The following is a 57,671-nucleotide window of genomic DNA, read 5'->3' as shown; positions in this document are numbered from 1 at the left end:
TAAATACCTAAAAAAGCTGCCACAAAAAACAGGTAATAAAATACCGGATTCAACAGCAGCTTTCCCGTTCCTTTAAAAAACTCAAAAATCCACTCCTCTATCAAACTTGCCACCAGCCTCTATTAATAATTCTCATGGATTATGTAAACAACAGAAAACTCTATTACTCTATATTCTACCAAAACCACCTTACAAAACCTATTACAATCTCGCTTGAAATAAAAAATAGCAGAAGGAAAATTCCTCCTGCTTCATTCGACAAAATTCGGGCGGTGCCTGTCACCTATATTATTTGGCTATATATCTCAGAGCCGTCTGCAGCTGCAAATCGTTCTGCTCTTTTTTCATTTCTTCGATGGCAGCCTGTTCGAGCGCTGCTGCGGTTTTCTTGTCTATCCGGCCGGTAGCTTCAAGCTCTTTTTGCTGCTGAAATGCTTTCACTGCTGATTCAGTGGAATCATTGAAATAGCCATCTGTCCGGCCCGGGGCATATCCAAGGCCCGCCAGAATCTCCTGGGCATTCTTCACCATTTCATTATTCATATCGATTGTCAAAGGCTTCTCCACCTGCAAAGGATGAGTTTGATAGATGCCCGGCTGTTTCACTTCAAGAGTAGGCTTGATTCCCTTGTTATGAATCCAGTTGCCATCAGGTGTCAGCCACTTAAACAAAGTAAGTTTGATATTGCTGCCATCACCCATTGGAACAGGCTGCTGAACAGTTCCTTTTCCAAATGAGTTTTCACCAATAATGGCATAACCCTGCGCTTCCTTTAATGCGCCGGCAAGAATCTCCGATGCAGAGGCGCTTCCTTTATCCACAAGAACGGCAATCGGATAGTTTTTTGGTTTTTCAAGTGTGGAGAAATACCTCATCTTCTCCCCATTCCTCTTCTCAATCTGCAAATATGGTTTGTCAGCCGTCACCAATTCCTTTAGGATTTCCTGAACAGAGGTCAGGAGGCCGCCGGGATTTCCGCGTACATCCACTACAAGCCCTTCGATCCCTTCCTGTTCCATTTCACTCAGCTGTTTCGCAAATTCTTTGGATGTATCCTCGGAAAAGGAGGTAATTTCCAGATACCCGACCTTTTTTCCTCTTTCCTTCTTGACTTCTGCATAAACCGTAACTTGTGGAATTTCATCTCTTTTTACTTCTACCTTTAAAGGCTCCTTTAGTCCCTGGCGCGCAATTTCAAGCTCTACCTTTGTTCCTTTTTCACCGCGGATTTTCATGGTCGCTTTATATAAATCGAGACCCTTCACACTTTCCCCGTCCACTTTTATGATTTCATCTTTTGGCTTCAGCCCTGCTTTTTCCGCCGGTGAGTCCTTAAAAGGCGCAACAATGATGATTTTTCCGTCCACCATGCTGACTTCTGCCCCAATTCCTTCAAAAGAAGATTCCAATGTATCACTGAATTGTTTTGCCGTTTCTTCATCCATATAAACAGAGTATGGGTCTTCGAGGGTTGCAAGCATGCCCTGGATCGCTCCCTCCACGAGCTGCTTTTCCTCTACTTTTTCCACATAGCTATTTAAAATCAGCTGATAGGCCGTTTCCATTTTTTCAATCTTCTCTTGATCAATTTGTTTTCCGTTTTCCTTGGAATCTATTAATTGATTTGGAGCTACTGCCTGCGGAGCTTCCTTTGCCAGCCACTGCATGCCTGCATATGTACCGCCAGCCCCTGTCAGCAATGATCCCGTCATCAGCACGGCGATCCATCTTCTGCTCATGGTCATCTCCCTTTCCAGTTTGCTGCGTTTCCTGTATCTTTTAAGTGTCTGCGGCCTTCCCCGATTTTTAAATAAATAAAAACAACCCGCAAAGGGAGCGGGATGTCTTCGCTTATTTCATCCTATGTATGGAATGGACGAGTTATGATTTCTTTTGCTTGAGACAATTTTAAAAACTAGCGTCTTATAGGATTAAAGACCCTCTTTTCGGGTAAAAGAAAAGTGAAAGAAGCTATGCTCCTTCCACTTTACGCTATTTTTATAGAGGCACAATGCCGATTGGATTGATCGCATTTGTTTTGCCTGCATTCCAAGAACCTCTGTGAAGTTCAAAGTGAAGATGCTGGCCGTAAGATTGTCCAGTGTTACCCATGATGCCGATTTGCTGGCCTTTAGAAACAGTCTGGCCGGAGCCGACAGAACGGCTTCTCATATGAGCATATACGGTAGTATACGTTTGTCCGCCTACAGAGTGGGCAATGAAAATCGCATTTCCGTAACTGCTGGAGTAATACGAACGGATGACAACACCATCTGCTGCAGCCACAATTGGAACTGTGCCGCCTGCAGCAATATCTACTCCAAAATGCTCGCCTAATGAACGGCTGCCAAAACCGGAAGAAAGTCTTCCAGCTGCTGGTCTTGTCCAGGCACCACTTGATACTGAAGGTGCAGATACCTGCGGGCTGCTTGATGATCCGCTGTCAGATGATGAGCTGCTTCCAGCTGATGAAGAGCTCTTCTTAGCCGCTTCTGCTGCAGCCTTTTGTCTTGCCAGTTCAGCTTGTCTTGCTGCTTCTGCTTGTCTTTCCTGCTCAAGCTTGATCGCTTTTTGAAGTGCCGCTTCCTGGGCCGCAAGAATCTCATTTTCTTCTGCCAGTTCAAGCTTATGAGCATGCATTTCCTCTTCTTCATGCTTTAACGATGCAAGCAATTTATCTTTCTCTGCCTTTTGGGCGTTTAAGCTCTTTTTCATGCCTTCAAGCTCTGCACGCATTTTTTCTAATGATGCAAGCTCTTCTTTTACCTGATTCTGTTTTTTCTCAAGCTCATCTTTATCCGCCTGATGCGCTTTTAAAATATCCTGGTCAGCTTCTACAATTGTTGCAACTGCTCCAACACGTTCAACAAAGTCCCCAAAGCTTTGCGCACCCATTAAAACATCAATATAGCTCACCATTCCGCCAGTTTCCTGATAGTTGCGTGCACGGTCTTTTAATAGTTCATTACGCTTCTTGATGCGCTCTACTAATATTTCAATTTCGGCTTCAAGCTTTTCTATTTCCTTTTTAGTATCTGCAATTTCCTGATTCTTTTCTTCAATTTTTGCTAAAGCATCACTGATCGCTTTGTCCAAACGCTCAATTTCACTTTGTACAGATTGCTGCTCGCCCTGGTTTTCGCTGATCTTTTTATCTGTATCGTTTAACTTCGATTCTACTCCGGAACGCTGCTGGTTAATTTTTTCCTTTTGGCTGTTTAGATCGTTTAGTTTATTGGCTGCAGATGCCTTTTCAATAGGCATTCCAACTGTTATGCTGCCAAAACCCAGAACGGCAGCCAATGATAATGTGATGATGGATTTCTTCAATTTCCGATTTCTCCTTTCAATGAACACCATATGTACAGGTCAATCGTTCGATTTTTCATCTTTGTCTGAAACATTTATATCTTCCAAATCGTCTATTATTATGAAGCATGAAGGCACCTGGACAGGTTCCCCCCGCAGGGCCTTCATGCTTTCTTATACTTTCAGGAACTTTCTGACTGACATTAAGCTTCCCCATACACCAATGAGGGCACCCATCAGGATAAGAAGTCCGGAAATCTGATAGACAAAAGGACTAAACTTCAGCAGCTCGATAAAGTGTCCTTCAAGCTTTGGCGCTAAATAATCATAGGCGTAGTAATAGGCTGTTGACACAAGTGCAATTGGAATAATGGATCCGAGAAGCCCAAGCCATAAACCTTCAAGGAAAAATGGCCATCTGATGAACGAGTTGGTTGCTCCTACTAATCTCATAATCTCAATTTCTTTTCTTCGTGACATAATCGTAATCTTAATGGTATTTGAAATCAGGAACATGGCAGTAAATAATAAGCCGATAATCAGCACAAGGCCAACGTTTCGGCCGGCATTGATAAAGTTGAATAGTTTTTCAACCTGCCCCTGCCCATATTTTACTTTTGCCGCATATTCCATTTTCTCTATCTGCTTTGCCGCTTTCATTGTGTCTGTCGGGTTTTTCGTCTTTACGATAAATACATCGTTCAGCGGATTATCCTGTTCGAACAGTTTGAAGGCTTCGCCTTCTTCACCAAGGCTGTCTATTAAATTATCAAGTTCTTTTTCCTTAGTTGAATATTCAACTGTTTTGACTTCGGGTATTCCTTCGATTTTTTGCCGTAATACTTCCTGATCCTGCTCATTTGCAGCGACATCGATGTGAACGCGGATTTCCACGTCCTCTTCAATGGTTGTTGCTACCTTGTTGAGATTCATCATAATGACGAAAAATACACCAACTAAAATGAGGGTTACCGTCACCGCACTTGCCGAAGCAAACGTCATCCAGCCGTTTCGTCCGAGACTCTTTAAGCTTTCGCGGAAGTGCCGGCCCAATGTTCTAGCTTTCATAGCCGTAATCACCTCTTTGCTCGTCACGTACAATCCGTCCGCCTTCAATAGCGATCACGCGGTGCTTAATCGTGTTAACAATTTCTTTATTATGAGTTGCCATGACCACAGTCGTTCCTCTCGTGTTGATTTCATCGAAAATGTTCATGATTTCCCATGAAGTATCCGGGTCAAGGTTTCCTGTAGGCTCGTCCGCTATCACGACCTTTGGAGAATTTACGATGGATCTGGCGATGGAAACACGCTGCTGCTCCCCGCCTGATAATTCGGTCGGAAGCATCCTCGCCTTATGTTTTAAACCTACAAGCTCCAATGTTTCCATGACTTGTTTTTTAATATTCTTCGGATGCTCTTCAATTACCTCAAGAGCAAAAGCGACATTCTCATAGACAGTCAGTGTCGGGAGGAGCTTAAAATCCTGGAATACAACCCCGATTTTACGGCGCATAAGCGGCACCTTTGCATTTCTTAATGTAGCCAGATTCACTCCGTCAATGGTTATCGTTCCGCTCGAAGGCTTTTCTTCCCGGTACATCATTTTAATGAAAGTGGATTTACCGGCACCACTCGGCCCTACTACATAAACAAACTCACCTTGCTTAATATGGATATCTATCCCGCTGGCAGCTGTAACGCCATTGGGGTATCTCTTATATACGTCTTTCATTTCGATCATATATATCACCTAGCATCTAGTGTGTATTAAGAATTATATAATAGATGGCTTATTTCGCTAAAAAACGACATCCCTTCGACATAGAGGATGACAAAATACTTGTAAATACTGCCTAATTAGCCATCTGAAATTCTCACACAACCCATTATAACATCATAAGTTGTCAAAATAACGGAAAAAATTATTACAGTTTCTTTTCAATCCCGATAGTTTTGTTACTTTTTTCCTTAATTTCTTTAATATTCTAGAGTATTATTCTCTTAATCGACTGATTTTTCCTTCTTTTTTCATATTGCATTCACTCGAGATTTGTCATAACTTGCGTCAATTTGAAAACAAACACCTCATGAGGGTGGGAGTTTTAACTTTTCCGTGCTTTAACGCTTGTTTGTTTCCAATGTAGTTCGATGCGGGGAAATATATATTGGATTTTGAGGCTGCTTGTTTTCACTTTGCCTAAATTAGCGGTTTAAACCGTAAATAGTGAGCTTATCAAAAAATAAAAACGCCCTGGTAAACAGAACGTTTTCATTTAAACTCTCTTATTTCTTGCCTGCGAGCCAAGACGCTACAGCAGAAGCTTCTTCTCCCTGAAGCAATCCTTTAGGCATAGCTCCTTTACCGTTAGCTATTGTGTTTTCAATATCTTCCTGTGATAGGTTTGCACCGATTTTATCAAGGGCCGGACCTACACCGCCTTCAAGATTTGCACCGTGGCAGCTTGAACATTTCTGTTCATAAAGCTTTTGTGCATCGCCAGCGTCAGCCGTATCAGTGGTTGTTTCACCGCCGCCTTTTGTAGCAGTGTCCTTGTCTTCTGCAGCATCGTCTCCGCCGCCGCAGGCTGCAAGAACTAAAGATGTACCCATCAGTAGTGCCAATAGCTTCTTTTTCACCTATAATTCCCCCTCAGGAAAAAATACTAAGTACAGCTATATTATACCAACACTACGCTCGTTTGAAACCCTCGCCCAACACCTCGGAAGCATCCGTAACAATGATAAATGCAGTAGGATCAATGGTTTGAACCAGTTGTTTCAATTTTGTGAACTCCGTCTGATCCACCACACACATCAGGACCGGACGTTCATGGTCGGTATAACCACCGTATGCTGATAGTTTTGTCACACCGCGGTCAATTTTATTCAAAATCCCATCACGAACGTCACTTTGTTTTTCAGTAATGATTAAAGCCATCTTTGTCCGGCTGAATCCAAGCTGGATAAGATCGATTGTTTTACTTGTTACATATAATGCGATTAATGCATATAAACCCTGCTCTATATCAAAAATAAGTGCAGCTGACAGCACAATCAGCCCATCAATAATCGCAACACAAGTGCCAAGAGACAAACCTGTATACTTGTTAATAATCTGTGCTGCAAGGTCTGTCCCTCCTGTAGATGCTTTACCCCTGAAAACAATTCCTAAACCAAGGCCGACGCCAATTCCGCCAAACAAAGAAGCCAGCAGCGGATCGGATGTCCATGGCTCATATTCCTTTGTCAGAAAAACTACAAGCGGCAGGAATATTGTCCCGGCCAGAGTCTTTGCTCCAAATTGTTTTCCAAGCAGAAGTACACCAGCGATAAATAGCGGTATATTAAAAGCCCACTGTACATATGCAGGCTCCCAGCCAACAACTGCATCCAGGATCGTACTGATCCCGCTTACCCCGCCTGATGCAATCCGGTTAGGAAGCAAAAACACATTAAATGCAACCGCCACAATACCTGACCCTATCAAAACGTATAGATACTCAAGCAGCCTCTCCGCTTTTGTACTATAAGTATATCCTCTTCTATTTTTGCCCATTTCTTCTCCCTCCGGTGTCCCGATCTATGCATTAGCTGATATTCCATTTTTACCGTCAGTGAGTATAGCATGGAGTTTGAGGCCTGTAAATGCCATTGAACTGCCGTATTAAAGGACTAAGCCCTGCCTTTTCATTATGTTGCGATAAAAGCGTACAATTTATCATGCAATATTAATCTGTGAAATGTTTATGAACATTGTGGAAGAATACTTCCAGGCCGCCTTCTCATCAGCATGAAATGCAGCGGCATGTGGTATAATGTCGAAAAGGAGGTGAGAAAATTGGAGAAGATTCTTAATGAAATTTTAAGTACATTGAAGGACCATTCAAAGAGGTTTGATGGAATTGATGAGAAGTTCGATTCGATTGATCAGAAGTTCGTTTCGATTGATAAAAAGTTTGATTTGATTGATCAGAGGTTTGATTCAATAGATAAGAGGTTTGATTCGATTGACCATGAAATCTCAGATGTTAAAAGCAGACTTGGAAATGTTGAAAATAGGCTCGAGAATGTTGAGGAAAGAATTGATAAAGTTGATATCAGGCTCGGAAATGTTGAAAGCAGGCTTGGGAATGTTGAGAATAGTGTTGAAAGACTTTCTGAACAGATTGAGAACAATGCGACCGAATTCAGAAGTCATTTTAAGCATATTGAAACAAAGCTGGATCAGCATGAAGAGACTTTTCATGTAATTTCAGATACATTGATGGGTACAAAAATTGATATTGAACACCTAAGTAAAAAAAGCGGAGTCCACGAAACTGAAATTAATCAACTCAAGAAGCGTATCCACTCCTAGAGCACTCCCCATTCACCGGCTAGCTCAGTTAAAATTCCATAGAAAAAAATAAGCCTATGCCGGTAATTTGCCAGCATAGGCTTCTTTGCATTTAATCCTGAGGCAAAATCAATTTTGAACGCAGGTATGCGTTAATAAACATATCCAGATCTCCGTCCATAACTCCCTGGACATTACCTGACTCCGTGTTGGTGCGGTGGTCTTTTACCATGGAATATGGGTGGAAAACATAGGAGCGGATCTGGCTTCCCCAGCCGATGTCTTTTTGCTCACCGCGGATTTCAGCCAATTCTGCTTCCTGCTCCTCAATTTTCTTCTGGTAGAGCTTGGCTTGGAGCATCTTCATGGCACGTTCGCGGTTCTTGATCTGGGAACGCTCCGTCTGGCAGGTTACCACGACATTTGTCGGCAAGTGGGTGATACGGACAGCAGAGTCAGTTGTGTTGATATGCTGGCCGCCGGCGCCGCTTGCACGGTATGTGTCGATTTTGAGATCTTCTGTACGGATATCGATTTCAATTTCATCATTGAATTCCGGCATTACTTCACAGGATACGAATGAAGTATGACGCCGGCCTGATGAATCGAATGGTGAGATCCTTACAAGGCGATGCACACCTTTCTCTGCCTTCAAGTAGCCATAAGCATTATGTCCCTTGATGCTAAGCGTAACACTCTTGATCCCCGCTTCATCTCCCGGCAGGTAATCAAGGGTTTCCACCTTGAAGCCTTTCTTTTCAGCCCACCGTGTGTACATGCGAAGCAGCATACTGCCCCAGTCCTGTGACTCTGTTCCGCCTGCACCCGGATGCAGTTCAAGAATGGCATTGTTTTTATCATATTCTTCGCTTAAAAGAAGCTGAAGCTCGAAATCGTTCAGGCGCTTTACCAGGTCTTTGAGCTCTTCCTCAAGCTCGGCCTGCAGTTCTTCGTCGCTCTCTTCTTTTACGAGCTCATAAGTTAATTCCAGATTCTCAAACGCTTCGTATAAATCGTGGAATTCAACTACCTGGTCTTTCAGTGAGTTTGATTCGCTGATAACAACCTGTGCCGCCTGCTGGTCATCCCAGAATCCAGGCTGCAGCATGACATCATCAAGCTCAGCGATGCGTGCCTCTTTGTTTTCTAAGTCAAAGAGACCCCCTAAAGTCCGCTAAAATCTTAGCTGTTTTTTCAAGTTCATTGCGAATATCTGCTAATTCCATTTTGGTCACCTCAAAAATTATTATGTTATTTATCTGTAAAAGCAATCAGTTTAGATTTAGTCCGTTGATTTCCGCTGCGGGCTTTCCGCGGGGAGGAACGGGAGCCTCCTCGGCTTCGCCTGTGGGGTCTCCCGCTCCCTCTCCTCCCGCAGGAGTCAAGTGCCCTCCGCTCCAATCAACTCAGTATGTTAAACTTAGTTTCCTTCTTAAAAAGAATAGCTCTACTGAAACAGCTTTGTCAAAAAGGAGAAGCCGGCAAAGCTGTTGCCGGCTCTCTTTTTATTTCTCTGCTCCACAGCAGTTTTTATATTTCTTGCCGCTGCCGCAGATGCATTGGTCATTGCGTCCAACGTCCATCTGCTTGACGACAGGTTTTTTCTTAACCTTTTCACCGTCTTCTTTAGGGTTGACTGCCTGGCCTTTGGCCACTTCCTGGCGCTCGAGGTTGTTGCGGATTTCGGCTTTCATGATGTATTTGGCCACATCTTCTTCGATGGAAGCAATCATGTTTTCAAACATCGCAAAGCCTTCTCCCTGGTACTCGCGGAGCGGATCTGTCTGCCCATACGCACGCAGGTGGATTCCCTGGCGAAGCTGATCCATTGCGTCGATGTGATCCATCCACTTGGAGTCAACTGCACGAAGCACGATAACCTTTTCAAATTCACGCATCTGATCAGGGCTAAGCATTTCTTCTTTTTCATTATAGCGTTCTTTAACCTTGGCAAAAATGGTTTCGGCGATTTCATCCGTATCCTTGCCGCGGATGTCATTTACAGTAAGGTCGCCTTCGTTAAGAAGATTGCCATTCACATAGTCAATGATGCCCTGCAGGTTCCAGTTTTCCTCATCTTCATGTCCAGGAGCATATCCTTCTACATTGCGCTGGATGCTGGTCATGATCATTTTTTCAACAATCTCTCTCAAGTTCTCAGACTCCAGAACTTCGTTTCGCTGACCGTAAAGAATCTCACGCTGCTGACGAAGAACATCGTCGTAAGAAAGAAGCTGCTTACGGGCATCGAAGTTATTGCCCTCAACGCGTTTTTGCGCAGATTCAACGGCTCTTGAAACCATTTTACTCTGGATTGGCTGAGTGTCATCCATTCCAAGGCGCTCCATCATCGATTTCATGTTGTCAGAACCAAAACGGCGCATCAATTCATCTTCCATAGAAAGGTAGAATTGCGTGACACCCGGGTCGCCCTGACGCCCGGAACGTCCGCGGAGCTGGTTATCAATACGTCTGCTTTCATGACGCTCTGTACCAATAACGCAAAGACCGCCAATTTCCTTTACACCTTCACCGAGCTTGATATCCGTACCGCGTCCTGCCATGTTTGTGGCAATCGTCACAGCACCCTGTTTACCTGCGTCCGCAATGATTTCCGCTTCACGGCCGTGGTTCTTCGCATTCAGGACATTATGCGGAACACCTTTTTTGCTCAGGTATTTAGAGATGATTTCAGATGTTTCGATAGCTACTGTACCGACAAGCACAGGCTGTCCTTTTTTGTGGCGCTCGGCAATATCTTCCACGACCGCACGGAATTTCCCATCCATTGTGGCATAAATAAGATCGGCACGGTCATCACGGGCGATCGGACGGTTTGTCGGAATCACCACAACGTTCATATTATAGATATTGCGGAATTCCTCTTCTTCCGTTTTCGCCGTACCAGTCATACCGGCGAGCTTTTCGTACATACGGAAATAGTTCTGGAATGTAATAGTTGCAAGGGTCATGCTTTCGTTCTGGATTTCAAGGCCTTCCTTCGCTTCGATAGCCTGGTGAAGCCCATCGCTGTATCGGCGGCCCTTCATCAGACGGCCGGTAAATTGGTCAACGATGACGATTTCATCGTCCTGAACGACATAATCGACATCCAGATGCATGCTGGAATGTGCCTTTAATGCCTGTGTAATATGGTGGTTAAGTGCAACATGCGAAATGTCGAAAAGGTTATCGATTCCAAAAGCCTTCTCTGCTTTCGTCATCCCTTCTTCTGTCAGCTGCACGCCTTTTGTTTTTTCATCATACGTAAAATCTTCGTCTTTTTTCAGGCGGCTGACAAACGCATTGGCCTGAATATAAAGCTGTGTAGACTTTTGGGCTGAGCCGGAAATGATCAGCGGTGTACGCGCTTCGTCGATAAGGATGGAGTCAACCTCATCGATTACAGCATAGTGAAGAGGACGCTGGACCTTTTGCTCTTTATAAAGAACCATGTTATCGCGAAGGTAATCAAACCCAAGCTCATTGTTTGTGCTGTATGTGATATCAGCCGCATAGGCAGCCTGCTTTTCTTCTTTTGAAAGTCCGTTTAAGTTAAGGCCAACAGTCATTCCAAGGAATTCATAAAGCTGACCCATTTCGGTGGCGTCACGGCTAGCAAGGTATTCGTTGACCGTTACAACGTGCACACCTTTTCCTGTTAAGGCATTAAGGTAAACCGGCATGGTTGCAGTCAGGGTTTTACCTTCACCCGTTTTCATCTCGGAAATGTTGCCGTCATGAAGGGAAATCCCCCCCATTAACTGAACCGGATACGGATATAAGCCAAGAACGCGCTTCGCTGCTTCACGGACAACCGCAAAGGCTTCAGTCAGCAGATCATCAACGGTTTCGCCCTTTTGGTAGCGGGCTTTGAATTCTTCCGTTTTCTCGCGCAGCTGCCCGTCCGATAATTTTTCCATATCAGATGCAAGCGCATCGATTTCTTCTGCCATTTTGGTGAGGCGTTTTATTTCGCGTTTATTTTGATCAAACACTTTATTTAAAATCCCAAGCATTAAAAACGCTCCTTTATGTTGGATATGACAGCTCTATATTCAGGGCTGGACATATCTGATTTCATAGTTAATATCATTGCACAGGTAGTAATAGATTCGCTGTTTCCCGGCTGAATCCTCCCATGAAAATTCACATTATTTCTTATTAATATTACCACTTTGGGAGGGGGGTGACAACTTATGCCGCATGCGGGCTTAATGGAGATCTTTAGTTTGCTGATAGGGACGTTGATTTCCGTTCGGAGGCTGGAGGGCTTAATATCGGGGTTTTGTGTCAGAAGCTGGACTGAGTTCGGACTCAGGATGGCCTATTATCTCGGTTTGTGTCCGAAGGTGGCTTGGGTTCAAACTCAGGATGTTATTTTCCAGGGATTTGTTTCCGAAGCTGGCTCCGGTTAGATTGTGACCAACATTCCCCCATAAATAAAAACAGAGAGCAGCAACGCTCTCCATTTTACGAATTCGACGATTCAATCAATTCAACAATAGTTTTCTCGACTGCGTCATAAATCTCGCCATAATAAGTGGAAACCCGGTTGGCATTGATGCCGTATAACTCTCCGAATTCTTTCTGAGTGAGATTTTCCTTTACAGGCGCTATAGTGCTTACAAGGTATCTCAGGCCTGCAACATAGTTATCAGGCTTTTTAACCTGTTTGCCGGTTTTCCCGAGGTACTCCATCCAAAGTGAAATTCCCATGCCGATCAGCCATGGTTCCTCACCTGCTTTGATCATATCATCCCGGAACATGTCGGCAACCTGCTCTGCACCCTTGGTTGGCCAGTCGAAATTGTCCATATTTGGACCTGCTAATGATTTTGGCGTGTCATTCATAAGATCAATGAGGAATTCAGCCATGTATTCTTCAGGATTCTCATATCCGGATTCTTCGAAGGAATATTGGATGTAATCCGCAAACTGTGCAGCATTATCTCCCGGCAAGTCAAATATAGCAGGGAACGCAACATACTCTTCTCCATAAGGAAGCAGCATGGCAAAGGCAAAGTTTCCTTCATTAACGTCCATATCACCAAATAGGGAGACATTATAAACCTTCCCGGTCAGACAATCCTCGATAACTGCTTTGTCTTCAGTCACTTCAATTAACTTACCAGCAGCAGCTTTGCTGTCCTCCCACGACTTCAAAATGCTTTTTAAGCGAGGGCGCGTGACGGCTGGCAGCTTAGAATGAATGAACTCATCCATTACGGACTCCACATCATCCAGCGTTCCAAAAAGAACGTACCAGAAAGAGTGCACAAATTCATAGAACTCTTTTTCCTGCGGTTCAATGTCTTCAAGTATTTCCAGAAGATCCTTGAAATCCTCTTTCATGTCCTCCTCAAAATGAGTAAGCGCAAAGACCCTTGCTTCCTTTTGAAGCTCAAGAACTTCGTGATTCAATACATCCTTAATCGAAACAGCATCCCTGCTGCCGCAGCATTTTTTATATTTTTTTCCGCTCCCGCATGGGCACGGTTCATTTCTGCTTACTTTTACTGTTGACATCTTTTAAATCTCTCCTACCAAATTCGTTTAACTCTACTATCCTAACATTTATCAGCCGTTTAGGCATTAATCAAGAGGATTTTAACATTTGGCAGGTTAAGGAAGTTTAAATAACTTGCCATTATGAGTAGGATTAGCGATTCGGACATTCACCTTCAAACACGATGGCCAATAGTAGAAAACAAAAAAACGAAGAGCATCACTCTCCGCTTTTCCCTCTTCATAGCTTTTTCATATACGCTAAAACATCCAAATCAATCTTCCCCGCTTCCTGCTCGCGGGCTTCGAAATTTTCGGTATGGATAAAGGCCGTTAATGCTTTCAATAGCTGTTCATCACCCTGACCAGCCTTTAAATAATCGAGCCGAGTTAATTCCCGGACAAGCTCCTCTTTGATCTCACCTTCAATGGCCGCAACCCGTTCAGCCTTTGACGGCGCAAAGTACAGCTGCTGCAGGTGATAAATCCGAATCAGCTCGGTAATCGGCTCGGGATGGTCGTCGACCCTTAAATCGATGTAGCGGTCGTTAAATCCTCCGTATCCCCCGGCTTCTTTCACTACAAGAAGAGCTGCAGATTGCTGGCCGCGGCTGTCACCGCCGGCTGCCTGGCCTGCATTCAGGGCGGCGAGCAGGCGCTCAGCCAGAGTGCCGTCTGTTGAGATAAACGTCTGGCCCATTGCCTCAACCGTTTTTTCATCCACCAGGATATTGCCCTGCGCGGCAAAGTGAGGCCCGGTCATGCCTCCAGCCCAATCATAGCAGCCTTCCCCTGTGAACGTTGCCGGGTTTCCCATGCTATCCAGCAGTCCGACCTGGCGGAGCTCTTTTTCGGGATCATCTTTAGTAATGATTTCCAGTGCTTCCTCAGCCGTTTTCCCTTCTTCCATCAATTGCAGCGCACGCGGTCCATATGAAGTATTGGCGTAGGACTGAGTCGCAACGGCTCCAATACCTGCTTTTGCAAAAGGCACTACTGCACCAACTCCGAGAAATTTCGATTGAACCGCAATTCCCCATTCTTTTTCCTTCGGATCGTATCCAACGATGGAAAATGTCATACAAATTCCTCCCCCTATCCTAAAATAAGTCCTCCGTATACGAGCGCTCCGGCGATAACATAAGCCGGATGAACCTTAAGCCTTTCCATTAAAAAGAAGCTAACCAGCCCGATGAAAAGTGTCTGCCATATTCCCGCACCTTCATATGCAGAGAAAAAGAAGTCATATGTCATAATGCCAAGCAAAACCGCGATCACCGGCCGGATATAAGTAGTCATGCGCTTGACGCGCGGTGATTCCTTATACTTCATAAGAAGTCCGAGCAGCGCAATCATCAGAATCAGCGATGGAGCTACAGTTGCAAATACCCCTACGATGGCTCCGAGGATTCCTCCCTGTTCATATCCGATATAACCGGCCATTTTTGTGGCAATCGGTCCCGGCAGTGCATTTCCCATCGCCAGCATTTCACTGAATTCATTTGTTGTGAGCCAGCCATAATTGTCGACCACTTCATTCTCAACCAGCGGAATGGATGCCGGTCCCCCGCCGTATCCTAGAATCCCCGGAATGAAGAATGCCAAGAAGATCTGAACGTAAATCATGCGAGATTCCTCTCCTTTTTTGCTTCATTTTTATCAGCTTTATCTTTTTTCAGGAGAGCGGCTGTCAGCAAAACAAAAATGATAATGGCAGGATGAATATTAATGAATTCAAGAAGAACTAAGCTTACGGCCACAAAAAGGAGAGTCCAGCCCCAGCCCAGAGATGATTTCGATGACTTTTTAACAAAGTCCCAAGTGAGTGTTGCCAGCATTACAGCCACAACTGGAACGACTGCCTTTGTCATGCCTGCTACCCATGGCTGATCTTTAAATGTATTTAATGCGGTAAGAAGAATAATCATAAGGACAATTGTTGGTACCATCGTTGCTGCAAGTGCAGTGACCATTCCAAGAACGCCGCCAACACGATAGCCGATATAGCCGGCCATTTTTGTCGCAATCGGGCCTGGAAGTGCGTTGCCCAGAGCCAGCACATCGCCGAATTCATCCGTATCCATCCATTTATATTTATCAACAACCTCTTTATGGACAAGCGGAATCGACGACGGCCCGCCGCCATAGCCGAGAATGCCTACTCTAAAAAAAGCCATAAAGATGTCAAGCTGCTTCATGATGCCTCCACCTCTTTTCGTTGTTTTCGGTACCAGGTACCTATACCACCACTAGACCAGTTGGGTAACACTGCCTCCGTGTCCGGAAAAAGCAGGTGGAGGAGCGGCTTTTGTCCGGTCCGCTCCCCTTTACCTTTTATATGGTTATTTTACTCTTATATGCGTGCTGCTTCCTCACTTTTTATTACCAGGCGGCGATTGATCCGTCCGTTCGAGCTTCTGTTCCGCCCATAAGCACGCCTGTTTTCGGGTCACGCCAGATAATCTGGCCGCGGCCGAATCCGCCGGTATCAACGGTTACCTCGATTTGATGTCCTTTGCGTACCAAAGCCTGGGCAATATGATTAGGGAAGTGCGGCTCCACCTGGACCTTTTTTCCTTCAATCCACTGCCATCTTGGCGCATCAAGGGCAGCCTGCGGGTTCAAGTAGAAATCCACTGTATTCATGACCACCTGCATATGCCCCTGCGGCTGCATATAGCCGCCCATTACACCGAACGGTCCAACCGCTTCTCCATCTTTTGTCAGGAATCCTGGAATAATGGTGTGATATGTTTTCTTGCCCGGCTTCAGTGCATTATGGTGCTCCGGATCAAGAGAGAAGTCGTGTCCGCGATTCTGAAGGGCAATGCCTGTTCCCGGAACGACAAGCCCTGAGCCGAATCCCATATAATTGCTTTGGATGAAGGAAACCATGTTCCCTTCGCTGTCGGCTGCTGCGAGATAAACAGTCCCCCCGCGCGGCGGCTGATATGGCTCAGGTGTTACGGCTTCCTCGCCAATCTCATTGCGGCGTGATTCACCGTACTCCTCTGAAAGCAGTTCTTCAACAGTCACTTTCATTTCAGCCGGATCTGTAATAAATGCCTTGCCGTCTGTAAAAGCTAACTTCATCGCTTCAATTTGTTTGTGATAGGTATCCACCGTATCTTTATCACCGAATTCAAAGCCTTTGGCAATGTTTAACCCTAAGAGAGCTACAAGCCCCTGGCCGTTCGGCGGGATTTCCCACACATCATAGCCGCGGTAGCTGACCTTAATGGGATCAACCCATTCCGCTTTATAATCTTCAAGGTCTTCCTTTGATAAAAAAGCATTATATTTCTTTGAAAAAGCATCAATTTTATCAGCGATCTCCCCGCGGTAGAAGCTCTCGCCGTCTGTTTCGCCAATGGCTCTTAAAGTGGCAGCATGTCCTTCAGAACGCCAGATCTCGCCAACTTCGGGGGCTCTGCCATCCGGAGCAAAGGTTTCAAACCAATGCTGGAATTCATCGTCCGTGAGAATCTGTTTGAACTTTTTATACGCATACTGCCAATACTTGCCGAGGATCGGTGTTAACGGATAGCCTTTTTCCGCATAATCGATGGCGGGCTGGAGGACTTCTTTTAACGGAAGCCTGCCGAATCGCTTGGAAAGCTCAGCCCACGCAGATGGAGCACCAGGCACCGTAACCGGCATCCAGCCGTGCGTCGGCATTTTTTCGAAGCCTCTTTCCTTTAAAGCTTCGATGGAAATCGATTTCGGGGCGGGACCGCTTGCATTCAGTCCATGCAGTTCCCCTTTCGTCCAGACGAGTGCAAATGCGTCGCCGCCGATTCCGTTGGAAGTCGGTTCAACGACAGTAAGAGCGGCTGCTGTGGCAATTGCTGCATCTATGGCATTTCCGCCTTTTTTCATGATATCTAATCCAGCCTGTGCCGCCAGCGGCTGAGACGTTGCGACCATGCCGTTGTTTGCCATGACAGTCGTTCGCTGGGATGGATACGGGTGGTTTTGGAAATCAAAATTCATGGAGTTCACCTCTGGAATTATTGGTTAGTTTCGATTATAGCAAATTATTAATCTATTAACGTTTTAATTTGATAAAAAATTTCGGATTTAGAAATATCTGCGATGAAAGGAGCCGCACCCATATGGCTACAGCTCCTTTCTGTGATTGTTTTATTCAACCGTAACCTTTTCAAGCATGTACAATCCTGATGGATGCATCCAGAAGCCTTTAACATTGCTGCCGATGACGGCAAGGTCTTCATCATTGCGAAGGAAGACGATTGGTGCTTCTTCCATCTCAATTTTTTGGGCTTCCGCATAGATTTCAAGACGTTTCTGCTCATCTGTTTCCTGGCGTCCCTGGTCAATCAGCTCATCCACTTTCGGGTTGCTGTAGAAAGAACGGTTACCAGGGTTTCCTCGTGCATCACTGTGGAACAGGAAGTACTGGTTATAATCCGCATCCCCGGTCATGTTGGACCACCCAAGGATAAACATATCGTGGTCGCCTTTTGCTGTACCTTCAAGGTATGCGCCCCACTCCACTACTTTTGTTTCCACTTCAATGCCAATGCCCTTTAATTGGGACTGAACAACTTCTGCCACGTCCATACGGGCTTTATTATCATTAGTCCAGATCGTTGTTTTGAAGCCGTCCGGGTAACCGGCTTCCGCTAATAGCTGCTTCGCTTTTTCAAGGTCATATTTGTAGCCTTCAAGATCCGGGTTATGACCCCAGATGGCAGGTCCCATCGGAGCTGTAGCAACTGTACCAACATTGTTATAAACACCTTTTACAATGGCTTCTGTATCAATTGCATAGCTGATAGCCTGGCGCACTTTTACATTATTGAATGGTTCCTTTTCAACGTTAAAGCCGATGTAGTCCACACCTAGCGCTTCACTGCGTACAAGCTCCATGCTGCCGCTGTTTTCAATGCGCTCTACTTCTGTGACAGGCACAGGCTCTGCGATATGCGCTTCCCCTGTTTCAACCATGGCAATACGGGTAGAATCTTCAGGAACTACTTTATATGTGACAGTTTCCATTGAAGGCTTGTCACCCCAGTAATCTTCGAATGCAGTCAATTTGATTTCCTGTCCAGGCTTCCACTCGCCAAGCTTGTAAGGGCCTGTACCAACCGGGTTTTGACCGAGATTGTCTCCTGACTCAATGGCAGTCGGGCTTAGGATGCCGGATGCATAGTGGGCAAGGTTCGCCAAAAGTGGAGCATATGGATATTCTGTAATCAATTGAACGGTATGATCATCGACTACTTTTACCTCTTTAATCATTTCAAAAAGATTCGAACGCGGTGAAGCTGTTTCTTCTGCCAGTACCCGTTCAATTGTTTTCTGAACAGCTTCTGCTGTAAAATCAGTGCCGTCATGGAATTTTACTCCTTCACGAAGCTTGAATTCCCATGTCAGGTCGTCAAGCTGCTTCCATTCAGTAGCAAGAGCAGGCTGGATTTCCATATTTTCATCCTGCTGTACAAGACCTTCGTAAATTTTACCGTGATACACATTCGCAGATGGAATATCTGTGCCAAGATGCGGATCCAATTTGGTTGCATCTGACAGGACAGCAATAACCAGGTCTTTATTTGATGCATTGGAATCACCGCTGGCAGATTCAAGGCTTCCCGGATCACTGCCGCCGGAACAACCTGCTAATAATAAAATTAAAGCTATTAATCCCAGCCAAAAACTTCTTTTTTTCATCCTCTTTACCCCCTGTTTAATAGGATATCACTTGCAAATCCTTTGTTGATTTAGTGAAATTCACATGGCCATCGTTTGTAATGACAACGAGGTCTTCTATTCTGACTCCGCCAAACCCGGGAATATAAATCCCCGGCTCAACAGTGATGACCATCCCTTCCTGAAGAACAGTCTCATCTGTCGCTCTCATCGCAGGCTGTTCATGGATGGCCAGTCCCAGCGAATGTCCCAGACTGTGCCCAAAATTGTCGCCATAGCCTGCTTCACGGATAATGCCGCGGCCCACTTCATCAAGTTCTCTGCACGTTTTTCCAGGTCCGATTGCCTTCAGGGATTCCTCCTGCGCCCGGCGGACGATATTATAGATCTCCACCTGCTTTTCAGACGGCTCTCCCACGACAACTGTCCTTGTAAAATCGGAGAAATAACCGTTTACGATCGCACCATAGTCCATTTTGACAAAATCCCCGACCTCAATTACCCGGTCAGTAGCCTGTCCATGCGGAAGACAGGAACGCGGCCCTGAAGCAATCACATGATTGGGCTTAATGCGTTCGGCCCCCTGCCTTTTCATGAAAATCTCAAGTTCCAGCCCGATATCCTTTTCGGTTATACCTGGACGGATGAAATCCAAGATGTGTGTGAAAGCCTGATCGCAAATCTCGATTCCTTTTCGCATGTTTTCGATTTCTTCCTCATCTTTAATCATGCGGATTTCATTTGTTGCAGACGCAACATCCACCAGCTCAGCTTCCGGAAGCCTTGCCTGGATTTCCAGATACACAGATGCCGGAACATCTCCAAGCTCCAAGGCGAGTGTTTCTTTCTTATTAGAAGAAAAAGATTCACAAACCATTTCAATCAGGTTTTGCTGATGCTGGATTACCTCAAAATCGGGTGCCTGATCCTTAGCCTGGTCCACATAGCGGAAATCTGTAAAGAGCTTCTGTGAGTCCTCTTCTATTAAAAGAGCGCCCGCGGATCCTTTATAACCGGAAAAATAGTATCTGTTTTCAGGTGAGTAAATAAAAACCCCTTTCCACCCATTTTCCGACATTTTCTTTCTAAGCTTCTCAACTCTTTGTTTCATCCCTTCACCCCCTAATAATATGTAAAAAACATGTAAATCTCTGCTGTTACTGTGTGAATTTTCAACCGGGACGGGCATTTGCTCTGCATCCCAATTGAAAAGGTTGTGTTCATTATAGGAAAAATTTTTCGCCAATGTTTTTGTTATTTTGTCATGTTTTTACGAATTTTTTACTTTATCTTAAAATTCAGACAAAATAGTTAATAATTTTGATAAATTAGTTCTCAACCAATAAGACACATGGGGGGACTAAATCATGAGCACAATTGCAAATCCTCAGGAATCAGCGAAAGCTCCTGTGCCTGTTTCCAAAAGGAAGGCCAAAGGAGCCGATCTGGCAAAAGCTCTTATCAGAAATAAAATGTCGCTGGTGGGCGGAAGCATTGTTTTTATCTACATTATTCTCGCTGTCCTTGCGCCGCTTATCTCGCCTTATGATCCATACGAAATTGATCTTGTGAACAAACTGCAGCCTCCATCAGCTGACCATATTATGGGAACTGATGATAAAGGCCGGGATATTTTCAGCCGTATTTTATATGGCTCACAGCTTTCCCTTGCAGTTGGCTTTGTATCAGTCTTCATCGGAGCATTATTTGGAATTGTTCTGGGGATTATCTCCGGCTACTACGGAGGCTGGGTGGATACGATTATCATGCGTTTCATTGACGTGCTGCTTGCATTCCCTGGATTGCTGCTTGCATTAGCCATTGTCAGTGCACTGGGACCAAGCCTCATTAACGTTATGATCGCTGTCGGTGTTTTTTCGATCCCTACTTTTGCCCGTATTGTCCGCGGCTCGACTTTAAGTGTTAAGAAAATGGAATATGTCGATGCAATCCGTGTTTTAGGGGCAAGCGACCTGAAAATTATTTTTGTTCATATCCTGCCTAATATTATGAGTCCGATCATCGTACAGGGAACATTGCGATTGGCGACATCGATTCTATCAGTAGCAGGCCTTTCCTTCCTTGGAATGGGGGCACAGCCGCCAACACCTGAATGGGGTGCGATGCTGAGCGATGGCCGTGATTTCCTGTTCACTGCGCCGCATATCGCGTTATTCCCGGGCATTGCCATTGCCCTGATCGTTCTGGGCTTTAACTTATTCGGAGACGGACTCCGTGATGCACTGGATCCGCGAATGAAAAACTAAGGAGGTTCTCACATGTTTATCTTTCTGATGCGCAGGCTTGTTCAAATGATCCCGGTTCTGCTGGGCGTTACCCTTATGGTTTTTCTCATCATGCAAATGGTTCCCGGCGATCCCGCCGTTCTGGTGGCAGGTGAAGGAGCAACCGATGAGCAGGTGGAAGCAATCCGCCATGACCTCGGATTAGATCAGCCTCTTGCCGTTCAATATCTGAGTTATGTTGGGGATGTTGTAAAAGGAGATTTCGGCGAATCCATACGGACAAGCCGTCCTGTTCTGGACGAAATCCTCGTCCGTTTGCCAATCACACTTGAATTGGCCTTCTGGAGCATTGTGATTACGATTGTTTTGGGTGTACTGTTCGGAATCATTGCAGCAACGAAGCAAAACAGCTTTACAGATGTTGGATTAATGATGGTTGCCCTTCTTGGCGTATCCCTGCCGAACTTCTGGCTCGGCCTGATGCTGATCATCTATTTTTCGGTCGGACTTCAATGGTTTCCGGTTGCCGGCTGGGGAACCTTCAGCCATGTCATCCTTCCGGCCATTACACTCGGGACAGGCGGCGCAGCCATTGTGGCCAGGATGACACGTGCGAGCATGCTGGAAGTCATCCGTCAGGACTATATCCGCACTGCCAAGGCAAAGGGTGTACGTCAGCGTCTGATTATTTATAAGCACGCCTTAAAAAATGCCCTGATCCCGGTTATTACGGTAGTCGGCTTGCAGTTTGGCGCCCTTCTCGGCGGAACAGTTTTAACAGAATCTGTCTTTGCGATTAATGGAGTCGGACGCTTGATTATTGATGCCATCCGGATGCGTGACCTGCCGCTTGTGCAGGGATCGATTTTATTCGTATCGGTATTGTTTGTCATCGTCAACCTGCTTGTTGACCTGTCCTACCGATTCCTGAATAAACGTGTTGAACTGAACTAAAACCATTCCCGATTGAGAGGAGCAGAATGATGGGAACTGAACATAAAGAAACAATACTGGAAGTGAAAAACTTAAAAACTCATTTCTTCTCCGGCAAAAAAGTCATAAAAGCAGTCGACGGCGTAGACTTTGATGTAAAAAGAGGAGAAACGCTCGGCATTGTTGGAGAATCCGGGAGCGGCAAGAGCATCACCTCTCTCTCCATCATGCGGCTGATTGCGGAGCCTCCGGGAAAGATCGTGGACGGTGAAATCAATTTCAAAGGGAAAAACCTGCTATCTGAAACAGAGGAAGGCATGCGGCAAATGCGCGGAAATAAGATTTCGATGATCTTCCAGGAACCGATGACTTCACTCAATCCTGTGTATTCTGTCGGTGAACAGATTGCGGAGGCTTTCCGGATTCATCAAAAGCTGCCGAAAAAAGAAGCCTGGCAGAAAGCCGTTGAAATGCTGCGTTTAGTCGGTATTCCTTCCCCTGAAAAAAGAGCCAAACAGGAGCCCCATGAATTAAGCGGCGGCATGCGCCAGCGTGTCATGATTGCAATGGCATTGGCGTGCAAGCCGGAGCTGCTGATTGCCGATGAGCCGACTACGGCTCTTGATGTAACGATTCAGGCGCAGATATTAGATCTTTTAAAGAATCTGCAGGAACAGCTTGGAACGGCTGTCATCATGATCACGCATGATATGGGTGTAGTTTCAGAAACCTGTGACCGTGTCGCCGTCATGTATTGCGGAAAAATTGTCGAGCATACGGATGTAGATTCCCTTTTTGAAAATCCAAAGCACCCATACACACAGGGCTTGCTGAGGAGCATCCCGGCAGTGGACAGGGACGTGGAGGAACTGGAGGCTATCCCTGGCACGGTTCCAAGCCCGGACAACCTGCCTAAAGGATGCAGCTTTGCACCAAGATGCACGTTTGCCACTGATTTGTGCAGAACGGAAGAGCCGGATTTATTGATTGATAACGATGATAAAGTCCGCTGCTGGATGTACTCGGAAAGATGGAACGGACCGGCAGCAAAGGAGGTTGCAGCAGATGTCAGCCACGCTAACTAAAGAAAAGGAAATCCTTCAAGTAAAGGACTTGCAGCAGTACTTCCCGATTAAAGGCGGCGTTTTCGGCCGCACCGTCAATCATGTAAAAGCGGTTGATGGCGTGAACTTTACGATTTATGAAGGGGAGACCGTCAGCATTGTCGGTGAATCCGGATGCGGAAAGTCGACGACAGGACGCGCGATTTTGCGCCTGGATGAGCCGACCGGCGGTGAGGTGATCTTTCAGGGAACGAATTTGCTGTCTAAGTCAAAAAGGGAGATGCGTTCGATCCGCAAAGACTTGCAGGTCATTTTCCAGGATCCTTTCGCATCTCTCAACCCAAGAAGATCGATTGGCCAGACGCTTGAGGAAGCAATGGGGATCCTGAATGTTGTTCCGAAAGCGAATCGGAGGAGCCGGGCAATTGAACTTTTAGAACAGGTTGGTTTAAAGGAAGAGCATATTGACCGCTATCCGCACGAATTCAGCGGCGGTCAGCGCCAGAGGATCGGGATTGCCCGCGCACTGGCGGTGGAGCCGAAGCTGATCATCTGTGACGAGGCTGTATCTGCACTTGATGTTTCCGTTCAGGCACAGGTACTGAATCTATTAAAAAAGCTGCAGAAGGAATATGGCTTAACTTATCTATTTATCTCTCATGACCTTGGGGTTGTGCGCCATATCTCTGACCGGATCATCGTTATGTACCTGGGAAAAGTAGTTGAAATTGCTGAGAAAAAGAGCTTATTCGACAACCCGCGCCATCCTTATACACAGGCGCTGCTGTCAGCCATTCCGGAGCCAAACCGGAAAAAGAAAAAGGAACGGATCATCCTGAAGGGCGATGTCCCGTCCCCTATTGATCCCCCTTCCGGCTGCCGGTTCCATACAAGGTGCCCGCTTGCTACCGACTTGTGCAGACAGTCCGACCCGGAGCTTAAGAGTCTGGGAGAAGGACATCAGGCCGCCTGCCATTATGCGGAGGCAATTTCTTAAATTGTTAGAGTACCAGCCTAGTGCTGATCTCAATATATTGTATAACCCCCTTTGTGCGGAGCTTTGCGGCTTCGCTCTTTTTTTATAGTTTGAGTCGGGCTTCATTCTTTCGTTTTTCGCTGATTACCGCCTTTTTGCATACTTCGGGACGTCCCCATTGCTGATTTTGCTATTCTATCAAGCCTTTTCTGCTTAATAATTGCTTGAATTCTGGATTTTTCAGCCACTCGCTCTTCTGCAGTTCGTTTACTTGCAGAAATCAGCTTTCTATTTGCAAATTTGCTATTCTATTTGCAAATAACCTTCTTTTATTTGCAAAATCCCTAGATCTATTTGCATATGCCATTTCATTACGTTTCCCGAATTAACTTACTAACCAGTTATCTGACATGTTATACTATTAGAAATTCTTTTAAGGCAGTGAAGATCATGCTAATTACCTACGAGACCTTTTCATTGTTTGCGATTTTTTCGATATTCGTGCCGATGGCCGGTGCCATTATTTTAATGATGGTGCTTGCGTTTGAGAAGCAAATAGATACTCTTTCCTTTGAGAAACAGCAGGTCGTTCTTGAAAACACGCTGCAGGAAAGCAAATATATGCAGCTCAACCAGCAGATTCATCCCCATTTTTTATTCAATACGATCAATCTGATGCTCGGTCTTGCCCGATTAAATCGCATAGATACACTAATCAAGGCGATGGAGACCCTGTCCCTGTTTTTAAAATTCAAATACCAGATAAAAGAGCAGCTCATTCCATTAAAAAAAGAATGGGAGTACACAAAATATTATCTGAAAATCCAGGAGCTGCGGTTTCGTAACCGCCTGATCATTACGGAGGATATAGACAAGGAAGCTTTGAAGCACTATGTGCCTCCTTACCTTCTTCAGACGATTGTGGAAAACTCGTTCAAGCACGGACTGGAGAAAAAGCCGGGGCCGCTTTCCCTCTCCATTAAGGCTGTCAGCCATAAAGACAGCATCACCTTATATGTGGAGGATAACGGCCTTGGCATCGGTGATTATTCATTTGAGGACATGTTAGCAAAAGGGCAGGGGCTTTCCAATGTCCAAAAGCGGCTTGATCTTCTTTTTCAAACCTCTGATTTAGACATATTTAAAAATGAACAAGACGGGGCAACTGTGAAAATAACACTTCCCAAAGTCGAATTGCAGGAGGAGGAGCAGGCATGAATGTGTTGTGCATAGATGATGAACCCATAGTAATTGAACAGCTTGAATATATTTTAAAGCCGGCATTTCCTTTATGGAATTTCCACTTTGCCTATGACAGCAGCCAGGCTCTTGCCATCAGCAAGGAACATTACTTTCATCTGGCCTTCGTGGACATCGAGATGCCTGGAAAGTCCGGGCTTGAACTCGTCAAAGACCTAAAGGAGATCCAGCCCCATCTGCAGATTATCATTCTATCAGCCCACCAGGACTTTGACTTTGCCAAAAAGTCCATTCAGCTGGGGGTTTCCGAATACCTGACAAAACCTATAATTGAAGAAGAATTAAAAGAGACACTGAAAAAGTTCTCCACCCCTATTTTTCAAAAGGAATATTCTAAAATGGTAAATGAGGCTTTAAATCAAATACATGAGTTCTATGAACAGCGGATAGGCCTTCAGGATATTGCCGCCAGGGTCCATGCAAGCCCAGCCTACTTAAGCCGCAGGTTCAGCGAGGAGGTTGGCACTTCCCTTATTGACTACCTGACCGTTTACAGGCTTGTAAAAGCTAAATATCTTCTGTCCACGACCCATTACAGCATTTCAGAAATTGCTGAAAAAACGGGCTTTAACAGCCTGCATTACTTCTCAAGCCAATTTAAGAAAAAAGAAAACATCACACCAAAGCAATACAGGGAGCAGCACTGATGAATACAAACCTATCCAAATCAGTTCAATATGGCTTCGGGCTTCTGAGCATCGCCATTATCTCAAGATGGACTTCAGGCAATGCCGTTTTTACAGCACCAGAAGCTTTTTTGCGTTACGGCTTTATCGGGACTGTCAGCTTTTCAGCAGCCGGTGCCCTTGCCTTTCTGGCCCTTATTCCCATAATCACACGGATACGGTCTTCAGAGGAATCTTCATCCTTCCCCGGAATCATGGCAAGCCGATTGTCCGAACCTGCGTTAAAGTGGATGAAACGGGTTCTTCTGCTGGCTATTTTTTTCGGGATGACGGTCATGGGATTTGCGGCAGGAATCCTTGTCTTCCCTTTGGGCACACCGGTTCCTGTCGGGATGAGTTTGTTCTTTTTATTCGGTTTTCTGGCAGCGATCTTTTTCCGGTTAAAGTGGTTTACCCGGTTCAGCATGCTAAAAGTGGGCATTCTCTTTTTAATCATGATCATGATTCTTGTACACGCATATATGCTGGAAGGTATTGAAGTCGTATATAACGGCATCCGCCTGTACCATCCGTATCTGCTTTATGCGGAATGGGAAATACTCCCCTTGCTGCTGACGGCCTTTACCATTGCCATGCTCGGTCATCTGCTGCTGGATCTGAAGATGTGGAATATGCTTCTAAAAAGCAAAAGAGAAAAACTGCGGCTCGGCCTCAGCATGACTGGCCTTATCTGGAGCACCATCCCCTTTTCGTTTTCAATGATTGCTTTATCGGCTATTTACAAGGGCGGTTTTCAAAACTTTTATTCAGTCTTTGAAAAAATTTTCCTGAGATACGAGCATTTCACGATTACGATTCTGCTCATTTTTATTCTCATGGTGATCTTCTTTGAAACATTTCTATCACAGATTCATTCGCTATATGTTTTGTATGACCGGAATGACCTCAAGCTGAATAAGCATATGTGGGGTATTCTACTATTGTTTGTGGCGGCCATTCCATGCTTGACCTACCTATTCTTGATATCTTTGCTGGATTTATTCTTCATTTCAGGAGTCTTTTTTGCAGCCGCATTGCCGGTTATATTGCAGATTTTATGGAGCAGGAAGAAAAAGGGCCTGCTGATGCCAGCAGCAGTGCTGATTGGGACATTATCCGGATGGACGTTTTTATTTTTCGGCGAAGGACCGAACAGTATCCTTATTGGATGCGGGTCCTCTCTGATTGCATTGCTGATAGGCTGGTTTGCTGAAAATAGAGAAGCAGTACATCATGACTGAGTACTGCTTTCTTTTATCCCACCAATATCTCCTTAATCACAACCGACGGGCTCACAGCCAGATCGATTTCCCGCTGATCATCCAGCAGACGGATGACCGGTCTGTGAAAATGCTGCTTAATCTTTGTCACAATAGCCTTCTGCTCGTTATGAAGAATCACTTTCGTTCCCGGATAGTAGGAAGGAATGCTATTGACAAAAGCTTCAATAACCTTTCCTTTATATTCCGTTTCATATTTAGTCATAATCAATTCCAGAGCTTCATGCGGAAGCATCTTGTCGATTGAGATCAAATTTTCGTATAAACTAGCCACTGCACAAACCTGCGGAAGCTCAAGGATGTCATCCCCTGCCAGGCCTCTCGGATAGCCTTTTCCATTCAAAAGCTCATGGTGCTGGTATGCAATATGGGCGGACAGCAAGCTGATTTCCCGCTGGCTTTTAATGATTTCAAAGCCATTTTGCGGATGTTTTTCTTCCTCTTCAGATACTGCTTTTCCAATGTCATGAAGCAGGGAGCCGATGCCGAGGTCCCGAAGCTGTGACTGCGTATATTTCAGCTTTTTGGCCGTCTGGATGGCAAGCAGAGCCACATTGACGGAATGGGCATAACTTTTTAATTCAGGGGGAACAGATGATGACGGGACCAGGACGATGGTCTTTCGTTTGGTGACTTCGCCAATCATTTGAGCAACCGCTTTTTGGAGCTCTGCAACATTTAACATCTGCTTTTTAGCTGCCAGATCAAATGCCTTCTGCACGACAGTGATGGTATCCATCCAGGTAGGCATATCAATCATTTCATCCATTGAAATGCCTTCTGATTCAGCATCCTTTACAATCAGCGTAGTGATTCCCATACCCTCTATTCTTTCCAGAATGGCAGGGTGAATGGCACGCCCTTCTGCCAGTAAAACTCTCTTCATCCTGTCATATATAGGCCTGGCCAGTTGCATTGTTTCCGGATTGTATTGTGTAATATCGATCATCTGCATACATCATCTTCCTTTCTTTAGCAGCCTGTATTAATAATGTACCGATTTCCATCACCATCTGTCTATGGAAGATTAAACAGGTTAAGCCGAGTTTAGCACATCCTGCATTCCATATTCGACAGAACAAGCCAAATTCCTGACTTTTAACAACCTCGTAAAAATACAGGATTTCAGCCGCCTAATACTCCTTTTAGAGCTAAAAAAACGCATCACAGGCAGGAATTTCGACATTTGAGGACATTCCCATTGGCAAAAGGGGTCTTTAGGACTATTATAAAAGAAATAGAAAGTTGTTTAAATTTTCAGATTTAAATTGCTGAAGGAGTCAGCGGTTCCCCCCCTCCCTGATTCCTGATCCCTTTTGGGTGTTCATATATTAACATAGATGCAGCCGTTTCTGGTCCTCTGCCAAAAAAAATCTGCAAATGGAGGAATGAAAAAATGAAAAAGAAAATCAGATATTCACTGGATGAACTTATTAAACGCAATAAAGAAGAGCTGCTGCGCGATAAATTAAAGCTGGAGCAGATTGAAGAAAGACTTGATGAACGCCATGAAAGTCTTCTGAAGGCTCATCAGGCATAAAAATGATTGACAGCGAATTTAGAATCCAATATGATATAACTATAAATTAAATAGTTTCTCCTAAAGGGGAGTAGCTTTTACAGCAGAGTCGTCATTACGGAGCACACGCTCTCGGCTTTGTTGGCAATTACAACAATTGTTAGCAAGACCTTTACCAAATATGGTAGAGGTCTTTATTTATGGGCCTTTACCACCGCGGTAAAGGCCCTTTTTGTCCAGCTCCGGTGCCTACCCCCTCGAGGTCATAAGCCAATCCTCCCAGTAAGGCAAAGGACGCCTTCCCGGAAGGCTCGTCTTATGCTTGTCGGGGGTGAGCAAGGCACCTCCGCATTTCCTAGTATACAGGCCCGCACCACGCATGTTTTACTTCATAAAATGGAGGAATAGGTAGAAGGAAAATTGCTTGAAACTTTATCATTATTTGCACGTAAAGAAGGAAACAGCAAAACTTGGTGTGAGCGAAAAGCTCCCCCCTATAAAATTAGAGGAGAGATCTTTGTTGATTTTACGAAAATACATGTCAATGCTTGGAATAGGCTCTGCGAAAATTGATCTGCAGCTGCCAAAGCTTCAATATACGCCGGGAGAAAATGTGAGCGGAATCTTCCTGATTGAAGGAGGAACCATTGAACAGCAGATTAAGCGGATTGAGTGTGACCTGGTCATGGCGTCGCCTGAAAATGAAAAGGAGGAAGTGATCGGCACATCGACCATTCTATCCACCAAGGTCATTGAATCAGAAGAAACCAATAAAATGGACTTTAACTTCCAGCTGCCTGAAAACATTCCCTGCTCTGCACCTGACCGGATTTTTCAATTCAAAACAAGACTGATTTTTAACGAAGGCGTCAAAAGTGCCGACCTGGATAAAATCACGATAATCCGATAACCAATCCTAAGGAGGAAGAAACGAGTGTAACATATCCCCTCTTACTCAATATAAAATTACAAAAAGAGGAGATTCATACCTAATTGAACACTTTGCAAAAGTGGCTAATTCTATTTACTTTTTGAAGCATACTTGAAACAAGCTATCTATCAGCTGCCACACTTGAGGTGAAAAACCCGCCGCGTATTCAGGTGACAGCTCCCATTCAGCGAATGAACTAGAAAAAGGTGAGCGAAATGAAGTTTCTAAAACGCATCAAATTTATATTTAAATTTTGGAAGTTCCTGCCCTTTCTGAAGGATTATTTTCTCTCACGGGAGGTATCGGCCGGTAAAAAGCTCTTCCCTATTGCGGCCGGCCTCCTATATATCCTTCTGCCGCTCGACCTTGTGCCAGACTTCCTGTCGATCTTCGGCTTTACGGATGATATTGTGATTACATCGTTTGTCCTTCAGCAGATGGTGAAAATGGCTCCGGAGTCATTGAAAGAGAAATATAAGGTGCTGGAGGAATGATGCTTTTGAAGCCTGTGAATATGCAGGCTTTTTTATTTTGCCAACTTTTCATCGCGAGGTCTGACTTCAGACTTAAAATCTCATCTTTTTTGCCGATAATAGGTAAGGAAATATATGACAACATGGAGGTCTACCTTGAAAAAACTACTACCCTTCCTGCTGATGTTCAGCTTGCTTTTGGCAGCCTGCTCTGCTTCTGAACAAAGCACAAACCAGCATAAAGAATATAAAATTGGCATTCTCTTATCGGACACTGGACTTGGAGATGAGTCTTTTAACGACTCTGCCTTCCGGGGCCTGGAAAAAGCCCGTGATGAGCTGGGCATTCTGTTTGATTACAAAGAAGCGCCTGACGGGAATTTTGAAAAGCCGCTTGAAGAGCTGGTCAAAGATGATCATGACCTGATCATCGGACTCGGCTTTACAGCACAGGAAGCACTTGAAAAAACAGCGGAGAAATATCCTGATAAGCAATTTTTGCTGATTGATGCAGTATCCGAGCTTGATAATGTTGTTTCACTTACGTTTAAGGAGCATGAAGGCAGCTTCCTTGTCGGAATGCTCGCTGCCATGACAAGCAAAACAGGTAAATTGGGTTTTATCGGCGGCGTTGATGTTCCTGTCATCCACCACTTTAAAAATGGATTTATTCAAGGAGCCAAGCACTTCAATCCGAAAATTGAAGTATTAACAGAATACGCTGGAAATTTTGGAGATGCCGCACTCGGTGAAAAAATCGCTGAAAAACAAATTGCTGCAGGTGCAGATTTTATCTACCCCGCTGCCGGATTCACCGGCTTTGGCGCACTGAAGAAAGCCGAAGAAAAAGGCGTGCTTGCCGGCGGTGTCGATTCCGATCAGTATTTTGTTGCAGAAAAAGCTGTTGCCACGTCGATGGTCAAAAACATCGACATTGCTGTTTTTAACCTGGCGAAGGAATTGACGGAAAACGGGAAAATCGAAGCTTCCTCCTATGAATGGGGACTGGCCGAAAACGGTGTCGGCCTTTCTGAAATCCGTGTAATTTCCTTAACAGAGGAACAGAAAGCCGCATTGAAAAAAGCAACCGAAGACATAATCGGTGGAAAAATCACAGTAAAAGCTGAATAAAGGAGCTTCCAAGATGACATTACGAAAACGCCTCATTATTGTCACGCTGATCCCGCTCGCACTCTCGGTCAGCATGATTGGCTTTATCATATACCAGACATTAAACATTCAAAGCTCCGCTAAAGATGATGTGGAACTTCTACTGAAAGTGAAGGACCTGGAGCAAAGCCTGGTGGTGACAAGCCAGTCTCTTGCCAATTATACCTATAATTCCAGTGATGCCAACAAGGACGAGGCACTGACCATGATGACAGAAGTTCAGGAAAACCTGGCTTCCCTCTCTTCGGTTGCCACAGTTCCAGAACACAAAAAGATCATCGTCAGCATTGAAGGAAAGTATGCAGAGCTCTCGAAAGTTTCAACTGAAGCCTTCAACAAGGAAAACAAAGCGGAAATCAAGCGCCAGAGCATACGGATTTCCGGCATATTAAATGATATGCACCTTTTAAAGAAGCGCACAAATGAATGGTATGAAGGCATTCTTCAGCAAACCAGCCAGAAAATCGCCTTTATCACAAATTCCTCCCTTATAGGAAGTGTACTGCTTATCCTTTTATCGGCTGTATTCTCATGGATGGCTGCCCGAAGAATTACAAAGCCAATCAATGCAATTGTGGAAAAAGCAGAGAAAATTTCAGAGGGCGATTTAACAGCAGACTTATCACAGTTTACTTTCAAAGAAAGCAGCCGCTATGAAGTGGATAAACTAACGGAAGCTTTTTCGAAAATGGTTGTGAACCTGAAAGGAACCGTACAATCCATTGAAGAAGTCAGCCAAAATGTAAAAGGATTTGCCGAGGATGTGGCTTCCTATATGCACAGCTTAAATGAAAGCAGCAGCCAGGTGGCCGTTTCAACAGATGAATTGGCGAGAGGCAGCCAGGCCATTTCTGAAGATGTTCAGGCAACCGCCGAGTTAATGAGCGTAATGGGTGAACAATTTTCAGCGGTCCATCAGTCGAGTGCCGAGAGTGCTGTGCAAAGCACCCAGGCATTAGATTCTGTTCATCAAGGACGGGTGTCCTTAGAAAAACAAATGAAGCTTGCGGACGAGATCTCAAGTTCATCTAACCATATTAGAAATTCAGTCAGTGAATTTGCCCAGTTCACCAAGGAAATTGAAGGGGCAGCTAACACGGTAAAAGATATTGCGGATCAAACCAATCTGCTGGCATTGAACGCAGCGATTGAAGCAGCCCGTGCCGGTGAAGCCGGTAAAGGATTTGCGGTTGTGGCAGAAGAAGTCCGGAAGCTTGCTGATTCCTCTTCCAAAGCAACCGATCTGATTGCCTCAATGGTCAGCAACATCCAAAATGGCATCAGCAATATTTACAATGCCACCGAGCAGGGACATGCCCTGTCAAAAGAGCAATCCCAGTCAATGAGCGACACAGAACAGGTCTTTGAATCTATTTCTAAGCATGTTTCCGGCATTCACAGCCATTTGGAAAAATTAGTTGAAGATATGAAGAGCTCCAGTGATATGAGCCAGCAGGTCATTAGCGCTGTAGAGAACATTTCGGCAGTAACTGAAGAAACCGCTGCCGGGACGGAGGAAATCTCCGCTTCTACAGAGGAGCAACTTCGTGCGTTTGAGCAGGTTATGGTTAAGGTGGAGCAGCTGAAGGAAATGACTGGTGTGATGGAGAGGGAATTGGAGAAGTTTACGGTATAGATGGGTGTTTTTGGCAGTATCGTTTTAGGTGAAGATGTGGACGATGCAAATAGGTCGTGGAAACCTGCAAATAGAAAAGCGTTTTTCGCAAATAGAGCTTGATACCTGCAAATAGAACGGCCAATTTGCAAATAGCAGGCCCATTCCTGCAAATAGCGCTCAATAATGAACCCGCACCAAACGAAAACCCCGCCTCAGCAGCGGGGTTTTCACCGTTTTATTATTGCGCTTCAATCAGACCATAGCGGCCGTCTTTACGCTTGTACACGACATTCGTTAAATTAGACTCTGCATTTGTGAACACGTAGAAGCTGTGGCCCAGCATGTTCATCTGCAGGATTGCCTCTTCACTGTCCATCGGCTTCAGATCGAAGCTCTTTTGGCGGACAACTTCAAGATCGTTATCCTCTTCATCCAGTTCAGGTGCCTCTGCATCATTTTCCAGCGCTGCAAACACAGCAGTCAGATTGCCCTTCTCGCGGAACTTGCGGTTCACTTTTGTTTTATGCTTGCGGATTTGACGCTCCAATTTATCGATAATCAGATCAACCGCTGCATACATATCGTCATGATCTTCCTCTGCACGAAGAACAAGGTTCGGCATCGGAATCGTTACTTCCACTTTAGAACGGTTATTGTTATACGTTTTTAAATTTACATGTACATTTGCATCAGGAGTTTCAGTAAAATACCTTTCTAACTTCGCAATTTTCTTCTCTACGTACTCTCTAATTGCTGGAGTTACCTCAATGTTTTCACCACGAATGTTGTAATTCATACGTGAACTCCTCCTTCTCATTATACAATGACAGCCTTTTCATTAGCCTTTACTGTAAAAATCACCAGTAATGTCTGAAAAGGAAATGCATAGTCTTAAAAGTATATTAAGACTATGTATTTATATTTCTATTTTACCCTTAAAAACTCCTGCTGAAACTGAGAAAAAATTTACGATTTTTTGTCGAAATTTTAGATTATCTTAAATCAGCCATCAAAGTGTTTACAATCTTTACTGTGTCTATAAAAAAGGCCGGGAGCGATGAAACTCTCCCGGTTTTATCATTAATTTTTCTTATCCAAAAACATCCCGTCCTGCGGTGACAGGTTATATGGATTTTCGTATCTTGAATGCTTTTGCTTTTTCACTTTTAAAGCAACAATGTCTCTCTTTATTTCGCCCATAATGTCTGAAAGAAGGACATTTATTTTTTTATCATAGATTAGAATCTCCTCGGCCAATCGTTTTTCATCCTCAGTAAAAGGAGGCCGAAACAACTGGAGTGTCTGCTGTCGCTCTTCCAGCAAAGCATTGATTCTCTTGATTAAATCATCCCGGTTTTCTTGCTTTGACTTCAGCAGGCTATATAACTCGGAAGTTTGCTGATGCAGATTTTGGACAATGCCCATTAAGCCTGACCGCTTTGTACGCCTTTACGGCTTTGCTGAATCATTTCTTTCCAAGTGTCCCTGAATTCCACAAGAAAACCTTCCACTTCATCAAGCAGTTTTGCATCATTTTTCACATTGGCTTCGACCAGCTGGCGGAACATAAAATCGTACATTCTCATTAGATTATTAGATATTTCAACGTCCGTATTAAGAGTGACCATGAGCTCCTGGATAATGCTTTGTGTTTTCTGGATATTGGTATTCTTCAGCTCGATGTTCTGCTCTTCAATTCCCTGCTTCGCGAGTTTAATAAATTTCAAGGCTCCGTTATAGAGCATTAGCGTCAATTCGGCAGGAGAAGCTTGTGTCACTGTATTTTCTTTATACTTTTTATATGGATTAGGTATAGCCAATGGTTTTTCACTCCCGCTTTACTATTGTTGTCCCATGCCAAGCTGCTGCATCAGGTATGATGATTGCTGATTCATCTTTTGCACTGCCTGTTCCATAGCCGTGAATTGTTTGTAGTATTGATCTTCATATTGTTTTAATCTGCTTTCGAAACTTGTCATTCGATCGTTTAAATCGTCTAGGTTCTTTCCGATCGTATACTGGCTCTTGGTTTCACTTCCGGCCGTCTCTTCAATATTTTGAATAGCCGTTGTCAGTGATTCCCTGAGTCTCCTGGCTATCCCTTTCTGAGAAGACGTTTCCCCGTCTGCTGCAAATATCTGATAAACTGCTTCAGGGTCTTCATTGATAGCCGCTTTTAATTTTTCCTCATCAATCTCCAGTTTTCCCTTGTTGACATTATATAAATTCGTTGTGGTAATTCCGATCGTTGTCAATTGCTTAAACTGATCGGCCCCTTCAAAGTCAACAGCTCCATAGAAGTCGACACGCATTTTATCAAGCACATTCATTAATGTCTGATCCCGGCGAAGCAGTCCGCTTTTGGCTTTTTCCTCCCAGAGCTCGACTTCCTTTTCGCTCATCGCTTCTTTTTGCTCGCTGGTCAGCGGAGTGAAGTCACGGTAACGGTCCTCGCCAATTTTCTTATTAATTTTTTCAATTGTTTCATTGTATTTATCGATAAAACCTTTGATGTTTTCAAACACTTTTTCCGTATCAGTGCTTGTGCCGATGGTTACAGGAGCATCATCAAACTTTTCTTTTAGGGTAAAAGTGACTCCGTTAAGAGTAAAATCATTCGTATGACGGCCAGTATCCAAACCATTGATGGTAAACTTGGCATCTTCACCGCCTGCTTCATTTCGTCCATGAAGCTGCAGAATGTTCTTTAAGAAAGGATCATTCATATAGTTCATTTCGGTATTACGGGTGGCCAAGGCCCCATCTGCATCATAAACGTTTGCATTGTAATCACCGGTTTCTGTGCGGGTCACGGTGACTTTATCCGCATATTCATCATAAAAAGCGGTCACACCAAGGTCGGATTTAGAGATTTTCGTTAGGATTGATTCGAATGAATCGCCAGCATTAAACTTAAACTTCTCTTCCACCGGTCCTTTTGAGGTATGGGATGTCATTTTGGATTCGAAATAGGAGTAGCCGTACTCCGCTTCAATTTTTGTGCCTTCATCCGGGTTGTCCGTAAAGATAATTTTTCCAGTCTCTCCATCCAAAGTAATCTTGTCATCCGTACTTGAAAAAGTTCCATCTAAATTATCAACTAATTCTGCAGTTGTATACGTCGTTTTCCCTGATTCTATCGCTTTTCCGCTGGAATCCTTTTTAATGGAGCCATCTGCGTTTCGTTCATAAGTCGTAACGGTGATTTTAACATTGTCTGTTCCGTCAATCCCAGGGTGCTTCAGCTGGAACTCATTGCTGGAGCCAGCAGTAAAGCTTTCCTTCTGCACATATTTATAGGAAAGCTCGAAGCTGCTGCCTGCTGCAATCTCTTTTCCGAATGTCAGCTGTCCGGTGTCTTTGTTGACATATACCTGGCCTTCAGCCAGATTGGCAAGGTCTGCAGGATCGGTAGTAACTGCAAAGGTATCACCTGCTGTTCCATCTGCCTTCGTAACCTGAATTGTCGCATCTGCAACACTTAGAATGGTTCCGCCAGACAAATCTTCAAGCTTTGCCGTTTTGCCGGAGCTTGAAATTGTGACTTTTTCTGTGAACCCATCAATATCTGTACTCTTCCAATTAAAATTGCCTATATCACCCGAAAACTTACCCTGCAAAGAGTAAATGCTGGCCTTTGTGTCGATCTTCCCGCCGCTTCCGGAAATTGTATTTTCACTTGCATTCGTGGCCACAGTCGCCAGGCGATCAACCTTGTTAAAAGTATAAGATGTATTTCCTGCAGTCGAATCTGCAGTTGCTGTAATTCTATTATCATTTGAAGAAGTCGCATTCTTCGCCAAAAAGGTTGTACTTAAGCGCATTTTTAAGGTTTCTTCACGCAGTGAGAAAAGCAGGGTATTCATTTCCCTGTAGCTGTCCCGCTTCCACTCCAAAGTCTGCTTTTTCTGTGCCATTTTATCATATGGCACACGCTTTGCCCGTATCATGTCCTGGACGATGCTGTCAATGTCCATTCCTGTGGCCAAGCCGCTTATTCGTAATCCAGCCATTTTAGATCCTCCCTTTCATTCATGGAGATTATCTTTTTTATCATATATCCTTTTTATCGGCAGGAAACTTCAGGTTTCAAGGTTTTCGCAAAAGAAAAAGAAGAGTTCACCCTTCTCTCTTAAGCCTTTTTATCCATTAAAATACCTGTAAATTCCGTAATTCTTGCCATCAGGTCCAAAAATTCCTTTGGAGGGATTTCCTTTACAACTTCCTTTGTTTTCTGGTCGACAACCTCGACATAATATCTGTCTGTTTCTTCATGAAGATTGAATTTTAATGAAGTTAAGTTTACTTCAAGGAGCTTGTTCATGCTGTCGACCTGTGTTTCTACTTTGTCTTTTGCTGGAAGAACAGATGCTTGGTCTTTGTCCTGCTCTCTTTTTTGAACTCTTTCATTCCCTGGCATACTTTCTGCTGACTTGGTTAGCTGTGTACTGACTGAAGGCTGGGCAGGGACTTTTTGTGTGATTTCCATCATTATACCCTCCATAAATAACCCTTTTTTTTTATATCGTCAGTACAGTCTGTTTCTTTTAGAGCCTGCTCTTCTTAAGTTTTCGACAAATTCTTTTATAAAAAGTGCTTGTCACTAAAAAATGTTTTTCTTTGGAATTTAGCCCGTTGATTTCCGCGGGCACTTGCTTTCCGCGGGGAGGAACGGGAGCCTCCTCGGCTTCGCCTGTGGGGTCTCCCGCTCCCTCTCCTCCCGCAGGAGTCAAGTGCCCTCCGCTTCAATCAACTCAGCATATTGGACTAAGTATGTATAAAAAAAACACCTTAATAAAAAAACGCCTAAAAAAAGCAACCATTACCGGCTGCTCTTGTAAGTTACCCTTTGAAATCGATATTCCCGCCTAAATGCGGCTGGGCTGTGTGCTGAAGGGCCGCAACGTCTGCTGAGGCCATCATTTTGGTTAATCCATCAGCTCCCTGCTGTGCCTGATCCATCGCTTGCTTCATGACTGAAAGAGAAGCCTGCTGCTGAACCTGGCCCTGGCTGAGTGCCATGGAAAGAAGGGCAATGTCCATTCTAACACGTCCTTTTCATTAATGGATTATGAAACTAAGTATGGCTGGAACGCTTTCTCTAGTTCTGCTGTTAACTTTCTGAATTGCGGAATGAGCGTAAATTGAAGAACTTCCTGTACTTTCGAGTAATTCTTTTCCTCAAAGGCACTGACCACCAGCTCTGCTGCCCTGCTGACGTCTGCTTGCTTAGCTGAAACAATGTCATTGCCCAGTTCACGAATGGCTGGCTCAATCGTTCTTCCAATTGTTGAGTACGCAAGCAGCACATCTTCAAATAGTAGAATGGATTGCTCGTGCTTTCCTTCTCCAATAAGCTTTTGGATATGCTGTAAACCCTCAAGAACCGTCTCAGCAAGTTCCTGAGATTTTTTCATTACTTCGATGTATTTTTCCATTATGCCGGCCTGCCTTTGTTAAGATTTTCGAGAATTCTTAACCTTACTATCGGTAGATTTGTGAGGAAGTTTAGTTATAACTTAGAAGAGCCCTACTTATCTTTTCAAATGAGGAATTTCTTGGGGATATATGATTGTGGATGCTCTAGTAACAGTGATATTTGATCAATTCATTATAATTTTGACATTCTCAAACCCTCAATGAAAATCCATATCCAGCTTTTGCTTTAAAGAAATCACATCTTCCTTTAATTCGATCAATCGAACATTCAATGCTTCCCCTTCAGAATAGGAAATCTCCCCCTCCAGCGCATACTCCGCTATCCGCTTCATCTCCTGAAGCTTCGCCTCAATCTCATCCAAAACACGCGCACGCTTCATGCTCCATAATAACTGCTCCTCGAGGAATCTTAGCCTTTCCTGTTTATCCTTGTCCATGTTGATTCCTCCTTGTGCTATGACTCCAGTGATAAAATTATTCTTTAAACATATCGTATGGAGCAGTAAATGGGAACAGGTGCAGAAAAACTTTATACTTTAGTGCTTTACAGATTGGGGGGGCAGGCACCAGCATTTTACCTCATATTTGTAAATATTCCAATCAATTTTGCCGATAAATACACTAAGGAATAATTAATAAAATTGAAAGTGTGTTTTTATGATTATAAACAACAATATAACTGCGCTCCATTCATTAAGAATATTAAATGAGAAGCAACGGATGAAATCTTCCGTCTCTGAAAAATTATCCAGTGGCCTTCGAATTAATAAAGCTGCTGATGATTCTGCCGGCTTAGCTATATCGGAGAAAATGCGAGCTCAGATAAGAGGGCTTCAGCAGGCACAGAGAAATATACAAGATAGTATTTCTCTCATCCAAACAGCCGAAGGGGGACTTGCATCTATTGAAAATCCACCGTTGCAGCGATTAAGGGAGCTGGCAGTTCAAGCTGCAAATGATACACTGACAGACACTGATCGTAATGAATTACAAAAAGAGGCAGAACAGATTAAAAGTAATATTAACGAGATTGCGAATCAAACACACTTTAACGGGATTTCATTACTAAAGGGGAAAAGCATCATCCTGCATACAGAAGTCATTAAAGAAGCTGGAGTTCAGTGGGAGATTTTTCAATCAGGGAGTACTGAAATCATAAACGGCATACAATCTTTCAAAGGACAGTACATTGCAGTTGGAGAAAATGGCAACATATTATCCTCTAGTGACGGTGAAAACTGGAGCATATCAAATATTGGCGGTAATGAAAACCTTTATGATGTCATTACCAATGGGAACCAATTAGTTGCATTTGGAGATACTGGATCTTTATATACATCTAATGATGGCATCAGCTGGAACAGTCAAACATTCACAACTGATGGTGTTTGGAACCAACCTCAATTACAGCTTCTTGATGGAATGTGGGATGGGAATCAATATATAATATCTACCGGTCGAGGGTACATGATGTCTTCTAATGATGGCGTTAATTGGTTGTACAGCACCACTGGCTCAAGTCAGAACTATGGGGTCGACTTTAATGGAAATACATATGTAACAGTGGGGAACTCAGGAGCCATCTATACTTCAAATGATGGCACCACATGGACAAGTCAAACCTCAGGCACAACAGATGGCCTTAGAAGTATCACCTGGCACAACAATCAATTTATTGCAGTCGGAGAGAGCGGTACAGTGGTCACTTCTGCTGATGGAACAAACTGGGCTCAACAATCGTTAGATGCTGATGTTCTTCAAAGCATCGTATCTGCAGGAGAAAAAGTAATTTCTGTTGGTTATAACACTGTTGGGGGGAAGAGCATCTTTACTTCATCCGATGGCCAAAATTGGGAAACAGTTGAAGAAATTGAAGGGAAGAGAATTTTAGATATCACATATAACTCCATCAATGATGAGGTTCTTGCTGTAACCTATGACGGTGAGGTGCTTCGATCAAAATCATTAACTCAAACCAGTACACAGGAAAACTATCAATCTTTAAATTTCCAAATAGGCAGCAATGCTCAGCAATCCTTAAATATAGAGCTAAGTGATGTCAGAACATCCTCCTTAGGAATTGATCATGTAGATCTCAGCAGCCGGAATAGTGCTGAGAATGCTATTACCTTACTTGATAAGGCATTAGAAACAGTCTCAGCTGAACGGTCAAAATTTGGTGCCTACCAAAATAGGCTAGAACATGCTTTAAACCACTCATCCAACTATGAAGAAAATTTAATCGCTTCAGAATCCCGAATCAGAGATAAAGACATAGCCAGACAAGTGATGGAATCAACCAAGCTTGACATCCTGCTGCAATCATCTCAGGCAATGTTAGCCCAAGCTAATAAACAGCCTGAAAATATTCTGCAATTATTAGGCTAGGTTTACTAAGGTAGGCCCCTGCTTGTATTACATGGGCCTACCTTTTGATTATCCTAATAATTGCAATACAGCCTGAGGCCTCTGATTAGCTTGAGCCAGCATGGCTTGTGAGGCTTGGGCGAGAATATTTTGCTTTGTGAATTGAATAATTTCCTTCGCCATATCCACATCTCTTATCCGTGATTCACTCTGAGTGAGGTTTTCCATGTAGTTCTCATTCATTCTAAGAGCATGTTCCAGACGATTCTGAAGGGCACCGAGTTTTGTCCGCTGACCGGAAACCGTTTCAATGGCTTTATTAAATAGCTCGATTCCCTGTTCTGCATCTTTTGCCACATCTATCTCTTTTATCTTTAAAGCCTCGCTGTCCACATTTATCAGATCAATGCTCATGGATTGTCCCTGATTCGAACCCAGCTGTACTTTCAGACCTTCAGCTGAACTTCCTATTATTCTTTCAAGCTCGATATTGGCGGGCCAAATTTCATTAAAACCTTTTAATGGGTCACTTGTTAGGTTATCAATATCAGGTATGACATTCTCCTTATTTTTCACCATTCCACCATCTGCATCAAATCCACCAATGGCACCAACATCTTCATTATTTAGATCCAATGAGCTTATAAAGTTTTGACCATTAGCTGAATTAAAGTCAGCAGCAAACCCGGCTAATCCAGCTGCATAACTTCCATTCGATATATTTTTTAATGCATCATCCAATGTCCTTGTTGCGGGGTCAGCCTTTAAATAATCGAGGACATCTTTAATCCCTGTACCTCCAGCATTTTTAATGACATCATGAAGATATTTCACTGCTGTGTAACCCATTGAATAATGATTGCTGATGACACCGCCATCTGTTTCAGAGTCGCTATACCAGCCTGTTCCGGATGCTCCCATAAGACTGGTGATATCGCTGGCGCTTTCAGTTGTTAAAGAGGATTTTAACCTTTCATCACCACCAGCCAGGAACTCTGCTGTTCCTTCCTTAAACCATTTTGGAATGGCAGGATTATCTGCTGAAGTATGACCCCAGTTTAGCGTGGCAGCCATAACCGCATGTACCATTTCATGTGCGACAATACGGTCATTATAGATGAAAGAACCGCCGCCATTCGGCCAGGAGGCAGGCAGAAAGTCTGCCATATCGATTGTCATGCTAATATTTGTTCCTGTTCCGCCTGTGGCTGACGGCACAAGAGAACTAACATAGGCAAGCGTCCCGCCCTCACTATCGTATTCCAGTTTAATCTCAAAATCTTCACCATTGGCTTTTAAACCGTAATGTTCCTCTATTAAACTCTCACTCTGTTCAAGAGCAGATCGCAAAAGCGTCTTGATTACATTTTCTTCGTCTGATAACGAATCATTTTCAGCAGCATTTTTTCGGTTTAATAGCTTAATTCCATTAAACTCCGTTGAATCCGCGATCCGGTCCACTTCACTTTGAATCTGCTTAATCTCTTCTTGAATCTTCAGCTTATCTTCTTCAGTATATGTACCATTGGCAGCCTGTACAGCCAGCTCCCTTCCTCTCTGCAAAAGAGAATGGGTCTCGGTTAACCCGCCTTCAGCTGTCTGAACAAGCGAAATGCTATCCTGAATATTCCGCGAAGCTTGACTCAACCCGCGAATCTGCGCGCGCATCTTCTCAGAAATCGCCAACCCCGCCGCATCATCAGCCGCCGAATTAATACGCAAACCAGAAGAAAGCTTCCCCATCGACTTGGAAGCCAGACTATTACTTTGATTATTTAATCTCCATGCGAACATGGAATCCAGGTTATGATTAATGCGCATGGTGGTCTCCTTGAAAAATATAAATATACATATGGTCAGAATATAAAAATATGTTAATAACTCTGGTACTTTAGTGCTTTACAGATTGTGGGGTCAGGCACCATTATTTTCCATGATGTATTTTAGGTTAGTCGTTGCTGAATTGAGTGTCTCACTGGTTAGCTTTTTCTTTCAAAGGTTCAACAGAGTTTTCAATCGTTGAGTATGCTAATAGAACATCTTCATAAAGGTAGATCGTTTGTTCAAACTTCCCTTCACTAAGTAGTTTTTGGATGTGGTGTAAGCCTTCGAGGATGGTTTCTGAAATCTCTAAACATTGTTTCATGACTTCGATGTATTTTTCCATTCGGCACCTCTTCTAAATATAAACTTTATTTCTCTTAATTATCTAACCTCAATAATTATTACATCTTCGCCTTCATCGATGACTTCTTTAATTACGCATTCAGACTTGTGTAATGCCGGAAAAACTGCAACCTTGTTATTACTAGAATAAATTGCTATTTGTCTTAACCCTGCGTAATTTTCTATTATTATTTTATCTACAACATTCGGCTGAAATAATACTCCTTCTAAATTAACAAATTTTCCATCAACTTGAATTACATTGGGCTCTGTGACTAGTAAATTCCTTAAATCAACTCTAGTGTTTTTCATATCTATCTCCTTATAGAAAAAGAGACCCCAGCATTGCTAGAGCCTCCTTTGTAATTGTTAATTGAGATTATCCTAATAATTGTAGTACTGCCTGAGGTTTTTGGTTTGCTTGTGCTAGCATTGCTTGAGAAGCTTGTCCAAGGATGTTTGCACGAGTCATTTCCATTACCTCTTTAGCCATATCTACGTCACGGATACGAGATTCAGCCGCTGTTAAGTTTTCAGATGCATTGTTCAAGTTAGAGATAGTGTGCTCTAAACGGTTTTGGAATGCACCCAGGTTTGAACGTTGCGCAGATACAGTTTCAATTGCATTGTTGATAACCTTAACTGCTGCAGCTGCTGATTCATGAGAAGATACATCTAATGCATACTCAACATTATTATCGTCTGTTCCGTTGGTTACATTTGTAGTAGCTGTGTACTTTGCATTCTCAACACCGATCTCTTCGTCTGCCTTTTTTCCTGTAATCCCCAAGGCATTTGAGCGCATATCAGCAATATTAATCTGCATACTCTGTCCCTGGTTTGCACCAATTTGAAACTTCGCTGTGAAGTCTTTTTTCACACCACCATCTGCGAATGTTACAGATCCATTACCTTCCGCTCCTTGGGCAGTAGCAGTAAAGACCACTTCGTGTGCATTGACCGAATCTACTGCAGCAGTAAATCCATCTCCCTTAACTTGACCTGCAACTGCACTAGCTACAGCATTATCCCAGTCAGCTGTCGCTTCAATGGCAGCACTAATGTTAATTCCTTTTGCTTCACCTGTATAAGCTCCATCATTCGCATTATAGAATTCATATTGAACTCCATCTACAGAAAAACCTTTTCCAACTAATCCTTCGGCATCAGCTTTACTAGTAATTGAACTAAAATCCATTTCATGCGTTGCTTGTACATAAGTTGATGTTCCTACAGATGCTGCTCCTCCAGTTGTAATTGCAGCAACATCTGCCGTTGCAGCAATATTCCCTTTAGCACCATCTAATTTACCACCTAGTGCTTCAGTTTGAGCAGTAATTGTAACTGCATCATCAGCACCACTGATTACATAATTTCCAGATAAGGCATCATTTTTATTAATCATATTTGTCAATGCAGTTCTAATTGCACCACCAAGAGCATGGTCGGAATCCGTTCCTGAACCAGTAATTTGGCCTTTTACTTTGACTGTAATGCTATTTGCCGTTGCGTTATCAGTGTCAACCGCAATATTATCAGTCCCAGTTAGAGAAGTATCTTCAACAAAATTCACTGTCAAATCTTGACCATTTAATGTTACTTTTAATGATGTTCCATTGAGAGTAGTCCCAGTTTGCGCTGTTGCTGCATTTATAGTTTGTGTTGCTTGAGTATGAGTTGTAGAACCTGTAGTACCACTTCCCATTGTACCTGCAACACTTGCAACACCAGTACTTTCTAAATTGGCCTTTCCATCACCCTTTAGAAGACTCTGAGTATTGAACTCAGTAGTGTTACCAATACGGTTAATTTCAGAAGATAATTGGTTCATTTCTTTCTGAATCTCATTACGATCCACTTCAACATTTGTATCATTCGCAGCTTGTGTAGCAAGCTCACGCATACGCTGTAAAATGTTATGAGTCTCCTGAAGTGCACCTTCAGCAGTCTGGATCATAGAAATACCATCTTGAGAGTTACGAGAAGCCTGGTCTAAACCACGAACTTGCGCACGCATTTTTTCAGAGATTGCTAGACCTGCAGCGTCATCTCCTGCACGGTTGATACGAAGACCTGAAGATAGTTTTTCCATTGCTTTTGCTCCAGCGCCTTGGTTAACGCCCATCTGACGATAAGTATTCAACGCAGAAATATTGTTGTTGATAATCATTGGTTATTTTCCTCCTTGAGTTTCGTTTGCCCACATCCTTGTGGCTGGAACAAAATAATCACAGCGGCCGTCTGCTTTTATTTTGTTTTACAATGATTATATCGGTCTATTTTACTGGTTATTTAATAGATATTGTCATTTTTTTAATTGTTTTGTAAAACTTTCTAGAATGTTGATGGATACTTCTGCAGCCTGTTTGTTTTCCTGCTGGATGGCCAGGTAGATTTCCTGACGGTGGATATCGACATTTTTTGGTGCATCTATGCCGATTTTGATTTGGTCGCCGTCGATGCTGAGGATTTTGATTGTGATTTCATCCCCGATGCGGATGGCTTCGTTTGGTTTTCTGGTTAGGACTAGCATGTTAGCGCCCCTCCCCGACAGAGGATTTTTTCTGGAACAGTCCGTGTCTTGTGTGGTAATCAGCTTCGTTTAGGACGATTTGTTTTCCTAACTTTTGCTTGCTGTTAATGATAACGGGACCTTTTAGGTTGATGGTGGTTTGGTCGAACGGCTCTTTGACCGTCAGAATCCCGAAAACAGCGACATCTTCTTTGTTTTCGATTTTTAATTTTTCAATCGCTGAATCTGATAGTTCTATTTGATAATCCGAGAAAAAGGCGAATGGACTTGTTACTAAGAAAGCGACTGCTGGTGTAACGGTTGATTGAAGGATGAAGTAAGCTGAGTCTTCTCCTAGTTCTAATAAGATAAATTTCTTTTCGTCTTCGAAGCTTGGAATGCCGTCTGCGAAGGTGATGACGTTTTCCGGATTGATTTCTGTTTCTCCGTGGTATTTCGTTTGTATGTTCATGGTTTCACCGTTCTTTCTATTTTTTATAATCCACGTTTAAGCCGGGCACTGAGAATGAGATGGATGGTTTTTGCTGAAGATAGATTTTTGTGCTCCCTGTTCTCACTGTTATTTGTGGCTTATTTGGATTAATTTGTATTTCTGCTCCTTTTGGTGTCGCGTTAACTTTAAATTCTCCAGGTGTGTAGTGGATCTTTACTCTCGACGGTGAAGACGGGATAAAACCGATGTTAAACTCCCTCATGGGATCTTCACTATTGGTTTTGGCAATCCCCGGGATAGCTAAACCTTTATTCTCGATTTTCATCATCTGATCACCCTGCCGTGCGGCTGTGGCCATGGCTTTTAATACCTGCTGCCTGCCTTTTGCCGCCCATTCCTGGATGTGGCGGCTGATGGGCTTTAAGCCAGCGTCTGCAAATGCTTCAGACTGGTCTATCTTTATTTCCGCATCTCTTTGGAGGTATTTCACATCAGCATGAGGCTGTCTGATTTTCATGTCCGCCATGGGCTGCTTCATTTCAATGGCAGTTGGGGTTTTCTGAATACCAATCTTCCCGCTGACGGCATTTATTTGTATCTGTGGCAATTTCAATCGTACCACTCCTTTTTTGATAGAAAAATAGCTATCTTACAGAGAAGATAGCTACTAAACTTATCGCAGGAAATCCATTAAAGTCGGCTGAATGATTCGTGCTCCCACTGCAAGAGCTGCCCTGTGAATGGATTCTTGTATTTTCAGATCCGTTACCGCTTTTTCAAAATCAATGTCTTCATTGTCTGACATCGTTTTCTTGGCGATGGTGTCCTGCTGGCCCAGCCGTTCCTGGATAAGCTCAACACGGTTGTATCTGGCACCAAGGTCAGAGCGCTCTGCTGTAACCTTATCAAAATGGTTTTCCATTTTGCTTAAGAATTTATTAATATCAGAGGCATTATTGCTCGGTTCTTCCAAAGCGTTAATTAAATCTGATACATCCCTGAACATTTCTGCAGAAAACACATTTTGTGGATCAATGTTGACGTTAATCTTAATGCCTTTCATAATTTCGATGCCAAAATTTTGCTCATTTGTAGAATAGGCATTTTTCTCAGAGATAATGACGTCATCAAAAGATAGATCAATAGGATCTTCGCTGCCTTTTTGATAGGAAATAAGTTCTTCTTTATTAGTTACAGAATCTCCACTATCAGTAGTGGTGGTTACTTCTTTGGAAGTCAATGTTAACGTCTCATCCCCATTTTTAAACACGTAGGCGGTGCCGGTTTCGTCAGGACCCGTAATAGAATTTGCTTCAGAGAATGTAAATTCCTTGCCTTTATACTGAACGACCATGCTTGCCTGATTATCCGCAGTGATCTCGGAAATGCTTTTGCCAATTTTGCTGATATCAACAGGCTTGGTGCTTGTGTTCGTGCCATTGAAGATATATTTGCTGTTAACCTTCGTATTGGCCAGAGCCTCGAGGTGATTCTGCAGCTCCCTGACTTCCTTCGCAATCCCATTTCGCTGATCCGGTGTATACGTTTCGTTGGAAGCCTGCACAGTTAATTCCTTGATTCGATGAAGCACTTGTGTCGTTTCATCAAGCGTGGCATCAGCATTATCCATCCAGCTGTAGACTTCGCCAAGATTTCGCTGGAACTGCTCCACTTCCACCACCTGGGAACGGTATTCCATTCCCTTTATCGCAATCACAGGATCCTGAGAAGGACGTGTGATTTTTTTATTGGAATTCACCTGATCGAGAATTTCTCCGTAGCGTTCATAATTATTGCTAATATAATTAAGGTTATTTCGAATAAGCATATTTTGCGTAATACGCATTATGTGTCACCTGCCTTATCTGCCGACTAAGCCCATGCTATTAATGATTTTATCGAGCATTTCATCGACCATCGTAATATTTCGTGCAGCTGCATTATAGGCATGCTGGAACTTGATCATATTCGTCATTTCTTCATCCAGCGATACAGAGGAAACCGATTCGCGCCTTGTAAGGGCCGATTCTGCGAGCACACCGGTATTTTTGGCCATTTGGTTGGCCTGTGAAGCTTTGACACCCATGTCTCCAATGATGGACTGGTAAAAGCTTGTTACGGTTGAGGTTGTACCGCCGTAATTAAGAATTTCGTCCTTTACATTGGCTAGCGCTGCTGCATTTGAACCGCTGCCGGCGAAGGCCTCATCTGCCGGGATAGTGCCTGCATTAACAGGTATGGCTAATGTCCACTTATCACCGACCGCTTTTGACGTAATCTCTGAAAAATCAAGCTTTAACCCGTTTGGCAATTCCATGGCAGAAACACTATCACTTAATGATCCGGTTAAAACCTCTGCTCCTCCAGGGTTATTAACTGTTACCGTGTAGTCCCATTCTGAGCCATCCCACTCTGCGCTGACATCCGTAGGAAACTCCACACTTCCTGAAACAACCGGATTGCCATCTGTATCAGAATCATTTGCTGCATCCGCAGACATAGCCAAGGAGACTGTTGTTCCTTCAGCAGCGGCAGCAATATTATCGGTTGTCTCTAAAACATCTTCATGTAGTTTTAGATTTTTGGCTGCCCCATATGGATTGCTGCCATTTGGCGCTGTTCCTTCGAATGCAAAGAAGTTCTTTCCGTCCTTTACCCCGTCATTCAATTCTGTCAGGCTCCAGCCGGAACGATGAACTTCATTGAATTTTTGTGCAAACGTAAAAGCCATTTCATCCAGCTTTCTCAGCATATCAGGGTAAAGTCCTTTAACTTTTCCGTCAGATGTTTTATAGCCATAAGATTCGATATGAGAAATCAGGCTGCCGCTGGAATTGTTTTTTAACGTTTCAAAATGGGCAAACGAGTTGGCGATAGCAGCCGGGTTTTTCGGATCAACTGCAAATCCGTCATACCCTTCCCCGTTTTTGTCTAACTGTAAAATATTGATTGAGCCTACCGGATTTTCAGCGCTTCCTGAATCATAGTTAATGCTGATTCCATAAGCTTCATTCATTGTGCTGTCTACAAGCTTTATATGCTTTCCGTTATCATCTTTTAAAATATTCCCATTATCGTCAGCCAGATAGATATCAAATTTACCCTCTGCAATCGCTGAAGATAGACCGCCGGAGGATTTTGCATCTACATTGATATTTACATATTTTGAAAGATTATCTAGTAACAGATCTCTTTTATCATACAAATCATTCGGCAAATAGCCGTGCACTTCGACATCGCCAATTTGCCCGTTAAGATCATTGATTTGTTTAATGATGCTGTTAACAGCTTTTTGCGTCACATCTATCTCTGATTTATAGTCTTTTTGTACTGCAGATAAACTGCTGCTGAGATAATTAAACGTATCCGCTACAGCTAATCCCCGCTGTCTGACAACAGAGCGCGTACCGGAATCCTGCGGTGTAACAGATAAATCCTGAAGCGATTTCCAGAATTGATCCATCGTATTGGCCAGTCCTTGTTCCGTTGGCTCATTCATAATCGTTTCCATGGAGCTTAAGCTTTGGCTTCTGGCGCTCCAATAGCCCAGCTTATTATTTTCTCCGCGGAATTGGTCATCAATGAAGCTGTCTCTCATTCTTTGAATAGAACCTGCCTGGACTCCTGTTCCCATCTGCCCCGGAATTTGCGGGCGGTTCATGGAAGGCGATGGATAAGGGCTGGTTGTTTCAAAGTTCACACGCTGTCTTGAATAGCCTGGCGTGCTGGCATTCGCAATATTATGCCCTGTTGTATATAAAGCTGACTGCTGTGCATTCATTCCTTTTCTGGCAACTTCCAGACCATGAAATGTCGATATCATGTGCGGTACCTCCTATTAAGCCTTAGAATCAAATATGGATCGCTTTTCTTCTGCCAGGTCCTGGGCACCTCCGGGATGATCATAATTGAATGAATCAATGGAAGGCATGAGAAGATCCAGTGACATATTGACAAACTGCAGGGATTGTTCGAGCAGCTGCTGATTCAGGTCATTTTGCTGTTTCAGCTTATCCACTTGTTCCTGCAATTCATTTTTTAAATTCAGGAGTATTTCTTTTTCATAGGATGAGGAGTGTGAGATGCAGTCATCCAGTGAGGGGTGCTCTTCAAGGAATCCCTGCTCCTGCAGAAACCCTTTTGCTTCATCTAAAAGCTGTTTCTCACATGTCTGAAGTCCTTTCAGATGCTTTTGCTCATCCAGCATTAGCGTGTTTAAGGCATCCGCATCCCCTTTTTTGATGATTTCGGTCTTCTTCTGTGCAATCTGATTTAAACTTTTGTACAGCAGGACAAGATTCTGAAGTTGATGTTGTATTTGTTCAGCGGACAAGGATGTTCCTCCTCGATTCTTTACATATTCCAGAAATCATACATTTTCTTCGCTACTTCTTTTGGGTTTACTTCATATTTGCCTGATTGGACTTCTTCCTTAAGCTTATCCACTTTTTGCTGGCGTTCGATTTCAAGCGGATTGGCTTTCTGAAGATCCAGTGCTTCTGATGAAATTTCCAATTTATCTCTTTTTGAAGCGTTTTGCTGTTTTTCCATTTTGTCGATTTGTTTGTTGTATGGATTTATGTTAATGCGGCCAGTGTTGTTAATCTTCATCCTCATCACCTCGCATAATGTTAAATTTAAGTTTTCTGCGTTCATACTGTCGCTCTACCCTTATATCGGCTAAATCCTTAAAAAGTAAAGAAAAAGGCTGCAACTTTTTGAATACTGCTGTTAAATGAGAAAAAACTACTAGCTTGATACTAGTAGCAGCTTAGGTGTAAATATTAATTAATAGGCCTTTGATTTCCCCAACTTGATTCAATATGTCTAGGCCCTTTTTCTCTTTATCCAAAACGGAATTCGTTAAGTCAATCAGCTTACGGTCTACTTCTTTGACAATTTTATAAATTTTTGTTCTTCCACGCCGGTTGAATCCGCGCTGTTCTTCAAGCTGCAGACCATTTTGAACCGCTTCTTCCAGGAACTTTTTTACAAGCTTTTTATATTTGCGAAGCTCATCAACTGTGCGGTTTTCAGAAAGGGTTTTTCCCTGGTCTTCGATTTCCTGAACCATTTTGGTGAATTTATCATACAGAACCTGCTCACGTCCCTTGGACATAACTTCCTGAAAAGAGATGCTTTCAGTTGGGACATTTTGTTTGCTCTGAATTTTATCAAGGCCGGCTTTACCGACTTTTTGAACGTCCATATTCATGACCACCTTATGTTCATGTGTAACCTTATTTTAACACACCTTTGACAAAAAAGAGAGATGCGCCATAGTGGACGCATCCCCGAAATTATTAACCTTGAAGCAGCTGCAGTACGCCCTGCGGCAATTGATTTGCTTGCGCAAGCATGGCTTGAGCAGACTGATTCAGGATGTTGTTTTTTGTGAATTGTGTCATTTCTAATGCCATATCAGCATCGCGAATACGAGATTCAGAAGATGATAAATTCTCATGAGTAACTTTTAAGTTGTTAATTGTGTGTTCCAGACGATTTTGAAGGGCACCAAGAGAAGCACGCTCTCCATTAACTCTTTCAATCGCTGTATCAAACAGCTTAATCGCAGCAGAAGCTTTATCGTGAGAAGTTACATCGATTGAATATTCCACAGCCCCATCACTTAGGCCGTTGGTCACATTTTTAATCACGTTGAAAGCAGCACCTTCGATTACATCACCATTGATATCAACAATCTTTGTTCTAGGATCTGTTGTAGAAATTCCCAGCTTTGGAGAGCGGATATCGTTTAGTTCTACTGTCATGATCTGTGACTGGTTAGGTCCGATCTGCAGGTTGGACTTGAATACATCACCGTCTCCTGCGTTTGAAAGCATGATTTGCGGAAGGACAGCTGATTCAAAGCCTGGACGCTGCTTAAGAACAATGTCATTTCCTGTTCCTTGAACGAAATACTTTGCTCCAAGGATAGGGTTTCTCTCGATTGCATTTCTCAGGTTATTTGCCTGTTCAGATAGCACATCGCTATGACGCATTGCCGATCCTGTGTTTACTGCATCGTTATATTTAGTAGAGTCATTTACAACTTCAATTTCAATGCCGTCGATTGTGTAGGACTGACCGACAGTGGCGCGTTCGATGCTGAAGCTGAATTCGCCTGGGATGGCTGCAGTTAAATCAGTCTCCGGTTTTGATAGTGTTCCTGCCCCATTCGCTTTAGCTTCTAGAGTGATTGTGGTACCTGCAATTGATATATCATAGCTTGTGCCATAAACACTTTCCATTGCTTGTCTTAAACTATTTGCCTGGTCTCGGGCATTACCGTCAACACTGAAAACAAAAGCATTTGGATCTGAAGTAGCTGGATTCGAAACAGGGCCTAATACCCCTTTAAAAGTCTTGTTTCCGAAAATAATTACTTCATTTTCTCTAAATACATTGGTGACATCAATCTCATATTTGGCTTTCTTGTCAACAGCACCTGGCTCGATGGTGTTAAAGTGAAGAGTACCTTCTGTATTACCTACTCTTCCAATTTCAGGAGCGACACCCGTAGCTTCACCCGTTTTTTCTGTTAGCGTTAATTTATTGTCGACAACACTTACATTAAATCTAGCATCTAGCGTTGTGTTTGCCTCAATTGCAGCCTTAATATTCGCAGCTTGTTCAGATAGGGTATTTCCTACTTGCACTTGTCCTGTTTCGTTGCCGAATGTGAGGCTTTCTCCGGCGATTTCGATTTGTTCGCCTGGGATGAACATTTCAGAGAGTTCTACTGTGTATTGGCCTGAAGTTTCGGGTTTATTATTAACATCATCTAAATCAAATGTACTTCCTTTTGCTTGGCCGGTCTTCTCTGTCAATGTAAGCTTATTACCAGATACTGAAGTGTCAAACTTAGTATTTAATGTTCCATCAGCATCTATTGCATCTTTTAATGAGGATAGTATTGTTGTAGCGTTTCTGGAGTTAATATCAAACTCTCCACTCCCCACAACTCCACCATCTTTAGCAGTAAAGGTTTGTCCAGCAATTGTTACAGAATCTCCATCACTTAACTGCGATAGAAAACCAGGAGTCATTTCAAAATCATAAACTCCAACTCTTTCGCTTACTCCTACCAATTCGACAGCAGATGTAACAGCTCCCGTCCCACTTCCTCCTTTAACTACTGTCACAGGATTTGGGGATTCTGTACCTGCTTTTTGTGTAAGGATTACTTTTGAAGTATCTGTTGAATCAATAGTAGCTGTATAATTTGTATTAAGTGAACTTGAGTTGATTTGATTCATTAATTCAGTTGCTTGAGTATCAGGTGTAGTAATTGTAGCTGTGTCAATACCTGGTCCACCGTCAGCAAAATTGAACACAACGCTATCGATTTCCAAAGTGTCTCCGTTTGTAAATGCACTTGTAATATCTATTGAGTACTCACCTTGTTTAGCTTCAATACTAGAAGTCTTAACATCTGCGCTAAAGCTTCCACCTTGAACACTTGCAGTAACTTCTTTGAATTCTACTTCCCCAGTAGCCAAAGCCACCCCAGCCTTATCAACTTCAGGTGCAATTTTAGTTGCCCCGCCATTAAGAAGTTTCTTGCTGTTAAATTCAGTAGCATTCCCAATACGGTTAATTTCCGAAGTTAGCTGATCGATTTCTTTTTGGATTTCTTTACGGTCTGTTTCTGTATTCGTGTCGTTTGCCGCCTGTACAGCCAGCTCACGCATACGGTGCAGCATGCTATGGACTTCTGTAAGAGCACCTTCAGCCGTTTGGATTAGGGAGATTCCGTCTAGAGAGTTTCTCTCTGCCATTTGCAGACCGCGGATTTGGGCACGCATTTTTTCTGAGATGGCAAGTCCCGCTGCGTCATCTGCTGCACGGTTGATGCGCATACCGGAAGATAATCTTTCCAGGTTCCGCGAAGTGTTCATTTGATTGGATGATAGATTACGGTATGCATTAAGTGCTTGAATATTATTATTAATTCTCATAATTTGTTATCCCCTTTAGTTCATTGTAAGAATATGTTTTTCATATGCCAGGTTCTTTTGACGGACTGTGTTAGGCTGAACACTGCTCTTATTTTTCAATGCTTCATTCCACGAAGTGCTTAGTTCTGTTAGGATTTTCAGTACCTCTTCTACCGCTGAAACATCTTTCTTTATATTGGCTTCAATCAGCTTTTCGGACATGTAGTCATATAAAGCATCAAGCTGATCTGCGATGATGCCGGCTTCATAGTTAATGCCCGCATCCAAACGATAGAGAATATCATTTGACTTTTTTAATAATTTATTTGAAGTAAAATAATCTTTCTTTTTTAGAGCTGAGATAGCTCTTTCCAAATTATCAATACATGCTTCATAAAGCATGGATGTAATTTCCTGCGGCGATTTCTTATAAATCAGCTCTTCAGTCAAGAAGTCGGTCACTTATGTGCACCTCCAAATGATTAACTATTTATCTTATCGGTCTTTTTTTAATGTGTTTAATAGTTTTTTTCCATTTCTTCTATTAATAATAAAATCTCTGCCATAACCGAGTAGAGCTGAGGGGGGATATTATCCCCTAGATCCATATCGAGGAGGTTTGCCACCAGATTTGAGTCCTCCTGCATATGGATATTATTCTGCTTTGCCAAAGCTATAATTTGCTGGGCTACCTGCCCTTTCCCCTGTGCCACAATGGTGGGGGATTTCCCTGTTTCTTCATCATATTTGACGACGGCAGCTGACGGACCGTTTAGCTCCCTGCGCTTTTTTTGATTATAGTAAGTGGATACCATCATATTTTGAAGTCCATTCCTTTCTCGGTAAAGACAGGTCTTAATGGTTTTGGATCGTTCTCTTGAGCCTGCACCCCTTGGTCAGGTGCCAGCTTCGGCTGTGATGCACTCATTCTTGTGAAATTAATGCTGCTGACGTTATAGCCGACCTCCTGGAGCTTTTCCTTTGTGAAGGCAGCCAATGGCTCCATTTTTTCCTTAAAGCCAGGCAGGTCATTTTTTATCGTGATAGACAGGTTACGGTCTGTCGAATTAAGCAGGATGCCGACATCTCCGAGTTTTTTGGTTTCTAATAAGAAATAGAGGTTGCAGTTTTCCCAGTCCACTTGCTGGCCCTCGTTTTTAGAATTAACGAACACTTGCAGATTTTCTGGTTTTCCGCCTAAAAGCATTGGCAAATTAAAAAACATGCTCTGCATTGTTCCAGTTGCATCTGATTTGCTGAGAAGCTGCTGACCAGTTAAGTTGGAGAGTGCCTGCTCGGCCTGCTGGGCAACTTTTGAATTGTTCTCCTGACCTTCTCCCTGGGCAAGCTTCATGAGAGCCGCCTTTAAATTTTCCTGTTGCTGCTCCTGCTGGGATTGATCGTTTTTATTATTGAATACAAGAGAGTTTGCTATATCACTATCGTGGTTAAGCCCCATGGATTTAACCATTTCAAACATTTGTCTGGCTGATGGCTCTCCGTTCACAAATCCGCTTGCTGTTTCACTAAATTGTTTGACCATATGCTGAGCTGCTGGCTGTTTTTCCATCATCATGCTTTCCTTCGCCACAAAATGAACCACTTTTTGCTCGGACGGTTTGAAGATGACTTTATCTATTAGTGTTTTTACTTCACTGACAATTTTCCCGGCTTGTGTGTGGTCGCCTTTTGCCAGCAGTTTTTTGGCTTCCGCCAGCTGGGAGCTTGCCTGCATCAGCTGTTTTTCCGTTTTCATATCCGTAAAAAGCATCATTTCACTTTTTAGAATGGCATTGTCCAGCTTGCTGATGGCTGTTTCCAGCATCTGCTTTGCCTGAGGGTAAGCATTTTTCTTAAATGTGTTAATCAGATGCTCTACATTATCAAGATTTCTGGTTATTTCACGCTTTAATTCGCGGAAATCATGGGTCGCCTGTGCAAGCTTTTGGGTTACCTTTGTAACAAGAATATCCTTTGACTGAATTCCCAGTGATTGAAGCTGTTCATTAAGGTCATACTGAAGGGCCTCTGCTGCAGGCTTGGCTTCCGTTGACATTTTAGGCTCTGATTTCGCTAATGTTTGTTCAAGATCTGAGAGTTCTTTCGCCATATGCTGGCGCGCTCCCAGCTCACGGCCTTTCTCCTGAAGCTGTGCAGCCTGGCTGATGGCTTTTTCTGCTTTATCAACAGTGCTCATATTCATGCCGGGATTGCTTGTTATTTCTTTACGGACAAGACCCAATGCCCGTGTCAAATCCGGCTCTTTCTGGAATTGCTTTATTAATTGCTTAATTGCTTGGGATGGCAGTCTTTCTGCTTTTTGCTCATTCATTCCTGTGCCCTGAGCCAGGCTATTCTTCTGGATTTTATTCATAAGCTGTTCACTGTCTGCGGCATTGTTTTCTGCTAGATTCCCTGTTTGCTTTAAAGCTGCTTCTGCCTGCTGCAGCACTTTAATCATCCTGTCACGGCCTGCCTGATCTAATTGACCGGTTTGTTTTGCAAGTTTTTCAATCTCTTTCGCTATAGAAGGATCAATTTGTTTATTATTTAAAAGCTGTTCCTGGACTTTTTGCAATACTTGCTTGGTATTCGCTTCTGACTGTATCTGCTCACGTACCTGTTTGAATGTCTCTCTTAGCGGAACTTCACCTTTAGGTCCCTGGGCTTCCAGCCTTTTTAACTCTGCCTCAGCTTTAGTTAAAGACTTTTCCAGAGCTTCTCTACCGGCTGACTCTCTGCCAATTCGCTGAAGGAGATCTGTCTCGTTTAGTGCTTTTTCTATATTTCTGGCAGTTTCTTTATCTATTGAAGGGTTGTTTACTATTTGGCTTCGGATTTTTTCAATAGCACGTTGAAGATCAGGTTCGTTTTGAACCTCTGCTTTTACCTGCTTGACCGCTTCGCTCGGTCGCTGTTCAGGAATATTTCTGGCAGACTGCACCGGCTGGCGCGCCTCAATTTGTTTGAGTTCCGTTTCCGCTTTCGTCAAAGCTTGCTGGATTCGTTCTCGGCCCGCAGTCTCCTGGCCTATCTGCTGGAGGCGCACTGCTTCGTTTAATGCTTTCTCCACTTTTTGCGCTACTTCCCGGTCCATTTTTGGATGCTGGACTACTTGTTCTCGAACTTTTTCTACTGCCCGCTGAAGGTCCGGCTCGTTTTGAACCTCTGCTTTTACCTGCTTTACCGCTTCGCTTCGGTGCTGTTCAGGAATATTTCTGGCAGACTGCACCGGCTGGCGGGCTTCGATTTGTTTTAACTCAGTTTCCGCTTTCGTTAACGCTTGCTGAAGACGTTCTCGGCCTGCTGACTCCTGGCCGATCTGCTGTAGGCGCACTGCTTCGTTTAATGCTTTCTCCACCTTCTGCGCTAATTCTCGTTCGATTTTGGGATGCTGAACAACCTGCTCACGTACTTTTTCTAGTGCCCGCTGAAGGTCCGGCTCGTTTTGAACCTCTGCTTTTACCTGCTTGACCGCTTCGCTTGGGCGCTGCTCTGAAATACTACTCTCTGGCTGCACCGGCTGGCGTGCCTCGATTTGTTTTAGTTCAGTTTCTGCTTTCGTTAACGCTTGCTGGATTCGCTCTCGGCCTGCTGTCACCTGGCCGATCTGCTGAAGCCGCACTGCTTCATTTAATGCTCGTTCTACTTTCTGCGCTACTTCCCGGTCCATTTTTGGATGCTGAACAACCTGCTCGCGTACTTTTTCCACTGCCCGCTGAAGATCCGGTTCGTTTTGAACCTCGGCTTTTACCTGCTTGACCGCTTCGCTTGGGCGCTGCTCTGAAATATTCCGCTCTGGTTGCACCGGCTGTCGGGCCTCAA

Annotated in this window: 56 protein-coding genes (2 of these 56 cut by a window edge); 15 read left to right on the top strand and 41 right to left on the bottom strand. The window is 43.6% G+C overall.

Going from position 1 to position 57,671, the window contains the following annotated elements; genetic code table 11:
* The 7 genes from PBF_RS08260 to PBF_RS08230 all read right to left on the bottom strand — a co-directional run.
* Positions 1-104, bottom strand: the 5' portion of a protein-coding gene (locus PBF_RS08260; RefSeq protein ID WP_035329227.1) for a PDZ domain-containing protein. It extends 1,090 nt beyond the left edge of the window; only the first 104 of its 1,194 coding nucleotides appear in the window; its start codon is at positions 102-104; the stop codon falls past the left edge of the window.
* A gap of 184 nt (positions 105-288) precedes the next feature.
* Positions 289-1,740, bottom strand: coding sequence for a S41 family peptidase (locus PBF_RS08255; RefSeq protein WP_035329225.1), 1,452 nt, complete (start codon positions 1,738-1,740; stop codon positions 289-291).
* A gap of 259 nt (positions 1,741-1,999) precedes the next feature.
* The gene (locus PBF_RS08250; protein WP_035329224.1) at positions 2,000-3,331 is read right to left on the bottom strand and encodes a murein hydrolase activator EnvC family protein; all 1,332 of its coding nucleotides are present in this window, start codon (positions 3,329-3,331) and stop codon (positions 2,000-2,002) included.
* A gap of 153 nt (positions 3,332-3,484) precedes the next feature.
* Positions 3,485-4,378: a permease-like cell division protein FtsX gene (gene ftsX, locus PBF_RS08245; RefSeq protein WP_035329223.1), complete on the bottom strand. Its 894-nt coding sequence runs from the start codon at positions 4,376-4,378 to the stop codon at positions 3,485-3,487.
* The gene (ftsE, locus tag PBF_RS08240) at positions 4,368-5,054 is read right to left on the bottom strand and encodes a cell division ATP-binding protein FtsE (RefSeq protein ID WP_035329221.1); all 687 of its coding nucleotides are present in this window, start codon (positions 5,052-5,054) and stop codon (positions 4,368-4,370) included. Before ftsE ends, ftsX begins: the two co-directional genes overlap by 11 nt.
* Before the next feature lie 542 nt (positions 5,055-5,596).
* Positions 5,597-5,950: a cytochrome c551 gene (gene cccB, locus PBF_RS08235; RefSeq protein WP_035329220.1), complete on the bottom strand. Its 354-nt coding sequence runs from the start codon at positions 5,948-5,950 to the stop codon at positions 5,597-5,599.
* Between the two features lie 52 nt (positions 5,951-6,002).
* The gene (locus PBF_RS08230; RefSeq protein ID WP_035329218.1) at positions 6,003-6,869 is read right to left on the bottom strand and encodes a YitT family protein; all 867 of its coding nucleotides are present in this window, start codon (positions 6,867-6,869) and stop codon (positions 6,003-6,005) included.
* Positions 6,870-7,151: 282 nt separating this feature from the next.
* Between PBF_RS08230 and PBF_RS08225 the strand changes: the two genes are divergently transcribed.
* Complete coding sequence (locus PBF_RS08225) at positions 7,152-7,670, top strand: hypothetical protein (protein WP_035329216.1); 519 nt, start codon at positions 7,152-7,154, stop codon at positions 7,668-7,670.
* A 91-nt stretch (positions 7,671-7,761) separates the two neighbouring features.
* Here PBF_RS08225 and prfB read toward each other — a convergent pair.
* The 9 genes from prfB to PBF_RS08175 form a co-directional block, all read right to left on the bottom strand.
* Positions 7,762-8,875, bottom strand: a protein-coding gene (gene prfB, locus PBF_RS08220) for a peptide chain release factor 2 (RefSeq protein WP_152539670.1) whose coding sequence is annotated in 2 segments (ribosomal slippage) — positions 7,762-8,802 and positions 8,804-8,875 — 1,113 coding nt in all. Because the reading frame shifts where the segments join, the coding sequence is not laid out codon by codon here.
* Positions 8,876-9,154: 279 nt separating this feature from the next.
* Positions 9,155-11,668, bottom strand: coding sequence for a preprotein translocase subunit SecA (secA, locus tag PBF_RS08215; protein ID WP_035329212.1), 2,514 nt, complete (start codon positions 11,666-11,668; stop codon positions 9,155-9,157).
* Between the two features lie 454 nt (positions 11,669-12,122).
* Positions 12,123-13,178 (bottom strand): YecA family protein, encoded by a 1,056-nt coding sequence (locus PBF_RS08205; RefSeq protein WP_035329209.1) that lies wholly within the window; start codon positions 13,176-13,178, stop codon positions 12,123-12,125.
* 220 nt (positions 13,179-13,398) lie between these two features.
* Positions 13,399-14,238 carry a DUF1028 domain-containing protein gene (locus PBF_RS08200; RefSeq protein WP_035329208.1) on the bottom strand — a complete coding sequence of 280 codons (840 nt, stop codon included), beginning with the start codon at positions 14,236-14,238 and terminating at the stop codon, positions 13,399-13,401.
* A 14-nt stretch (positions 14,239-14,252) separates the two neighbouring features.
* The gene (locus PBF_RS08195) at positions 14,253-14,783 is read right to left on the bottom strand and encodes a chromate transporter (RefSeq protein WP_035329206.1); all 531 of its coding nucleotides are present in this window, start codon (positions 14,781-14,783) and stop codon (positions 14,253-14,255) included.
* Complete coding sequence (locus PBF_RS08190) at positions 14,780-15,355, bottom strand: chromate transporter (RefSeq protein ID WP_035329204.1); 576 nt, start codon at positions 15,353-15,355, stop codon at positions 14,780-14,782. Before PBF_RS08190 ends, PBF_RS08195 begins: the two co-directional genes overlap by 4 nt.
* A gap of 184 nt (positions 15,356-15,539) precedes the next feature.
* Positions 15,540-17,150: a gamma-glutamyltransferase family protein gene (locus tag PBF_RS08185; RefSeq protein WP_035329203.1), complete on the bottom strand. Its 1,611-nt coding sequence runs from the start codon at positions 17,148-17,150 to the stop codon at positions 15,540-15,542.
* 150 nt (positions 17,151-17,300) lie between these two features.
* Positions 17,301-18,854: a glutathione ABC transporter substrate-binding protein gene (locus tag PBF_RS08180; RefSeq protein ID WP_035329202.1), complete on the bottom strand. Its 1,554-nt coding sequence runs from the start codon at positions 18,852-18,854 to the stop codon at positions 17,301-17,303.
* A 16-nt stretch (positions 18,855-18,870) separates the two neighbouring features.
* Entirely contained in the window at positions 18,871-19,944 is a 1,074-nt protein-coding gene (locus PBF_RS08175) for a M24 family metallopeptidase (protein ID WP_035329201.1), read from the bottom strand.
* A 256-nt stretch (positions 19,945-20,200) separates the two neighbouring features.
* Here PBF_RS08175 and nikC point away from each other — a divergent pair, with 256 nt between their 5' ends.
* The 7 genes from nikC (at position 20,201) to PBF_RS08140 (ending at position 27,218) form a co-directional block, all read left to right on the top strand.
* A complete protein-coding gene (gene nikC / locus PBF_RS08170) occupies positions 20,201-21,100 on the top strand; it encodes a nickel transporter permease (RefSeq protein WP_035329200.1) in 900 nt (299 codons plus the stop codon).
* Between the two features lie 12 nt (positions 21,101-21,112).
* On the top strand, positions 21,113-22,033 hold the full coding sequence (gene nikB, locus PBF_RS08165; protein WP_035329199.1) for a nickel ABC transporter permease: 921 nt from the start codon (positions 21,113-21,115) through the stop codon (positions 22,031-22,033).
* A gap of 29 nt (positions 22,034-22,062) precedes the next feature.
* Positions 22,063-23,097: an ABC transporter ATP-binding protein gene (locus PBF_RS08160; RefSeq protein ID WP_035329198.1), complete on the top strand. Its 1,035-nt coding sequence runs from the start codon at positions 22,063-22,065 to the stop codon at positions 23,095-23,097.
* Positions 23,078-24,073, top strand: coding sequence for an ABC transporter ATP-binding protein (locus PBF_RS08155; RefSeq protein ID WP_035329197.1), 996 nt, complete (start codon positions 23,078-23,080; stop codon positions 24,071-24,073). Before PBF_RS08160 ends, PBF_RS08155 begins: the two co-directional genes overlap by 20 nt.
* Before the next feature lie 429 nt (positions 24,074-24,502).
* On the top strand, positions 24,503-25,270 hold the full coding sequence (locus tag PBF_RS08150) for a sensor histidine kinase (protein ID WP_035329196.1): 768 nt from the start codon (positions 24,503-24,505) through the stop codon (positions 25,268-25,270).
* Positions 25,267-25,959, top strand: coding sequence for a response regulator transcription factor (locus PBF_RS08145; protein ID WP_035329195.1), 693 nt, complete (start codon positions 25,267-25,269; stop codon positions 25,957-25,959). Before PBF_RS08150 ends, PBF_RS08145 begins: the two co-directional genes overlap by 4 nt.
* Complete coding sequence (locus tag PBF_RS08140; RefSeq protein ID WP_035329194.1) at positions 25,959-27,218, top strand: hypothetical protein; 1,260 nt, start codon at positions 25,959-25,961, stop codon at positions 27,216-27,218. The genes PBF_RS08145 and PBF_RS08140 overlap by 1 nt, the downstream gene beginning before the upstream one ends.
* Positions 27,219-27,231: 13 nt before the next feature.
* Here the strand turns inward: PBF_RS08140 and PBF_RS08135 are convergent, their stop codons facing one another.
* Positions 27,232-28,212, bottom strand: coding sequence for an HD-GYP domain-containing protein (locus PBF_RS08135; protein ID WP_035329193.1), 981 nt, complete (start codon positions 28,210-28,212; stop codon positions 27,232-27,234).
* Between the two features lie 441 nt (positions 28,213-28,653).
* On the opposite strand from PBF_RS08135, the gene PBF_RS25775 reads away from it, so the two are divergent.
* The 5 genes from PBF_RS25775 to PBF_RS08115 all read left to right on the top strand — a co-directional run bounded on the left by PBF_RS25775 (position 28,654) and on the right by PBF_RS08115 (position 32,986).
* Positions 28,654-28,797, top strand: a complete 144-nt coding sequence (locus PBF_RS25775; RefSeq protein ID WP_152539669.1) for an FbpB family small basic protein — start codon at positions 28,654-28,656, stop codon at positions 28,795-28,797.
* A gap of 499 nt (positions 28,798-29,296) precedes the next feature.
* Complete coding sequence (locus PBF_RS08130; protein ID WP_035329372.1) at positions 29,297-29,686, top strand: sporulation protein; 390 nt, start codon at positions 29,297-29,299, stop codon at positions 29,684-29,686.
* Between the two features lie 236 nt (positions 29,687-29,922).
* Positions 29,923-30,201 carry a YkvA family protein gene (locus PBF_RS08125; RefSeq protein WP_035329192.1) on the top strand — a complete coding sequence of 93 codons (279 nt, stop codon included), beginning with the start codon at positions 29,923-29,925 and terminating at the stop codon, positions 30,199-30,201.
* 135 nt (positions 30,202-30,336) lie between these two features.
* Positions 30,337-31,311: a BMP family lipoprotein gene (locus PBF_RS08120; protein ID WP_035329191.1), complete on the top strand. Its 975-nt coding sequence runs from the start codon at positions 30,337-30,339 to the stop codon at positions 31,309-31,311.
* Between the two features lie 13 nt (positions 31,312-31,324).
* Positions 31,325-32,986, top strand: a complete 1,662-nt coding sequence (locus PBF_RS08115; RefSeq protein ID WP_035329190.1) for a methyl-accepting chemotaxis protein — start codon at positions 31,325-31,327, stop codon at positions 32,984-32,986.
* A gap of 220 nt (positions 32,987-33,206) precedes the next feature.
* Here PBF_RS08115 and hpf read toward each other — a convergent pair whose 3' ends face one another.
* From hpf to PBF_RS08070, 8 genes are all read right to left on the bottom strand, one after another.
* A complete protein-coding gene (gene hpf, locus PBF_RS08110; protein ID WP_035329189.1) occupies positions 33,207-33,764 on the bottom strand; it encodes a ribosome hibernation-promoting factor, HPF/YfiA family in 558 nt (185 codons plus the stop codon).
* Positions 33,765-34,048: 284 nt separating this feature from the next.
* Entirely contained in the window at positions 34,049-34,393 is a 345-nt protein-coding gene (locus tag PBF_RS08105; RefSeq protein WP_035329188.1) for a flagellar protein FliT, read from the bottom strand.
* Positions 34,393-34,788 carry a flagellar export chaperone FliS gene (fliS, locus tag PBF_RS08100; RefSeq protein ID WP_035329187.1) on the bottom strand — a complete coding sequence of 132 codons (396 nt, stop codon included), beginning with the start codon at positions 34,786-34,788 and terminating at the stop codon, positions 34,393-34,395. Before fliS (PBF_RS08100) ends, PBF_RS08105 begins: the two co-directional genes overlap by 1 nt.
* 21 nt (positions 34,789-34,809) lie before the next feature.
* Positions 34,810-36,981 carry a flagellar filament capping protein FliD gene (fliD, locus tag PBF_RS08095; RefSeq protein WP_051488834.1) on the bottom strand — a complete coding sequence of 724 codons (2,172 nt, stop codon included), beginning with the start codon at positions 36,979-36,981 and terminating at the stop codon, positions 34,810-34,812.
* Between the two features lie 119 nt (positions 36,982-37,100).
* Complete coding sequence (gene flaG / locus PBF_RS24895; protein WP_160169248.1) at positions 37,101-37,460, bottom strand: flagellar protein FlaG; 360 nt, start codon at positions 37,458-37,460, stop codon at positions 37,101-37,103.
* Between the two features lie 350 nt (positions 37,461-37,810).
* Entirely contained in the window at positions 37,811-38,011 is a 201-nt protein-coding gene (locus PBF_RS08080; RefSeq protein WP_035329185.1) for a YjfB family protein, read from the bottom strand.
* A gap of 26 nt (positions 38,012-38,037) precedes the next feature.
* Positions 38,038-38,406, bottom strand: coding sequence for a hypothetical protein (locus PBF_RS08075; protein ID WP_035329184.1), 369 nt, complete (start codon positions 38,404-38,406; stop codon positions 38,038-38,040).
* 198 nt (positions 38,407-38,604) lie between these two features.
* The gene (locus tag PBF_RS08070; protein WP_035329183.1) at positions 38,605-38,844 is read right to left on the bottom strand and encodes a hypothetical protein; all 240 of its coding nucleotides are present in this window, start codon (positions 38,842-38,844) and stop codon (positions 38,605-38,607) included.
* 69 nt (positions 38,845-38,913) lie between these two features.
* Here PBF_RS08070 and PBF_RS27000 point away from each other — a divergent pair, with 69 nt between their 5' ends.
* Entirely contained in the window at positions 38,914-39,039 is a 126-nt protein-coding gene (locus tag PBF_RS27000; protein WP_268745100.1) for a hypothetical protein, read from the top strand.
* 25 nt (positions 39,040-39,064) lie between these two features.
* A complete protein-coding gene (locus PBF_RS08065) occupies positions 39,065-40,795 on the top strand; it encodes a flagellin (RefSeq protein WP_081757242.1) in 1,731 nt (576 codons plus the stop codon).
* 48 nt (positions 40,796-40,843) lie between these two features.
* Here PBF_RS08065 and PBF_RS08060 read toward each other — a convergent pair whose 3' ends face one another.
* The 16 genes from PBF_RS08060 to PBF_RS24885 form a co-directional block, all read right to left on the bottom strand.
* Positions 40,844-42,595, bottom strand: a complete 1,752-nt coding sequence (locus PBF_RS08060) for a flagellinolysin (RefSeq protein WP_035329181.1) — start codon at positions 42,593-42,595, stop codon at positions 40,844-40,846.
* 151 nt (positions 42,596-42,746) lie between these two features.
* Positions 42,747-42,941, bottom strand: coding sequence for a hypothetical protein (locus PBF_RS08055; protein ID WP_035329180.1), 195 nt, complete (start codon positions 42,939-42,941; stop codon positions 42,747-42,749).
* Between the two features lie 38 nt (positions 42,942-42,979).
* Entirely contained in the window at positions 42,980-43,252 is a 273-nt protein-coding gene (locus PBF_RS08050; protein ID WP_035329179.1) for a hypothetical protein, read from the bottom strand.
* Between the two features lie 67 nt (positions 43,253-43,319).
* Entirely contained in the window at positions 43,320-45,110 is a 1,791-nt protein-coding gene (locus tag PBF_RS27120; RefSeq protein ID WP_035329178.1) for a flagellin, read from the bottom strand.
* A 135-nt stretch (positions 45,111-45,245) separates the two neighbouring features.
* Positions 45,246-45,473 carry a carbon storage regulator CsrA gene (gene csrA / locus PBF_RS08040; RefSeq protein ID WP_035329177.1) on the bottom strand — a complete coding sequence of 76 codons (228 nt, stop codon included), beginning with the start codon at positions 45,471-45,473 and terminating at the stop codon, positions 45,246-45,248.
* Position 45,474: 1 nt separating this feature from the next.
* Positions 45,475-45,924, bottom strand: a complete 450-nt coding sequence (fliW, locus tag PBF_RS08035; RefSeq protein WP_035329176.1) for a flagellar assembly protein FliW — start codon at positions 45,922-45,924, stop codon at positions 45,475-45,477.
* Positions 45,925-45,940: 16 nt separating this feature from the next.
* Complete coding sequence (locus PBF_RS08030; RefSeq protein ID WP_051488832.1) at positions 45,941-46,519, bottom strand: DUF6470 family protein; 579 nt, start codon at positions 46,517-46,519, stop codon at positions 45,941-45,943.
* A gap of 60 nt (positions 46,520-46,579) precedes the next feature.
* Entirely contained in the window at positions 46,580-47,752 is a 1,173-nt protein-coding gene (gene flgL / locus PBF_RS08025) for a flagellar hook-associated protein FlgL (protein WP_035329175.1), read from the bottom strand.
* A gap of 15 nt (positions 47,753-47,767) precedes the next feature.
* The gene (gene flgK, locus PBF_RS08020; protein ID WP_035329174.1) at positions 47,768-49,729 is read right to left on the bottom strand and encodes a flagellar hook-associated protein FlgK; all 1,962 of its coding nucleotides are present in this window, start codon (positions 49,727-49,729) and stop codon (positions 47,768-47,770) included.
* Positions 49,730-49,744: 15 nt separating this feature from the next.
* Positions 49,745-50,239, bottom strand: coding sequence for a flagellar protein FlgN (locus PBF_RS08015; protein WP_035329173.1), 495 nt, complete (start codon positions 50,237-50,239; stop codon positions 49,745-49,747).
* Between the two features lie 20 nt (positions 50,240-50,259).
* Positions 50,260-50,517 carry a flagellar biosynthesis anti-sigma factor FlgM gene (gene flgM, locus PBF_RS08010; protein ID WP_035329172.1) on the bottom strand — a complete coding sequence of 86 codons (258 nt, stop codon included), beginning with the start codon at positions 50,515-50,517 and terminating at the stop codon, positions 50,260-50,262.
* 160 nt (positions 50,518-50,677) lie between these two features.
* A complete protein-coding gene (locus PBF_RS08005) occupies positions 50,678-51,115 on the bottom strand; it encodes a YaaR family protein (protein ID WP_035329169.1) in 438 nt (145 codons plus the stop codon).
* 94 nt (positions 51,116-51,209) lie between these two features.
* On the bottom strand, positions 51,210-53,867 hold the full coding sequence (locus PBF_RS26730; RefSeq protein WP_051488831.1) for a flagellin: 2,658 nt from the start codon (positions 53,865-53,867) through the stop codon (positions 51,210-51,212).
* A gap of 15 nt (positions 53,868-53,882) precedes the next feature.
* A complete protein-coding gene (fliS, locus tag PBF_RS07995) occupies positions 53,883-54,308 on the bottom strand; it encodes a flagellar export chaperone FliS (RefSeq protein WP_035329168.1) in 426 nt (141 codons plus the stop codon).
* A 56-nt stretch (positions 54,309-54,364) separates the two neighbouring features.
* Entirely contained in the window at positions 54,365-54,664 is a 300-nt protein-coding gene (locus PBF_RS07990; RefSeq protein ID WP_035329167.1) for an EscU/YscU/HrcU family type III secretion system export apparatus switch protein, read from the bottom strand.
* Positions 54,661-57,671, bottom strand: the 3' portion of a protein-coding gene (locus PBF_RS24885; RefSeq protein ID WP_051488830.1) for a hypothetical protein. The gene runs 2,119 nt beyond the window's last position; only the last 3,011 of its 5,130 coding nucleotides appear in the window; its start codon lies off the right edge, out of view; it ends in the stop codon at positions 54,661-54,663. Before PBF_RS24885 ends, PBF_RS07990 begins: the two co-directional genes overlap by 4 nt.

Source organism: Cytobacillus firmus DS1 (genome assembly GCF_000565285.1).
Lineage (GTDB): Bacteria > Bacillota > Bacilli > Bacillales > Cytobacillaceae > Cytobacillus > Cytobacillus firmus_A.
Note: the sequence above shows the minus strand (reverse complement) of the source record. Positions and strands in the feature narration are given on the sequence as shown.

What these genes read in the sequence shown, in the direction of transcription:
- PBF_RS08255 (WP_035329225.1), bottom strand. Translation starts at nt 1,740, where the DNA reads ATGAGCAGAAGATGGATCGCCGTGCTGATGACGGGATCATTGCTGACA.
- ftsX (WP_035329223.1), bottom strand. Translation starts at nt 4,378, where the DNA reads ATGAAAGCTAGAACATTGGGCCGGCACTTCCGCGAAAGCTTAAAGAGT.
- ftsE (WP_035329221.1), bottom strand. Translation starts at nt 5,054, where the DNA reads ATGATCGAAATGAAAGACGTATATAAGAGATACCCCAATGGCGTTACA.
- PBF_RS08230 (WP_035329218.1), bottom strand. Translation starts at nt 6,869, where the DNA reads ATGGGCAAAAATAGAAGAGGATATACTTATAGTACAAAAGCGGAGAGG.
- secA (WP_035329212.1), bottom strand. Translation starts at nt 11,668, where the DNA reads ATGCTTGGGATTTTAAATAAAGTGTTTGATCAAAATAAACGCGAAATA.
- PBF_RS08205 (WP_035329209.1), bottom strand. Translation starts at nt 13,178, where the DNA reads ATGTCAACAGTAAAAGTAAGCAGAAATGAACCGTGCCCATGCGGGAGC.
- PBF_RS08200 (WP_035329208.1), bottom strand. Translation starts at nt 14,238, where the DNA reads ATGACATTTTCCATCGTTGGATACGATCCGAAGGAAAAAGAATGGGGA.
- PBF_RS08195 (WP_035329206.1), bottom strand. Translation starts at nt 14,783, where the DNA reads ATGATTTACGTTCAGATCTTCTTGGCATTCTTCATTCCGGGGATTCTA.
- PBF_RS08190 (WP_035329204.1), bottom strand. Translation starts at nt 15,355, where the DNA reads ATGAAGCAGCTTGACATCTTTATGGCTTTTTTTAGAGTAGGCATTCTC.
- PBF_RS08185 (WP_035329203.1), bottom strand. Translation starts at nt 17,150, where the DNA reads ATGAATTTTGATTTCCAAAACCACCCGTATCCATCCCAGCGAACGACT.
- PBF_RS08180 (WP_035329202.1), bottom strand. Translation starts at nt 18,854, where the DNA reads ATGAAAAAAAGAAGTTTTTGGCTGGGATTAATAGCTTTAATTTTATTA.
- PBF_RS08175 (WP_035329201.1), bottom strand. Translation starts at nt 19,944, where the DNA reads ATGAAACAAAGAGTTGAGAAGCTTAGAAAGAAAATGTCGGAAAATGGG.
- nikC (WP_035329200.1), top strand. Translation starts at nt 20,201, where the DNA reads ATGAGCACAATTGCAAATCCTCAGGAATCAGCGAAAGCTCCTGTGCCT.
- nikB (WP_035329199.1), top strand. Translation starts at nt 21,113, where the DNA reads ATGTTTATCTTTCTGATGCGCAGGCTTGTTCAAATGATCCCGGTTCTG.
- PBF_RS08160 (WP_035329198.1), top strand. Translation starts at nt 22,063, where the DNA reads ATGGGAACTGAACATAAAGAAACAATACTGGAAGTGAAAAACTTAAAA.
- PBF_RS08155 (WP_035329197.1), top strand. Translation starts at nt 23,078, where the DNA reads ATGTCAGCCACGCTAACTAAAGAAAAGGAAATCCTTCAAGTAAAGGAC.
- PBF_RS08150 (WP_035329196.1), top strand. Translation starts at nt 24,503, where the DNA reads ATGCTAATTACCTACGAGACCTTTTCATTGTTTGCGATTTTTTCGATA.
- PBF_RS08145 (WP_035329195.1), top strand. Translation starts at nt 25,267, where the DNA reads ATGAATGTGTTGTGCATAGATGATGAACCCATAGTAATTGAACAGCTT.
- PBF_RS08140 (WP_035329194.1), top strand. Translation starts at nt 25,959, where the DNA reads ATGAATACAAACCTATCCAAATCAGTTCAATATGGCTTCGGGCTTCTG.
- PBF_RS08135 (WP_035329193.1), bottom strand. Translation starts at nt 28,212, where the DNA reads ATGCAGATGATCGATATTACACAATACAATCCGGAAACAATGCAACTG.
- PBF_RS25775 (WP_152539669.1), top strand. Translation starts at nt 28,654, where the DNA reads ATGAAAAAGAAAATCAGATATTCACTGGATGAACTTATTAAACGCAAT.
- PBF_RS08125 (WP_035329192.1), top strand. Translation starts at nt 29,923, where the DNA reads ATGAAGTTTCTAAAACGCATCAAATTTATATTTAAATTTTGGAAGTTC.
- PBF_RS08115 (WP_035329190.1), top strand. Translation starts at nt 31,325, where the DNA reads ATGACATTACGAAAACGCCTCATTATTGTCACGCTGATCCCGCTCGCA.
- hpf (WP_035329189.1), bottom strand. Translation starts at nt 33,764, where the DNA reads ATGAATTACAACATTCGTGGTGAAAACATTGAGGTAACTCCAGCAATT.
- PBF_RS08105 (WP_035329188.1), bottom strand. Translation starts at nt 34,393, where the DNA reads ATGGGCATTGTCCAAAATCTGCATCAGCAAACTTCCGAGTTATATAGC.
- fliD (WP_051488834.1), bottom strand. Translation starts at nt 36,981, where the DNA reads ATGGCTGGATTACGAATAAGCGGCTTGGCCACAGGAATGGACATTGAC.
- flaG (WP_160169248.1), bottom strand. Translation starts at nt 37,460, where the DNA reads ATGATGGAAATCACACAAAAAGTCCCTGCCCAGCCTTCAGTCAGTACA.
- PBF_RS08080 (WP_035329185.1), bottom strand. Translation starts at nt 38,011, where the DNA reads ATGGACATTGCCCTTCTTTCCATGGCACTCAGCCAGGGCCAGGTTCAG.
- PBF_RS08075 (WP_035329184.1), bottom strand. Translation starts at nt 38,406, where the DNA reads ATGGAAAAATACATCGAAGTAATGAAAAAATCTCAGGAACTTGCTGAG.
- PBF_RS08070 (WP_035329183.1), bottom strand. Translation starts at nt 38,844, where the DNA reads ATGGACAAGGATAAACAGGAAAGGCTAAGATTCCTCGAGGAGCAGTTA.
- PBF_RS27000 (WP_268745100.1), top strand. Translation starts at nt 38,914, where the DNA reads ATGGGAACAGGTGCAGAAAAACTTTATACTTTAGTGCTTTACAGATTG.
- PBF_RS08065 (WP_081757242.1), top strand. Translation starts at nt 39,065, where the DNA reads ATGATTATAAACAACAATATAACTGCGCTCCATTCATTAAGAATATTA.
- PBF_RS08060 (WP_035329181.1), bottom strand. Translation starts at nt 42,595, where the DNA reads ATGCGCATTAATCATAACCTGGATTCCATGTTCGCATGGAGATTAAAT.
- PBF_RS08055 (WP_035329180.1), bottom strand. Translation starts at nt 42,941, where the DNA reads ATGGAAAAATACATCGAAGTCATGAAACAATGTTTAGAGATTTCAGAA.
- PBF_RS08050 (WP_035329179.1), bottom strand. Translation starts at nt 43,252, where the DNA reads ATGAAAAACACTAGAGTTGATTTAAGGAATTTACTAGTCACAGAGCCC.
- PBF_RS27120 (WP_035329178.1), bottom strand. Translation starts at nt 45,110, where the DNA reads ATGATTATCAACAACAATATTTCTGCGTTGAATACTTATCGTCAGATG.
- csrA (WP_035329177.1), bottom strand. Translation starts at nt 45,473, where the DNA reads ATGCTAGTCCTAACCAGAAAACCAAACGAAGCCATCCGCATCGGGGAT.
- fliW (WP_035329176.1), bottom strand. Translation starts at nt 45,924, where the DNA reads ATGAACATACAAACGAAATACCACGGAGAAACAGAAATCAATCCGGAA.
- flgL (WP_035329175.1), bottom strand. Translation starts at nt 47,752, where the DNA reads ATGCGTATTACGCAAAATATGCTTATTCGAAATAACCTTAATTATATT.
- flgK (WP_035329174.1), bottom strand. Translation starts at nt 49,729, where the DNA reads ATGATATCGACATTTCATGGTCTGGAAGTTGCCAGAAAAGGAATGAAT.
- flgM (WP_035329172.1), bottom strand. Translation starts at nt 50,517, where the DNA reads ATGAAGATTAACAACACTGGCCGCATTAACATAAATCCATACAACAAA.
- PBF_RS08005 (WP_035329169.1), bottom strand. Translation starts at nt 51,115, where the DNA reads ATGGACGTTCAAAAAGTCGGTAAAGCCGGCCTTGATAAAATTCAGAGC.
- PBF_RS26730 (WP_051488831.1), bottom strand. Translation starts at nt 53,867, where the DNA reads ATGAGAATTAATAATAATATTCAAGCACTTAATGCATACCGTAATCTA.
- PBF_RS07990 (WP_035329167.1), bottom strand. Translation starts at nt 54,664, where the DNA reads ATGATGGTATCCACTTACTATAATCAAAAAAAGCGCAGGGAGCTAAAC.